59 protein-coding genes and 1 pseudogene (1 of these 60 only partly in view) are annotated in these 54,509 nt (G+C 71.9%); 36 read left to right on the top strand and 24 right to left on the bottom strand.

Annotated features, from left to right (window positions below; all coding sequences use genetic code 11):
* The 4 genes from B0I32_RS16080 to B0I32_RS16065 all read left to right on the top strand — a co-directional run.
* A protein-coding gene (locus B0I32_RS16080; RefSeq protein ID WP_106239627.1) for a hypothetical protein crosses the window boundary here: on the top strand, window positions 1–224 show its 3' portion. 184 nt of this gene lie to the left of the window's left edge; 224 of the gene's 408 nt are visible here — the last part of the coding sequence; the start codon falls outside the window, past its left edge; its stop codon occupies window positions 222–224.
* A 385-nt stretch (window positions 225–609) separates the two neighbouring features.
* Window positions 610–951: a hypothetical protein gene (locus tag B0I32_RS16075; RefSeq protein WP_146178171.1), complete on the top strand. Its 342-nt coding sequence runs from the start codon at window positions 610–612 to the stop codon at window positions 949–951.
* A gap of 24 nt (window positions 952–975) precedes the next feature.
* Entirely contained in the window at window positions 976–2,082 is a 1,107-nt protein-coding gene (locus B0I32_RS16070; RefSeq protein WP_106239622.1) for a radical SAM protein, read from the top strand.
* Window positions 2,083–2,280: 198 nt separating this feature from the next.
* The gene (locus tag B0I32_RS16065) at window positions 2,281–3,102 is read left to right on the top strand and encodes an aminoglycoside phosphotransferase (protein WP_106239619.1); all 822 of its coding nucleotides are present in this window, start codon (window positions 2,281–2,283) and stop codon (window positions 3,100–3,102) included.
* A 1-nt stretch (window position 3,103) separates the two neighbouring features.
* Here B0I32_RS16065 and B0I32_RS16060 read toward each other — a convergent pair whose 3' ends face one another.
* On the bottom strand, window positions 3,104–3,859 hold the full coding sequence (locus B0I32_RS16060; protein WP_181307443.1) for a GntR family transcriptional regulator: 756 nt from the start codon (window positions 3,857–3,859) through the stop codon (window positions 3,104–3,106).
* A gap of 226 nt (window positions 3,860–4,085) precedes the next feature.
* Between B0I32_RS16060 and B0I32_RS16055 the strand changes: the two genes are divergently transcribed.
* From B0I32_RS16055 to B0I32_RS15980, 15 genes are all read left to right on the top strand, one after another.
* Complete coding sequence (locus B0I32_RS16055) at window positions 4,086–4,451, top strand: hypothetical protein (RefSeq protein WP_106239615.1); 366 nt, start codon at window positions 4,086–4,088, stop codon at window positions 4,449–4,451.
* A complete protein-coding gene (locus B0I32_RS57660; RefSeq protein WP_181307441.1) occupies window positions 4,448–5,938 on the top strand; it encodes a hypothetical protein in 1,491 nt (496 codons plus the stop codon). Before B0I32_RS16055 ends, B0I32_RS57660 begins: the two co-directional genes overlap by 4 nt.
* Before the next feature lie 185 nt (window positions 5,939–6,123).
* Window positions 6,124–6,561, top strand: a complete 438-nt coding sequence (locus B0I32_RS16045; protein WP_106239612.1) for an SsgA family sporulation/cell division regulator — start codon at window positions 6,124–6,126, stop codon at window positions 6,559–6,561.
* Between the two features lie 159 nt (window positions 6,562–6,720).
* A complete protein-coding gene (locus B0I32_RS16040; RefSeq protein ID WP_106239610.1) occupies window positions 6,721–6,984 on the top strand; it encodes a hypothetical protein in 264 nt (87 codons plus the stop codon).
* Window positions 6,977–7,435, top strand: a complete 459-nt coding sequence (locus tag B0I32_RS16035) for a hypothetical protein (protein WP_106239607.1) — start codon at window positions 6,977–6,979, stop codon at window positions 7,433–7,435. The genes B0I32_RS16040 and B0I32_RS16035 overlap by 8 nt, the downstream gene beginning before the upstream one ends.
* A gap of 11 nt (window positions 7,436–7,446) precedes the next feature.
* Window positions 7,447–7,872: a hypothetical protein gene (locus B0I32_RS16030; protein ID WP_106239605.1), complete on the top strand. Its 426-nt coding sequence runs from the start codon at window positions 7,447–7,449 to the stop codon at window positions 7,870–7,872.
* The gene (locus tag B0I32_RS16025) at window positions 7,869–8,771 is read left to right on the top strand and encodes a hypothetical protein (protein WP_106239603.1); all 903 of its coding nucleotides are present in this window, start codon (window positions 7,869–7,871) and stop codon (window positions 8,769–8,771) included. The genes B0I32_RS16030 and B0I32_RS16025 overlap by 4 nt, the downstream gene beginning before the upstream one ends.
* Window positions 8,772–8,867: 96 nt before the next feature.
* Window positions 8,868–10,796 (top strand): hypothetical protein, encoded by a 1,929-nt coding sequence (locus B0I32_RS16020; RefSeq protein WP_106239601.1) that lies wholly within the window; start codon window positions 8,868–8,870, stop codon window positions 10,794–10,796.
* Window positions 10,793–11,119, top strand: a complete 327-nt coding sequence (locus tag B0I32_RS57655; protein WP_181307482.1) for a hypothetical protein — start codon at window positions 10,793–10,795, stop codon at window positions 11,117–11,119. Before B0I32_RS16020 ends, B0I32_RS57655 begins: the two co-directional genes overlap by 4 nt.
* Window positions 11,116–11,322, top strand: a complete 207-nt coding sequence (locus B0I32_RS16010; RefSeq protein WP_106239597.1) for a hypothetical protein — start codon at window positions 11,116–11,118, stop codon at window positions 11,320–11,322. The genes B0I32_RS57655 and B0I32_RS16010 overlap by 4 nt, the downstream gene beginning before the upstream one ends.
* A gap of 189 nt (window positions 11,323–11,511) precedes the next feature.
* Window positions 11,512–11,778 carry a hypothetical protein gene (locus B0I32_RS16005; protein ID WP_106239595.1) on the top strand — a complete coding sequence of 89 codons (267 nt, stop codon included), beginning with the start codon at window positions 11,512–11,514 and terminating at the stop codon, window positions 11,776–11,778.
* Window positions 11,775–12,254, top strand: a complete 480-nt coding sequence (locus B0I32_RS16000) for a DUF3307 domain-containing protein (protein WP_106239593.1) — start codon at window positions 11,775–11,777, stop codon at window positions 12,252–12,254. Before B0I32_RS16005 ends, B0I32_RS16000 begins: the two co-directional genes overlap by 4 nt.
* Before the next feature lie 663 nt (window positions 12,255–12,917).
* Window positions 12,918–15,107: an SF1B family DNA helicase RecD2 gene (recD2, locus tag B0I32_RS15990; protein ID WP_245955856.1), complete on the top strand. Its 2,190-nt coding sequence runs from the start codon at window positions 12,918–12,920 to the stop codon at window positions 15,105–15,107.
* A 156-nt stretch (window positions 15,108–15,263) separates the two neighbouring features.
* Window positions 15,264–16,460, top strand: a complete 1,197-nt coding sequence (locus tag B0I32_RS15985) for a L,D-transpeptidase (protein ID WP_106239589.1) — start codon at window positions 15,264–15,266, stop codon at window positions 16,458–16,460.
* 56 nt (window positions 16,461–16,516) lie between these two features.
* Window positions 16,517–17,014, top strand: coding sequence for a GNAT family N-acetyltransferase (locus B0I32_RS15980; RefSeq protein ID WP_106239587.1), 498 nt, complete (start codon window positions 16,517–16,519; stop codon window positions 17,012–17,014).
* Between the two features lie 52 nt (window positions 17,015–17,066).
* Here B0I32_RS15980 and B0I32_RS15975 read toward each other — a convergent pair whose 3' ends face one another.
* The gene (locus B0I32_RS15975) at window positions 17,067–17,975 is read right to left on the bottom strand and encodes an SDR family oxidoreductase (RefSeq protein WP_106239585.1); all 909 of its coding nucleotides are present in this window, start codon (window positions 17,973–17,975) and stop codon (window positions 17,067–17,069) included.
* Between the two features lie 2 nt (window positions 17,976–17,977).
* Entirely contained in the window at window positions 17,978–19,231 is a 1,254-nt protein-coding gene (locus B0I32_RS15970; RefSeq protein WP_181307439.1) for an MFS transporter, read from the bottom strand.
* A gap of 79 nt (window positions 19,232–19,310) precedes the next feature.
* Here B0I32_RS15970 and B0I32_RS15965 point away from each other — a divergent pair, with 79 nt between their 5' ends.
* Window positions 19,311–20,204: a LysR family transcriptional regulator gene (locus B0I32_RS15965; RefSeq protein WP_106239583.1), complete on the top strand. Its 894-nt coding sequence runs from the start codon at window positions 19,311–19,313 to the stop codon at window positions 20,202–20,204.
* Here B0I32_RS15965 and B0I32_RS15960 read toward each other — a convergent pair.
* A complete protein-coding gene (locus B0I32_RS15960; RefSeq protein ID WP_106239580.1) occupies window positions 20,197–21,486 on the bottom strand; it encodes an ArsB/NhaD family transporter in 1,290 nt (429 codons plus the stop codon). The genes B0I32_RS15965 and B0I32_RS15960 overlap by 8 nt on opposite strands.
* A gap of 266 nt (window positions 21,487–21,752) precedes the next feature.
* A complete protein-coding gene (locus B0I32_RS15955; protein ID WP_106239578.1) occupies window positions 21,753–22,214 on the bottom strand; it encodes a cupin domain-containing protein in 462 nt (153 codons plus the stop codon).
* Between the two features lie 91 nt (window positions 22,215–22,305).
* Between B0I32_RS15955 and B0I32_RS15950 the strand changes: the two genes are divergently transcribed.
* A complete protein-coding gene (locus B0I32_RS15950) occupies window positions 22,306–22,893 on the top strand; it encodes a TetR/AcrR family transcriptional regulator (protein WP_106239576.1) in 588 nt (195 codons plus the stop codon).
* A 30-nt stretch (window positions 22,894–22,923) separates the two neighbouring features.
* On the opposite strand, the gene B0I32_RS15945 is transcribed toward B0I32_RS15950, so the two are convergent.
* From B0I32_RS15945 to B0I32_RS15920, 7 genes are all read right to left on the bottom strand, one after another.
* The gene (locus tag B0I32_RS15945) at window positions 22,924–24,108 is read right to left on the bottom strand and encodes a tyrosine-type recombinase/integrase (RefSeq protein WP_106240164.1); all 1,185 of its coding nucleotides are present in this window, start codon (window positions 24,106–24,108) and stop codon (window positions 22,924–22,926) included.
* Window positions 24,109–24,176: 68 nt separating this feature from the next.
* Window positions 24,177–25,706 carry a helix-turn-helix domain-containing protein gene (locus B0I32_RS15940; protein ID WP_106239574.1) on the bottom strand — a complete coding sequence of 510 codons (1,530 nt, stop codon included), beginning with the start codon at window positions 25,704–25,706 and terminating at the stop codon, window positions 24,177–24,179.
* A gap of 16 nt (window positions 25,707–25,722) precedes the next feature.
* Complete coding sequence (locus B0I32_RS15935) at window positions 25,723–27,426, bottom strand: enoyl-CoA hydratase-related protein (protein WP_106239571.1); 1,704 nt, start codon at window positions 27,424–27,426, stop codon at window positions 25,723–25,725.
* A gap of 794 nt (window positions 27,427–28,220) precedes the next feature.
* Window positions 28,221–28,364 (bottom strand): hypothetical protein, encoded by a 144-nt coding sequence (locus B0I32_RS59845; protein ID WP_245955855.1) that lies wholly within the window; start codon window positions 28,362–28,364, stop codon window positions 28,221–28,223.
* Window positions 28,361–28,939, bottom strand: a complete 579-nt coding sequence (locus B0I32_RS15930; protein ID WP_245955854.1) for a MerR family transcriptional regulator — start codon at window positions 28,937–28,939, stop codon at window positions 28,361–28,363. The genes B0I32_RS59845 and B0I32_RS15930 overlap by 4 nt, the downstream gene beginning before the upstream one ends.
* 124 nt (window positions 28,940–29,063) lie before the next feature.
* Window positions 29,064–29,669 (bottom strand): TetR/AcrR family transcriptional regulator, encoded by a 606-nt coding sequence (locus B0I32_RS15925; RefSeq protein WP_106239568.1) that lies wholly within the window; start codon window positions 29,667–29,669, stop codon window positions 29,064–29,066.
* Between the two features lie 33 nt (window positions 29,670–29,702).
* Window positions 29,703–30,611 carry an alpha/beta fold hydrolase gene (locus B0I32_RS15920; protein WP_106240160.1) on the bottom strand — a complete coding sequence of 303 codons (909 nt, stop codon included), beginning with the start codon at window positions 30,609–30,611 and terminating at the stop codon, window positions 29,703–29,705.
* A gap of 339 nt (window positions 30,612–30,950) precedes the next feature.
* Here B0I32_RS15920 and B0I32_RS15915 point away from each other — a divergent pair, with 339 nt between their 5' ends.
* Window positions 30,951–31,673, top strand: a complete 723-nt coding sequence (locus B0I32_RS15915; RefSeq protein WP_245955853.1) for a fasciclin domain-containing protein — start codon at window positions 30,951–30,953, stop codon at window positions 31,671–31,673.
* A gap of 86 nt (window positions 31,674–31,759) precedes the next feature.
* Here B0I32_RS15915 and B0I32_RS15910 read toward each other — a convergent pair whose 3' ends face one another.
* A complete protein-coding gene (locus tag B0I32_RS15910) occupies window positions 31,760–32,305 on the bottom strand; it encodes a YceI family protein (RefSeq protein WP_245955852.1) in 546 nt (181 codons plus the stop codon).
* 95 nt (window positions 32,306–32,400) lie between these two features.
* Between B0I32_RS15910 and B0I32_RS15905 the strand changes: the two genes are divergently transcribed.
* A complete protein-coding gene (locus B0I32_RS15905; RefSeq protein WP_219911835.1) occupies window positions 32,401–32,892 on the top strand; it encodes a MarR family winged helix-turn-helix transcriptional regulator in 492 nt (163 codons plus the stop codon).
* Between the two features lie 80 nt (window positions 32,893–32,972).
* Here the strand turns inward: B0I32_RS15905 and B0I32_RS15900 are convergent, their stop codons facing one another.
* Together B0I32_RS15900 and B0I32_RS15895 are read right to left on the bottom strand one after the other, a co-directional pair.
* The gene (locus B0I32_RS15900) at window positions 32,973–33,962 is read right to left on the bottom strand and encodes an aldo/keto reductase (protein WP_106240152.1); all 990 of its coding nucleotides are present in this window, start codon (window positions 33,960–33,962) and stop codon (window positions 32,973–32,975) included.
* A 56-nt stretch (window positions 33,963–34,018) separates the two neighbouring features.
* Window positions 34,019–35,245, bottom strand: a complete 1,227-nt coding sequence (locus B0I32_RS15895) for a GNAT family N-acetyltransferase (RefSeq protein WP_106239564.1) — start codon at window positions 35,243–35,245, stop codon at window positions 34,019–34,021.
* Window positions 35,246–35,313: 68 nt separating this feature from the next.
* Here B0I32_RS15895 and B0I32_RS15890 point away from each other — a divergent pair, with 68 nt between their 5' ends.
* On the top strand, window positions 35,314–38,181 hold the full coding sequence (locus B0I32_RS15890) for a helix-turn-helix transcriptional regulator (protein ID WP_181307437.1): 2,868 nt from the start codon (window positions 35,314–35,316) through the stop codon (window positions 38,179–38,181).
* A gap of 41 nt (window positions 38,182–38,222) precedes the next feature.
* Here the strand turns inward: B0I32_RS15890 and B0I32_RS15885 are convergent, their stop codons facing one another.
* The gene (locus B0I32_RS15885; protein WP_281262602.1) at window positions 38,223–39,197 is read right to left on the bottom strand and encodes an aldo/keto reductase; all 975 of its coding nucleotides are present in this window, start codon (window positions 39,195–39,197) and stop codon (window positions 38,223–38,225) included.
* 17 nt (window positions 39,198–39,214) lie between these two features.
* On the opposite strand from B0I32_RS15885, the gene B0I32_RS15880 reads away from it, so the two are divergent.
* Entirely contained in the window at window positions 39,215–39,952 is a 738-nt protein-coding gene (locus B0I32_RS15880; protein ID WP_106239557.1) for a TetR/AcrR family transcriptional regulator, read from the top strand.
* Window positions 39,953–40,064: 112 nt separating this feature from the next.
* Here B0I32_RS15880 and B0I32_RS15875 read toward each other — a convergent pair whose 3' ends face one another.
* Window positions 40,065–40,598, bottom strand: coding sequence for a GNAT family N-acetyltransferase (locus B0I32_RS15875; RefSeq protein ID WP_106239555.1), 534 nt, complete (start codon window positions 40,596–40,598; stop codon window positions 40,065–40,067).
* 161 nt (window positions 40,599–40,759) lie between these two features.
* On the opposite strand from B0I32_RS15875, the gene B0I32_RS15870 reads away from it, so the two are divergent.
* Together B0I32_RS15870 and B0I32_RS15865 are read left to right on the top strand one after the other, a co-directional pair.
* On the top strand, window positions 40,760–41,608 hold the full coding sequence (locus B0I32_RS15870; RefSeq protein ID WP_106239552.1) for an oxidoreductase: 849 nt from the start codon (window positions 40,760–40,762) through the stop codon (window positions 41,606–41,608).
* The gene (locus B0I32_RS15865) at window positions 41,608–42,219 is read left to right on the top strand and encodes a TetR/AcrR family transcriptional regulator (protein ID WP_106239550.1); all 612 of its coding nucleotides are present in this window, start codon (window positions 41,608–41,610) and stop codon (window positions 42,217–42,219) included. The genes B0I32_RS15870 and B0I32_RS15865 overlap by 1 nt, the downstream gene beginning before the upstream one ends.
* 13 nt (window positions 42,220–42,232) lie before the next feature.
* On the opposite strand, the gene B0I32_RS15860 is transcribed toward B0I32_RS15865, so the two are convergent.
* Window positions 42,233–42,988, bottom strand: coding sequence for a VOC family protein (locus tag B0I32_RS15860; protein ID WP_106239548.1), 756 nt, complete (start codon window positions 42,986–42,988; stop codon window positions 42,233–42,235).
* Between the two features lie 407 nt (window positions 42,989–43,395).
* On the opposite strand from B0I32_RS15860, the gene B0I32_RS15855 reads away from it, so the two are divergent.
* Window positions 43,396–44,202 (top strand): VOC family protein, encoded by an 807-nt coding sequence (locus B0I32_RS15855; RefSeq protein ID WP_146178170.1) that lies wholly within the window; start codon window positions 43,396–43,398, stop codon window positions 44,200–44,202.
* Between the two features lie 87 nt (window positions 44,203–44,289).
* On the opposite strand, the gene B0I32_RS15850 is transcribed toward B0I32_RS15855, so the two are convergent.
* Complete coding sequence (locus B0I32_RS15850; protein ID WP_245955851.1) at window positions 44,290–44,853, bottom strand: TetR/AcrR family transcriptional regulator; 564 nt, start codon at window positions 44,851–44,853, stop codon at window positions 44,290–44,292.
* A gap of 70 nt (window positions 44,854–44,923) precedes the next feature.
* Between B0I32_RS15850 and B0I32_RS15845 the strand changes: the two genes are divergently transcribed.
* The 3 genes from B0I32_RS15845 to B0I32_RS15835 are packed head-to-tail and all read left to right on the top strand — an operon-like array spanning window position 44,924 to window position 49,357.
* Complete coding sequence (locus B0I32_RS15845) at window positions 44,924–45,862, top strand: alpha/beta hydrolase (protein ID WP_106239544.1); 939 nt, start codon at window positions 44,924–44,926, stop codon at window positions 45,860–45,862.
* Between the two features lie 37 nt (window positions 45,863–45,899).
* Window positions 45,900–47,645 carry an ABC transporter ATP-binding protein gene (locus B0I32_RS15840; protein WP_245955850.1) on the top strand — a complete coding sequence of 582 codons (1,746 nt, stop codon included), beginning with the start codon at window positions 45,900–45,902 and terminating at the stop codon, window positions 47,643–47,645.
* Window positions 47,642–49,357: an ABC transporter ATP-binding protein gene (locus B0I32_RS15835; RefSeq protein WP_106239542.1), complete on the top strand. Its 1,716-nt coding sequence runs from the start codon at window positions 47,642–47,644 to the stop codon at window positions 49,355–49,357. The genes B0I32_RS15840 and B0I32_RS15835 overlap by 4 nt, the downstream gene beginning before the upstream one ends.
* Window positions 49,358–49,733: 376 nt before the next feature.
* Here B0I32_RS15835 and B0I32_RS15830 read toward each other — a convergent pair whose 3' ends face one another.
* On the bottom strand, window positions 49,734–49,988 hold the full coding sequence (locus tag B0I32_RS15830) for a hypothetical protein (protein ID WP_106239540.1): 255 nt from the start codon (window positions 49,986–49,988) through the stop codon (window positions 49,734–49,736).
* Window positions 49,989–50,131: 143 nt separating this feature from the next.
* Here B0I32_RS15830 and B0I32_RS61675 point away from each other — a divergent pair.
* From B0I32_RS61675 to B0I32_RS15825, 3 genes and pseudogenes are all read left to right on the top strand, one after another.
* Window positions 50,132–50,458: pseudogene (locus tag B0I32_RS61675) on the top strand (NUDIX domain-containing protein); the annotation flags it as partial.
* Window positions 50,459–50,582: 124 nt separating this feature from the next.
* Window positions 50,583–50,717, top strand: coding sequence for a hypothetical protein (locus tag B0I32_RS60935; RefSeq protein ID WP_281262601.1), 135 nt, complete (start codon window positions 50,583–50,585; stop codon window positions 50,715–50,717).
* Between the two features lie 370 nt (window positions 50,718–51,087).
* Entirely contained in the window at window positions 51,088–51,282 is a 195-nt protein-coding gene (locus B0I32_RS15825; RefSeq protein ID WP_146178168.1) for a hypothetical protein, read from the top strand.
* A gap of 109 nt (window positions 51,283–51,391) precedes the next feature.
* Here B0I32_RS15825 and B0I32_RS15820 read toward each other — a convergent pair whose 3' ends face one another.
* The 3 genes from B0I32_RS15820 to B0I32_RS15810 form a co-directional block, all read right to left on the bottom strand.
* Entirely contained in the window at window positions 51,392–51,766 is a 375-nt protein-coding gene (locus B0I32_RS15820) for a nuclear transport factor 2 family protein (RefSeq protein ID WP_106239536.1), read from the bottom strand.
* Between the two features lie 8 nt (window positions 51,767–51,774).
* Complete coding sequence (locus tag B0I32_RS15815) at window positions 51,775–52,077, bottom strand: DUF952 domain-containing protein (protein WP_106239534.1); 303 nt, start codon at window positions 52,075–52,077, stop codon at window positions 51,775–51,777.
* A 70-nt stretch (window positions 52,078–52,147) separates the two neighbouring features.
* Window positions 52,148–52,471: a DMT family transporter gene (locus tag B0I32_RS15810; protein WP_106239531.1), complete on the bottom strand. Its 324-nt coding sequence runs from the start codon at window positions 52,469–52,471 to the stop codon at window positions 52,148–52,150.
* Window positions 52,472–52,602: 131 nt separating this feature from the next.
* Here B0I32_RS15810 and B0I32_RS15805 point away from each other — a divergent pair, with 131 nt between their 5' ends.
* The gene (locus tag B0I32_RS15805; protein ID WP_245955849.1) at window positions 52,603–53,556 is read left to right on the top strand and encodes a radical SAM protein; all 954 of its coding nucleotides are present in this window, start codon (window positions 52,603–52,605) and stop codon (window positions 53,554–53,556) included.
* Window positions 53,557–53,678: 122 nt separating this feature from the next.
* Entirely contained in the window at window positions 53,679–54,086 is a 408-nt protein-coding gene (locus B0I32_RS15800; RefSeq protein ID WP_106239528.1) for a hypothetical protein, read from the top strand.
* A gap of 90 nt (window positions 54,087–54,176) precedes the next feature.
* On the opposite strand, the gene B0I32_RS15795 is transcribed toward B0I32_RS15800, so the two are convergent.
* Window positions 54,177–54,431: a helix-turn-helix domain-containing protein gene (locus tag B0I32_RS15795; RefSeq protein WP_106239526.1), complete on the bottom strand. Its 255-nt coding sequence runs from the start codon at window positions 54,429–54,431 to the stop codon at window positions 54,177–54,179.
* Window positions 54,432–54,509: the final 78 nt, after the last annotated feature.

Here is a 54,509-nt window from a genome sequence, read left to right as displayed (position 1 = left end):
TGGGCGCGATTCTCGGCAGAGGTGCCGGGGTCGTATGGGCCGACGACGACGCGGACCTTTACGCGTTCGACGTGCTGGAGGACCAGTACGAGACGGCCGACGGATTGGGGCTGGAGTACGCCAAGATCAACGACCACGACGCCTACTCCGTCCGAGACCAGGAGCACCCGGGCGACATCCGCAGGCCCGGCGACGACTGGCGCAAGCTCGGCACGATCATCTAGTAACCGACCGTAAGACACCCCGGGTGGGGACCTCTCCCGCCCGGGGGCTTTCCCGAAGCAGGCGCGGCGGCTCGTCCCCTTCCCCACCCACAGGTTGGCCGCCGCGTCTCCGGAAGTGACTGATTCGCATGCGATACGTGTGGAGACCGTACGTCCCACGAAGAGACATCGTCTACGCGGTACTGGAATCCTCGTGGTGCAGCACGAGATCGTGCGCCGCTGAGTTCTCGCTCATCTGCGAGGGCAGTCAGTACGCCGTCACGATGTGGAGCCGATCGGGCCGCCTGCTGGAGACTGCGCGAGGCCCGTACCGGCAGGCGATGGCAGCGTGGGAGCACCTCTCCAATCTTCATCGGTCCAGATGCCTCAGGCGGAGGGCGATGTCATGAACGCATTGCTGACCGTCCTGCTTTCGGCGTTAATCGTTCACGCGCTGGGGTTCATCGCGGCTCTGGAGTCTCTCGAACGAGTTACTCAGCGCAATCCCGAGCAGATGTGCCAGGCGTGCCGTGCCCGGCTCGTTCTCCATCGGGAGCGTGAGGAGGCGTGGCGCGACGAGTGCGGACCCGCCGGGCCGGCCCTGATGCTCCAGCACGACGCTTCGCTCTGGTGCGTCACGCCCTTGATCGCCGTGCTGCGGCGGGCCCGGCAGATACCGAACCCTCCTCGGTGCGCTGGCCCGACCTGCGCCGCCAACAGGCGGCACACATCCACCACCGTTCTTTGACCCACCCACGATCGGAGCGTGCCCATGCACAACATCATCGTGAGTCCCTACCTCGAAGGCCAGCACCTGGTGCTCTGCCCCGGCCGGGAGGGTGGGCTGCGGATCTCGCGCGGCAAGTACGCCGAGCTGTGCCAGGTCGCCGCCGCGCCGGCGTGGTTCGTTGACGCCGTCACCCAGCTGTGGGGGGCGGTCGACCTGGATCCGTTCACCGAGGCTGTGCTGGTCCGGCCGGTCACCGGTTACGAGTACGTGCGCGCCACGTACGAGCTCAACCTGGGCTGCAACTACGACTGCGAGCACTGCTACCTCGGGATCAAGGAATTCAAGGGCATGGCGTGGCCCGAGCGGGAGCGGATGTTGTGCATCCTGCGGGACGTCGGCGTGCTGTGGCTGCAGCTCACTGGCGGCGAGCCAACGATCGACAAGCTGTTCGGCGAGACGTACAGCCTGGCCTACGACCTCGGCATGATGATCAGCATCCTGTCCAACGGGTCGAAGTTGCACGAGCCGAAGGTGTTGGACCTGCTCACCGCGTACCGGCCGCACGACATCACGATCAGCGTGTACGGCGCGACAGAAGCCAGCTACGACGGTCTGACGCGCCGGCCCGGCAGCTTCCGGAAGTTCCACAAGGGCGTCACCGCTGCCGTCGAAGCCGGCCTGCCGCTCAAGTTCTCCCTGATCGTCACCAACCACAACGCTGCCGAAGTGGCGCAAATGGAGGCCCTGGCAGACGGGTGGGGCATCCCGTACGTCACGTTCGTCAACATGTCCCCGACGATCTACGGTGGCGCGGAGACGCTGCCGTCGCAGTCGGTGGAGCACCTCCGAAAGCGCAAGCCGTTCACCGGCTGCAACGCCGGGCACACGTTCTTCCACGTCGACCCGCACGGCAAGGCGTCCATCTGCAAGATCGGGCGCGAGCCGAACGTGGACCTGGTCGCGGAGGGCGCCGAAGGGCTCGCCCGGCTCGGGCAGATCGCGGACTCCCTGCTCTTGCGGCAGGGCGGCTGCACGGGATGCACGCTGCAGGGCACGTGCGGCACCTGCATGCCGCTCGTGCAGCTCTACCGCAAGGCCCGGTCGCCGCTGGCGAACTACTGCCAGCACACCGAGAACGAAGGGAGGTGAACACCCCATGACCGTGCTCGTTGAGATCATTGCGAAGCCTGCGGATGTCGAGATCATCGAGGACATGGAGCAGCTTCTGGCTCCGCAGAAGTGCTCGTGCTCGGCGTCGGACGACCAGCCGTACTAGGAGAGATACGCAGGTAGGGGCTGCCCCAGGCGTTATCGTGGGGCAGCCCCGGCGTGTGAGGAGAAGCATCTATGGCGTTGACGCGAGTCAACTGGGAGGACCTGCCGGCTGGTACCCGGCAGGCGGTGGAGAAGCACACGGGCCGGGTGAGGTCGGCGCGGACGGTGTCGGAGGGGTGGAACTCCGCGGTTGCGATGCTGGTGACCTCGTACTCGGGGACCGTGTTCGTTAAGGGCCTGCGGCAGACGTACGCGCGGCGGTGGACGCAGGATGCGGAATGGATGATCAGTCCGTATGTGGCTGGGGTTGGTGGCCGGGTTGCACCGCGTGCTCTGTGGCGCGTCGAAGAGGACGGCTGGGACCTGCTCGGGTTCGAGGCCGTCGAAGGCCGTCATGCGGTGTATGAGCCTGGCTCGGCGGATCTGCCTCGGCTTATGCACACGATGACGAGGCTCGGGAAGATTCGCTGCCCGGACTTGCCGTTGAAGTCCGCAGAGGATCGCTGGCGGCCGTATGTGACCGAGCCTGAGCATGCGGCTTGGTTCGCTGGGCCGGCTCTCCTGCACACCGACTACAACCCGCTGAACGTCCTCATCAGCGGAAGCCGGGCGCTGCTGATCGACTGGGCGTGGGCGACGCAGGGCGCGGGGTGGATCGACCCGGCGTGTCTCGTTATTCGGCTCATCGCTGGCGGGCACTCCGCCACGCAGGCGGAGAGTGCCGTGTCAGGTCTGCCCGCCTGGCAGCAGGCGCCGGCTGAAGGGCTGGCCCTGTTCGCTGCGGCGAGCGTGCGCGTGTGGGGGGAGGTGGCGGAGGCGTCGTCGGCGTCCTGGACTGCTCGAATGGCGGACGCCGCGTGCGCGTGGCAGGCCCATCGCGCACTGGCCGTGTAGGTCAGACGCTCCGCAGCGGTTGGTCGTCGCTCTGGAACCGGATCCGCCGCGCGTTGGCCACCCGATGCAGCAGCTCCACCGGCTGAGCTTCGTCGTCTCGGGTGACTCGCTCGGCGGTCAGGACGGACACGCCGGGCCGTAGCCGGAGGGCCTCGGCTTCGTCCTTGCTTGCGGCGCGGGCGCCTACGAGTTCTTGCACCCGGGCGGCGGCAGGGTCGAGCACGCCGGCGGCGATGAGCACGGCCAGGATGCCGCCGTCGACCTTGCCGCTGCCGGCCACGAGGGTGCCGTCGACGAGGGCGAGCGGGTAGTACGCGGCGTCGAGCATGACCACGTGGCCGTCGAGGAGGGCGTGCCGGACGCGCCGGACGACCGTCGTGCCGTTGCTGAGCTGCAGGGCTTGGGCGACGTCGGGTTCGGCCGGGATGCGTTCGACGGAGATGAGCTGCATGGTGCCGTCGCGGCCGGCTTGATGGCAGGCGGTTTCCCAGGGGCCGCGCCCGTTGCCGGGTGGGGCGGCTGCGCTGAGGGTGATGTAGAGCGGTCGGGTGTCCTGGACGATAAGGCCTCGGTTGGCGACGCGCCATACGAGCCCTTCGTCGCGGAGGGTCTTGGTGGCGGCGCTGATGGTGACGGTTGAGGCGTCGTAGGTGGCCATCAGCGCCGCTCGGCTGGGCAGCACGTCTCCGGGCGCGTAGGTGCCGTTGATGATGAGTTCGCGGAGGTGGTCCGCGATCTCGTCGCGCCTACTGGCCAAGGTGCGCCCTCCTGCGTGCTGGCTGAGCGTTTGACAAACGATCGAGTCGTAGTTAATCATGCTCGAAGCACGTCATGTTGTTTAAACAACAGAGCGTAACGGAAGCGTAGAAAAAGCGGCCCCCGGAAAGCCGCGGGTACCCATCCCGCACCGGAGGCCGCCCACTCCCTACCAACCCAAAACTGGCTAGGAGAACACGACCCGAAAGGTCTGTGGTGAGAAAAGTATGACACGGCTCAGCTCTCAGGCGTTCGGACTTCCCCGACTCCGCTCGTTCCACAACTGGATCATGGAAGCGGGGCTATGCACCCGCCCCGGCGCGGACCCAGCCCAGTGGTCCCCTGAAAAGGAACCGGGCCGCAACGCCGAACGGCAGCGCCAGAGGTACGAGCGGGCCGCAGCCGACCTCTGCGGCGGCTGCAGGGCCATCAGCTCGTGCCGCTTGCTGGCCGAGGCCGAGGAGGGGCAGCTGCTCCTGGAGCACGGCTACCCACCGCACGGCATTCGCGGCGGCGAAGCTCCCTGGGCTCGTCTTGAACGCCTTAACGCAAGCATTACTGCTGGCGACATGGAAGAGGAGGAGGCAGCGTGATCTCCACGCCGCTCGACGTCGCCGCCGGCCTGGTCGACTACGTCATCGACAACCCTGGCAGCTCGGCCGTTCTCGCCGTTCTGGGGCTGGTCGGGCTGGCGCTGGCGTTCCTGCTGCTGCGCCTACTGTGGCGGGTGGTCTCTTGGCTGTGGACCCGGTACGTCGCGACGCGCCCCGTCGAGGACATCTTGACCATCGTGGCCGCGTCCATCGCGACCGGCGTGTCCGCGCAGGGCATGTGGCGCTTCTCCGGCGACGTACTCGGCTTTGACGGCCCGCTGCAGCTGCTGCTGTTCGCGTTCATCGAGGTCGCCATGGTGACCAGCGCGGTTCGGGCCCGCCGCAGCATGCGGGAGAACGGCCGCGCGGGCGTCGACGGCCTGGCCGTGTGGGCGATGACCGGCCTGTCGGCGGTGCTGTCCAGCATGGACGCGCGCAGCCTGCCCGAGGCGGTGTTCCGGCTGGCCGCGCCGATCGTTGCCGCGTGGCTGTGGGAGCGCAGCATGGCGATCGAGCGGCAGCGGCTCACCGGCCGGACCCGGATCAACTGGCGGCTGACCCCTGAGCGGCTGTTCGTCGCGCTCAGCCTGGCCGAGACCAATGATCGGACCGCCACGGAGGTGGACACGCACCGCCGCCTGACCCGTGTCGCGCTGGCCGCGAAGAAGGCGCGGGCGCTGCGCGAGGCCGGCGCCTCCCCGCGCAAGCAGCGGAACGCGCTGGCCCGGCTGGACAGGGCGATGGACCGCGCGGTCGAACACACCGGCCTGGTGCAGGACCCGGCGCGGCAGGAGCAGATGCTGGCGCAGATCGCGGCGCTCTACAACACGGCGAAGCTGACCGAGATTCAGCCTGTCCCGTTCTGGCACCACCTCGCCGAGGAGAGGGCGGAGCGGGAGGAGCGGGAACGTAAGGGGGCGGAGGCGATGGCAGTGCTGCGCGACTTCAGCGGACGCCGGGTCCTGCTGCCTGCTCACGCAAGCGCTTCTGCTGGCGTGAATGGCGTAGGCGGTGACACACCTCGTGACACGGTGAACGGCACGCCTCGTGGCACAGGCGGTGGCACGCCGAACGGCGCGGCCGGCACGCCTCGTGACACGGCCGGTGGCACGCCGAACGGCGCGTCCGGTGGCACGGTTCCGACTCCCGCCCCGCGTCCCCGGCAGCCCGTGACACGACCTCCGAGGAACGTGTCACGCAAGCCGAACGGCTCGCGTCATGGCACGGCGGCGCAGCCCAGCAAAGAGGAGCTCACGCGCCGGATCGCGTGGCTGCACGACCTCGTTAAGACGCAGCCGGACCTGAGCGTCACGGACCTCCGCGACAAGGCGGTCAAGGAGTACAGCGTCAGCCCGCGCACCGCCTACCGGTACATCGAGCAGGCCGGCCTCGCGCCGCGTGACACGACCGGCGGTGACACGGCCGGTGACACACCTCGTGACACGGACCGTGACACGACCGGTGACACGCCGCCCGACACGGCGTGACACGACACCACCAACCCCAAGGAGACCGTCATGCGAGGCCCGTCACGGCGCCCCACCGCCTTCAACATCGTCATGTTCATCGTGCTCTACCTGCTGGTGCAGGCGGCGGCCATCGCCGCCGTCGCGGCACTCGTGAAGTAGCCCCATCCCCCGCCAACCCGACACTCAAGGAAACGCGACGCGATATGGAACCCGACCCGACCCCCGTCAAGCTCTCCACCGTCCTGCCGCTGTGGCAGGCCGACGACAACTCCAAGTACCTCAGCGCGTGGCTCCACTACTGCCCGGACGACCCGTGGTTCGTGCGGGTGCACGTCGGCGGCGTCGTCGTCAGCTTCGAGGTGCCGCGCGACGTCCTCGCCAAGGGCCTCGACGAGCCCGCCACTTGCGACGACCTGCAGATACGCCCGTCCGGGGAGCCGATGTGGACGCTGTGGACGCTGCGCTGGAACCCGGACGAGCCGCTGATGTTCCGACTCCCGGCCGCGAACCTGCGCGGCTTCCTGGCCGAGACCTACAAGCTCGTGCCGCCCGGCACCGAGGAGTCCCGCATCGACTGGGACGCCGAGATCGAGTTGCTGTTCGAGGAGGCCGCGAACCCCTCGGAAGGTGACGGTCCGTGACCGCGCCTTCGGGGCGGTCAGACACCCGCGCGGCCCTGACCGGCGGCGTCGCAGACCACCCAACGCGCACCCGCGCTGCGCAGCGCGCACGCCCGCGCGTGCACGCGCACGAGGCGCAGCCTACCAAAGATCACCGTCTGTAAGCAGGGGAGTAGCACGTTGGCCAGGAATCGCACCGGCCCGGAGGAGCGGAAGGCGTTCCACAGCGGCCGGATCGACGGCGAGCGGAACGGCGCCCGCCGGTTCTGGCTGGCCGCATGCTGGGTGGCCGCCGAGCTGGCCCAGCTCGTCAAGCGCGACCAGGCCAAGGCCCACGCGATCGGGCTGGACCTGGCCAAGCAGATGCGCGGCATCGCCGCCGACCTGAACGACAAGCACCAGAAGTACCTCGAAGCCCAGAAGGGAGGGGCCAGCCGTGTATGAGCTGCGTCTGCCCGACGACGGCGACGAGGAGCAGACGGACAACGTCGTGGTCGGGCCGTTCCCGGCGCCGGCCGACGCCGACGAAGGCGACGCCGCCGTCCCGGCCGAGCAGGACGAGCCCGACGACGCGGTGGCGCTGTTGGAGGTGGCCAAGGCCGAGCTGCTGCTCCACGTCGAGGAGCTGCTCGACCGCCTGGTGGTGGGCGATGGCCTGTTCGGTCTTCGGCCCGCCAGCATCGCGACGCTGGCCCGGCAGTACTGGATCGACCCGCCACCGTTCGTGCGCGACGCGCTCGCGCTGCGGATCGCGTACGGCCTGTACGGGGTGCCGGTGATCACGGCGAACCTCGTCCTGCAGCCGCTGTTCCTGATCATCCGCTACCCGTCGCTGCTGGCCGCCGTGCTGGTCGTCGGCGCGGTGGTCTACCTCTTCACAGTCGTTCTCGCCTGAAAGGCACCGTCATGGAAATCTCGTTCGGCCTGATCATCGGCGGCGTGGTGGTCGCTGCGGTGGCCCTCACCCCCGCGATCATGATCATGAACTCGAAGCTGTTCAAGAAGGTCCACATGGTCCTCCCCATCGCCATGGTCGGCGGCGGGATCGGCCTGGTCACCCTCGTCGCGTGGCTGGTCAACATCGGCAAGGAATGGGGGCTGACCGTCTGGATCGGCGTCCCCGGCTTCATCGCCCTCGTGGTCGTCGGCATCATGATCCTGATCGGCATCTCCGACTTGGACATCGGTAGGCCGTCGCAGTGGGGCTTCTTCGCCCTCCCGGCGCTGATCACGATCGTCGTCATGACCTCGGGCCCGACGTGGGACTACATCTCCACGCAGTTCAACTCGAACGCGAACACGCTCAAAGCGCAGGTGGAGGAGTCGAAATGACCATGCTGTTCCTGGCGCTCGTGGTTGCCGCGCTCGTCACCGGCGTCATCCTGCACCAGCGGCCCGACGCCCGCGCCGTCGCCGCCGGAGCGTGGAAGGCGGGCAGAACGCAAGCCGTCGCCGAGTACCGGAAGGGCTACAAGGCGGCCCACGACGCCTACGACCGGGCGCAGAAGACGCTGCGCGGCCGCGGCACCAAGCGGGCCCGCTTCCTGGCCGGGGTGCTGGAGCTGCTGGGCGTCACCGTGGTGGCGGCCGGCGGCGCGGTGTACGGCACGGCCAAGACGCTCGGCGCGACCCGCCGCGTCCTGGTCGAGGCCGCGCGGGGCGCGCGCGCGGCGTACGCGACGTGGGAGGTGGAGTCGATCGAGATCGAAAAGGTCCCCGACGCCGACGCCTCTCCGGACGCCGACGTGGTGCACGACGACCCCACGTACGTGGTGCCGTCTGCTGGCACCGGCCCGACCAAGCTGATCACCGACACGATCGTCATCGCGAACACCACGTGCGAGAAGTGCGGGGCCTCCCACGCGGTGATGCTCAAGCCCGGCCAGGACAAGGCTGTCCGCCCCTGCCAGTGCGGCCAGGAGATCCGCATCGCCCGCACGCCGTCCAACCCGCAAGCAGAACAGCTTGCAGAACCCTCGGAAGGAACGAACATGTCCGTCGCTCAGGAAGCCACCGGCCTCACCACGTACGCCCAGGCGCACCAGCAGATCGCTTCGGAGCTGAACAGCCTCAGCGCCGCGAGCAACAACCTGGTCGCGAGCATGGGTGACCTGCTCGCCCAGCACTCCCACCTGGTCGGCAACGCCGCCGTGCTGCAGGACCTCATCAACCAGGCCGCGGCTGTCGCAGCCCAGATCGCGTCGGACGCCGCGGCCGCCGCCACCTCCTGACCGCTGAGGTTGCGGGTCCCGCCACGGCCTGATCGTGGCGGGTGCCCGGAGCAGAGCGATCACACCCCTCGGACCGCTCAGAAGGGAGCGCCGCTCATGGCCACCAGCGCCAGGAGAAGACCGAAAGCCGCCGAACCTGAAGAGGAGGAGCAGCCGAAGCCGCGCAGGGCGCGGCGGGCCCTGCGCCGCCTCAAGCACCGCAGGCCCGCCCGCAGCCGGTACGCCCAGCCTGTGGTGTGGCTGGCCAGTATCCAGGCCACCGCCGTGTTCGCCGACGTGACCGGCCTCGGCCTGGAAGTCACCGGCACCGCCGTGGTGGTCGCGACTGGCGTCAAGCTGGTCAAGGCCCGGCGGCGCGGCCGGCAGCCGAAGCTGAAGCGCGCCGTGGCCGGCAGCGTGTGGCTGCTGGTGGCCACCGTGGTAGGCCCGTACGGGCTGGTCGCGCTCGTGCTGTGGGTCGTCGGCCTGGTCGCGGCGGTGCCGTACTGGTGGGAGCTGTACCGGCACGACTCCCGCGCACGCTGGGATGCGCGGCCGAAGGCGCTGCCGAAGAGCACCGTGTCCGGCGTGGAAGCCTGGTGGGACACGACGGTCGTCCCGAACAATGGCGCGTTCGCCGGGACCCGTCTGGCCAAGCCCGAGCCGGTGCCGGGCGGATTCACCGCCGTCGTCGTCGGCGAGCCCGGCCGGACCGAGCTGGACAAGATGCAGAAGGCGATCGGCACCGTGGCGTCGGGCCGCCGCGTGCCCAGGGATCAGGTCGAGATGGGGCCGGCACCAGGCGGCGACTACTCGGGCGCCCGGCTGACGGTCATCGAGCGGGGCGACAACCTGCGCAAGGTCCGGTACCTGGAGGACGACGAGGCAGCGATCGACCCGGAGACCGGGATCGCCCGCGTCGGCTACTTCTTTGATCTCAAGCCAGCCCACTGGGGTTTTTGGACCACGAGCGCGGGCGCGCAGATGGGCATCAACGCGGGCAGCACCGGTGCCGGGAAGTCCGGGTTTGGCGCGTCCAAGCTGGCGTTGGTGCACGGCTGCGAGCTGGCTGTGAGCGTGCTGCTCGACGCGCAGGACGGATCCAGCCAGCCGGAGTGGAACGGCCGAACCGCCATCAGTCGCGAGGGGGTCGAAGCGTGCTGGGAGGAGTTGCAGGCGCTCGACTACGTGATGGGCCGCCGGGGGAACCACGTCGCGCACGTGCCGTGGGTCGACCATCTGGGCCGGGAGCGGCACGGCAAGCCGTTCCTGCTGCCGGGTGACCCGGACGTCGGCCTGACGCTGATGTACATCGCCATCGAGGAGCTGCCGATGCTGCTGGGCGACGCCGAGATCGGCGCGCCGGCGACCGAGCTGCTGGCCCACGCCGCGAAGACGTGGCGTAAGCCCGGCGGCGCGATCGACGTCTACGCGCAGAACCTCGGTCTGGAGAACTTCGGCGGCAAGTCGGTCTCTAACACGCTCCGCTCGAACCTCGTGGGCGGCGGCTCGGTGGCGGCGTTCCGCACCGGCTCCAGCCAGGACTGGCACATGGTCGGCCTGGCCGCCGACCCGTCGACGCTGTCGGAGTTCTGGGAGGGCACCCGCGAGAAAACGCACGGCCTGGGCTTCATGAAGGGCATCGATAACCGGCCCGGCGGCAAGTGGCGGGCGTCGATCTCGAAGGACCTGTACGCCGTGGCGACCAGCCCGGCCGCCGGGCGGATCGACGACATCACCGCCGGGTTCTTCGAGGAGTACTGGGTGATGCGCCGCCGCGGCGTTGACCCGCGCGAGGAGGGCGCGGTGACGCTGGCCGCGCCGGTGGCCACGCCGAAGTGGTCGTCGGCCGACGTCGAGGCCGTGGTGGAGCATGCGCTGATCAGCGGGCCGAAGGAGATGGGCGCGATCTGCGTGGCGGCGCGGAGGCGGCTCGGGGACATGCCGCTCGGGGAAGTCCCGGCCGCGCTGCGGGCCCTGGAGAAGTCTGGCCGGGTGAGAAGGTCCGGCGAGTCGTATCAGCTGGTGAAGGAGGTTGAGCAGTGAGCGTGGTGTCTACGCCCGCGACGGGCCAGATCGGCGCCGTGGCGCGGGCGGTGATGGCGATGGCGGCGTGGCTGGCGACCGTACTGGTTACCGCGCTGGTGTCCTGGCCGTGGCCGGGCACGGAGGTGCTGGCGCCGGTGGTGGTCCTGGTGACGGTGCTGGTGGTGACGGTGTTCGGCGGCGCGACCGGGGGTGCGTTGGCGCTGGCCAGCGTGACGATCCTGGCCATGACCGTGTGGGGGCCGATGGGCGGCGTGGTCCTGGTCTCGGCGACGATCCTGGCCGTGACGGCGCTTCCGGTGCGGCGTTGGGAGATGGCATGAGCGAGATCAAGCTCAGGGCGCGGGAGTTCGTCAGGCTGCTCGCCATCCTCGTGGGCGGCAGCGCCCTGGCGGGGGGCGCGGCCGTCATGCCGGGCGGGGTGCTGCCCGCGATGGCGATCGCGTTCATGACGATCGCGGCCGTCTACGCCGGGCAGCAGCTCGCGGTCTGGCGCATCCAGCAGCAGCTTCAGAGGTCCCGCTGATGGCGATCACGCGTACTGAGGACCTGGCGGAGCTGCCGCCGGAGTGGGTGACGAGTCTGTCGGACCCGTGCAGTCGCGGCCGGTGTGCGGGCTGCCGGCACGTCCGGTGCGGGCACACCTGCCACGACGAGGACCGTTCTCGCCAGCAATAGCGCTGGCGCGTAGGGTCACAGCAACTCAGGAGGAGACATGGCGAAGAACCTGACCGGCCAAGAGCACGCGCAAGAGGCGCTCGACTTCCTGGCCGAGTCGAAGGCTCTGGTGGAGCGGGCGGACAAGGCCAGCGACCCGACGTGGCGGGCGGCGTACTCGGCGCAGGCGGCAGCGTGCGCGCAGATCGCGGAGGCGGAGCTGCAGGCCGCCCGTCTGGCGCTGGAAGTGCTGGTGGTCATGCCGAAGGTGGAGCTCGGCGAGAGCGACATCAAGCAGTGGCGCAAAGCGGCGGGGGTGCGATGATGCGGGGCCGTAGCGCGCGTTTCGCGGTCGTTCTGGCCACGCTGTTCGCGGCGCACGAAGTGGGCGATCAGTGGGTGCAGACTCACCGGCAGGCGACCTCGAAGGGCGGCCGCGGGGATCAGCAGCGGGCCGGGCAGGCGGCGTGCGCCCGGCACGTGGCGACGATGACGGCGACGAAGGCGCTCATGCTGGGCGTGGCCAGCGCCGTCACCGGGGTCAAGCTACCGGTCGGACGTACGGCGGCAGCGCTGGCGGTGGACGCGGCCTCGCACTACTGGGCGGATCGCCGCTACACGCTGGCGGGCCTGGCGGATCGGCTGGGCAAGGGCGAGTACTACCGGCTGGGCGCGCCGCGTGAGGGCCGCGACGACAATCCCACGATCGGGACGGGCGCGTACGCGCTCGATCAGGCGTGGCATGCGGCGTGGCTGTGGGTGGCGGCGCTGGTCGTGGCGGCCGGTGATGAGGCGGCGTGAAGCCGTGCGCGTACTGGATCGGCTTCGAGTTGCGCCGTTGCGGCGTCACTCCTGCGCGGTATTACGTGCAGGGGTGGCGTTGCGCCGCCCATTCGCCGGCGGCGATGGCGGGCCTGCCGGAGCCGGGTGGCGGGTACTGTGCTCCGGCGCGCTGCTACTGCCGGAAGTGCCCGTGATGGACGCCAGTGATGAGGTGTCCGGTCGGCGGAATGCGGCATGTGGACGGCCGGTAACCCGCGTAGCAAGGCCAAGGCCCGAACCCAGAAGAGAGGTTTCGGGCCCTGGCGCAGTCGCAAGCGCAAGTGCTTGCTTAAGCTGCGGAGGCGGTCCTGCTGCTACGTGCTCGCTGACGCTGGGCGTGGATCAACGCCTCCCTGTCTGTGAGGGAGATGCGTCCTGGCCGGTGTGCGTTCCTGGCCGCTTCGGCGGGGGAGAGGGTGTCGCGTTCGGCGCGGGCGCGGGCCAGCAGCTGGCCAGCAAATGCAAGCGCTTTTGCTCGCGTGATGTGGGGCGAGTTGGCTTGGGATGGGAGAGAAGTGGTCACGTGTCGATGATAGATCGCTGGCCTGGAAGCTCGGGTTGGGTGTTGCGGTGCTGAAGATCTGCCCTAATCTCATCGGCGTGGGGAGGACAGACGCGGGCGCAGATCGCATCGTTACCGAATTGTGCGCAGTACTTGAACGCATCACGTACGCGAACGAGGAGACCGGCTACACCATCGCCCGCGTGGCCACCGAGCGCACCGGTGCCGATCTGCTGACCGTCGTCGGGCCGTTGCTCGGCGCGCAGGTCGGCGAGTCGTTGCGGCTGCACGGCCGGTGGACCTCCCACCCCCGCTACGGCCGCCAGTTCGAGGTGATGTCCTACACCACCGTGCTGCCGGCCACCGTCCAGGGCATCCGCCGCTACCTCGGCTCCGGGCTGATCAAGGGGATCGGGCCCAAGATGGCCGAGCGGATCGTCGACCACTTCGGCACCGGCACCCTCGAGGTGATCGAGCAGCAGCCCGAGCGCCTGGTCGAGGTGCCCGGTCTCGGTCCCAAGCGGACCAAGATGATCGCCGCCGCCTGGGAGGAGCAGAAGATCATCAAAGAGGTGATGATCTTCCTGCAGGGGGTCGGGGTGTCCACCTCGATCGCGGTGCGCATCTTCAAGCAGTACGGCGACACCTCGGTCTCCGTCGTCAAGAGCCGCCCGTACCAGCTGGCCGACGACGTGTGGGGGATCGGGTTCAAGACCGCCGACACCATCGCCCAGGCGGTCGGCATCCCGCACGACAGCCCCGAGCGGGTCAAGGCCGGGCTGCGGTACACGCTGTCGCAGGCGGCCGACGACGGCCACTGCTATCTGCCGGCCCCCAATCTCGTCGGCGACGCGGTCAAGATCCTGGAGGTGCCCGCCGACCTGGTCGCCTCCTGCCTGGAGGAGCTCGTCGCCGACGAGGGCGTCGTACGCGAGCAGATCCCCGCCGGCGACAACCTGGTGCCGGCCGTCTACCTGCCGCCCTTCCACCGCGCGGAGATGTCGCTGGCCTCCGGCCTGCTGGCGCTGCTGAACGGCGGTCACGACCGGCTCAAGGCGTTCGCCGACGTCGACTGGGAGCGCGCCGAGACGTGGCTGCACGGCAAGACCGGCGCCGAGCTGGCCGCCGAGCAGCGCCAGGCGGTCCGGCTGGCCCTGACGGAGAAGGTCGCGGTGCTGACCGGCGGGCCGGGCTGCGGCAAGAGCTTCACCGTGCGCTCCATCGTGCTGCTGGCCCGCGCCAAGCGCGCGAAGGTGATCCTGGCCGCCCCCACGGGCCGGGCCGCCAAGCGGCTGGCCGAGCTGACCGGCCACGAGGCCACCACCGTGCACCGCCTGCTGCAGCTGCGGCCGGGCGGCGATGCCACGTTCGACCGCGACAACCCGCTGGACGCCGACCTGGTGGTGGTGGACGAGGCGTCCATGCTGGACCTGCTGCTGGCCAACAAGCTCGTCAAGGCGGTCGCGCCCGGCGCCCACCTGCTGTTCGTCGGCGACGTCGATCAGCTGCCCTCCGTCGGCGCGGGCGAGGTGCTGAAGGATCTGCTCGCCGCCGAGGAGGTGCCGCGGGTACGGCTGACCCAGATCTTCCGCCAGGCCCAGGAGTCGGGGGTGGTGGTCAACGCCCACCGCGTCAACACCGGCCGCCACCCCGTCCTGGAGGGCATGAAGGACTTCTTCCTGTTCCCGTGCGAGGAGCCGGAGGAGATCGCCGCCCTCACCGTGGACGTCGTGGCCCGCCGCATCCCCAAGCGGTTCCGCCTCGACCCGCGCCGCGACGTGCAGGTGCTGGCCCCGATGCACCGCGGCGCGGCCGGCGCCGGCGCGCTCAACACGGCGCTGCAGGAGTCGCTCACCCCGGCCAGGGACGGCATGCCGGAGCGCCGGTACGGCGGCCGCGTCTTCCGCGTCGGAGACAAGGTCACCCAGCTGCGCAACAACTACGACAAGGGGGCGGCCGGCGTGTTCAACGGCACGGTCGGCATCGTCACCGACATCCGGCCCGACGAGCACAAGCTGACCGTCCTGACCGACGAGGAGGAGTCGGTCGAGTACGCCTTCGACGAACTCGACGAGCTCGCCCACGCCTACGCCGTCTCCATCCACCGCTCCCAGGGCAGCGAATACCCCGCCGTCGTCATCCCGCTGGCCACCAGCGCGTGGATGATGCTGCAGCGCAACCTCCTCTACACCGCCATCACGCGGGCCAAGAAGCTCGTCGTGATCGTCGGCTCGCGGCGGGCGCTGGCCCAGGCCGTACGGACGAAGGGGGCGGGGCGCCGTCACACCGGCCTCACCCACCGGCTCAACCGGGCGCGGGCCACGGCCTGACCTGCACCGACGGCCGGTCGGCGGGGGGTGTCGCCCGCCTGCCGGTCAAGAAGTAATTGAAATGTGATCGAACTTCCTCGAATGATTTCGCGTCCTACATGTAGGAGCATTAAGGTTTTTGGGGTGCCTTTTGGTACTCATGGGGAGAGGACGATCTTGAACGTTGCGACTGCCTGGAGGGGACCCGCCACCGCAGCCGCGCTGCTCACGGCCGCAGCGCTGACCGCGTCATGCTCTGGCGCCGGCCCCGCGACCCCGGCCCCCGACTCCCCTGAGAGCACCACCGTGGCCACCCCGCAGGCCCCCACCGTCAAGATCACCCCCGCCGAGGGCTCCGCCAAGGTCCACCCGGACAAGAAGGTCGTGGTCACCGCCGCCGGCGGCGCCCTGGAGGACGTGGTCGTCGAGGCCGACGGCGAGCAGCTGGACGGCAAGTACAACACCGACAAGACGCGCTGGGTCTCCAAGACCGCGCTGAAGCCGTCCACCAGCTACAGCGTCTCTGCCACGGCCGGCGCCACCACCGCCAGCAGCACGTTCACCACGGCCAAGCCCGAGCGTTCGCTGCAGGTCGCCGACGTCACCCCCAACGCCAAGGGCGAGAAGCTCGGCGTCGGCGCGCCCATCATCGTGACCTTCAACCAGCCGGTGACGAACAAGGCCACCATCGAGCGCGCCCTGGAGGTCGAGGCGGAAAAGCCCGTCCAGGGCGCCTGGCGGTGGATCAACGACACCGTCGTCATCTACCGCACCGCCAAGTACTGGCCGGCCCACCAGAACGTCACCTTCAACGCCAACATCACCGGCATCAAGGCCGGCAAGGGCCTGTACGGGACCAAGGACTACACCGCCGACCTGAAGATCGGCGCCAAGCAGATCAGCAAGGTCGACGTCGCCAAGCACATGATGTACGTCTACCGCGACGGCAAGCGGGTGCAGACGATGCGCATCAGCGCCGGCATGGCCACCACCCGCGAATACACCACGACCTCGGGCGTCCACCTGACCATGGAACGCGGCAGCCCCGTGCGCATGATCTCGCCCGGCCGCAAGAAGGGCGATCCCGGCTACTACGACGTCATGATCGACCACGCGGTGCGGATCTCCAACTCCGGCGAGTACGTCCACGCCAAGAACAACGTCTGGGCCCAGGGAGTGCGCAACGTCAGCCACGGCTGCGTCAACGCCCGGCCCGACCAGGCCAAGTGGTACTACGACCACTTCCAGCGCGGCGACGTCGTCGACATCAAGGGCACCGATCGCGAGCTGGAGTGGAACAACGGCTGGGGCTACTGGCAGATGTCGTTCTCGCAGTGGAAGAAGGGCAGCGCCCTGACCAGCAGCAAGGCCTGACGCCCCGCATACGGCGGCGAGACGGCGGGCACCACGGGTAAGGACATCCTCTGATCATGCACATCCGCCCCGGCCGGGACGGCGACGTCGCCACCGTCCTGGCCATGTTCGACAGCGCCGTCACCTGGTTGTCCGCCCACGGCCGCACCGGCCAGTGGGGCGAGCGGCCCTTCACCGGCGACGAGCGCCGCACCGAGCAGGTCGCCTCCTGGCTGGCCGGCGGCGGCATGCGCATCGCCGAACGCGACGGCCGCCCCGCCGGCTGCATCAGCGTCGGGCCCGCCCACGGCTACGTCACGCCCGCCGCCGAACCCGAGCTCTACGTGCAGGCCCTGGTGACCGACCGCGGCCACGCCGGCCACGGCGTCGGGCGGGCGCTGCTGCAGTGGGCCTTCGGCGAGGCGCGCGAGCGGGGTGTCGGGCTGGTGCGGGTCGACTGCTACGCCGGCGGTGACGGCCGCCTGGTCGCCTACTACGAGAGCTGCGGCTTCACCCGCTCGGCGCCGTTCACCGTGGGCGAGTGGCCCGGCATGCTCCTGCACCGCCACGTGTGAGGACCGGCGGGCGCTGGAACCGTGCGTTCCGGCCGTGTGTTCCGGCGTCTGCTCAGCGGGACGCGTCAGCAGGGCTCGGGCGGGGCTCGGGCGGGGTGAACGCGGCCGCGTGGTCGCGGGCGAAGCCGGCGATGTCGCGCGGCGCCCGGCCGAGCAGGTCGGCCACCGTGCCGGTGGCCAGGTCCCCCCAGCCGCCGGCGTACGCCCGCGCGTACTCCTCCAGCATGCCGGCGATCCACTCCGGCACGCCGTGGCCGAGCAGCGTCTTGCGCCTGGTGTCGTCGCCGACCGGCAGGTAGGCGACCGGCCGGCCGAGGACGCCGCTCAGCGCGCCGGCCGCCTCGTCGAAGGTCAGCGAGCGCGGGCCGGTGAGGGTGTAGGCCCGGCCGTCGTGCCGGCCGGAGCCGTCGAGGAGCACGCGGGCGGCGCACTCGGCGACGTCGCGCACGTCGATCATGCCGATCCTGGCCGCGCCCATGTTCAGCGCGAAGGTACCGGTGGCGGCGATGTCACCGGCCTCGTTCAGCAGGTTCTGCATGAACCAGTGCGGGCGCAGGATCGTCCAGCGCAGGCCGGAGCGTTCGAGCTCCTGGTCCGACAGCGCGTGCAGGCGGCCGCTGCGGTTCGGCGCGCCCGGCGCCGCGCCGATCGCGGACAGGCGCACGACGCGCTCCACCCCGGCCTGGCGGGCGGCCCAGACGGCGTTGCTGCTGTGCTCGGGGGCGCGCGGCCCGTTCGGGGTGAGCAGCCACAGGTCGTCCACCCCCTTGAAGGCGGGCGGCAGCGACCGGGCGTCGCCCAGGTCGCCGGCGAACACCTCGGCCCCGCGTTCGCGCAGGCCCTGCGCCCTGGAGGTGTCGCGGACGAGCACCCGCGGCCGGACGTCGGCGCCGCGCAGCGCGTTCATGAGCGCGCCGGAGACGGTTCCGGTCGCTCCGGTGATCAGCACGGTGCGTGCCATGGTCATTCTCCCTTGGGCGAGGCGGCCGGCACCGGGTGTGCCACGGGCCGCGGGGGTGTGCCGGCGGGCTGCCGGCCGGTGGTGAGGCGCTCCAGGATCCAGAGCACGAGCGTCCCCGCCGACAGCGCCCCGCCCAGGACGCACACGCCGCTCCAGCCGGCGTGCACCCAGACCAGCGAGGTCAGCGCGGAGCCGATCGCGCCGCCGACGAAGAACGAGGTCATGAACGCGGAGTTGATCCGGTTGCGGGCCTGTGGCCGCAGCGCGTAGACGACGTTCTGGCTGCTGTTGAGCACCGCCTGGTGGGCCAGGTCGAGCAGGATCACGCCGGCCAGCAGCCACACCAGCGAGCGCGCCCCCGCGGCGATCGCGAGCCAGGACGCCACGAGCAGGACCGTTCCTGCGCCGGTCACGACCTGGACGAGGCCGCGGTCGGCCAGCCTGCCGGCCACCGTGGCGGTCAGCGCGCCCGCCGCGCCGACCAGGCCGAACAGGCCGATGGCCGACTCCGTCCATTCGTAGGGGGAGCCCGCCAGCAGGAACGTCAGCGCGGTCCAGAGCACGCTGAAGGAGGCCAGGCTCAGCGCGCCGATGCCCGCCCGCCAGCGCAGCAGCGGCTCCAGGCGGAACATCGACAGCGTCGAGCGCAGCAGCGCCGGGTAGGACAGGCGCCCGCCGTCGCCGCCGAGGCGGGGCAGGAACAGGCGCAGCAGCACGGCCGTCAGCGCCATCAGGGCGGCGTTGACCCAGTAGACGGTCCGCCAGCCGCCCAGCTCCGACAGCGTTCCGGACGCGGTGCGGGCCAGCAGCAGGCCGAGGATCAGCCCGGTCATCACGGTGCCGACGACGCGGCCGCGTTCGGCGGGGTCCGCCAGTGTGGCCGCGAACGGCACCACGACCTGCGCCCCGACCGAGGCCAGCCCGGTCAGGGCCGTGCTGATCAGCAGCACCGTGCCGTCGGCCGCGGTGGCCGAGATCAGCAGGAACACCGCGGTCGCCGCGTACAGCGCGACGGCGAGCCGGCGCCGCTCCATGAGGTCGCCGAGCGGCACCAGCAGGATCAGGCCCAGCGCGTACCCGGCCTGGGCGGCCGTCACGGTCAGCGCGGCCGTGGTCGGCCCGAGGCCGAGTTCGCGGCCGATGAGGTCGAGCAGCGGCTGCGCGAAGTAGTTGCCCGCGACCGCCAGCCCGGTCGCCGCCGACATGAGCAGCAGCAACCAGCGCGACAGGCCGCCGGGGTGGGGTGTCGTCGTCATGCGTCCAGCCTCGGGGATCGGCGATCGATGAGTCCAACGCATGTTTGTCATCGGATCGATCGTGGTTCACGATTGATTCATGGAGCTGCAGCAGATGCGCTACGTCGTCGCCGTCGCCGAGACGAGCAACTTCACCCGTGCCGCCGAGCGGTGCCTGGTCGTGCAGTCGGCGCTGAGCCACCAGATCGCGCGGCTGGAGCGTGAGCTGGGCGCCAAGCTGTTCGAGCGCACCAGCCGCCGCGTCCTGCTGACCCCGGCGGGTGAGGCGTTTCTGCCCGCCGCCCGCCAGGCGCTCGACGCCGCCGAGCGGGCCCGCGCCGAGGTGGCCGCCGCCGCGGGCGAGATCCGCGGCCGGCTCGCCATCGGCGCCATCCCCACGGTCACGGCGGTCGATCTGCCGCTCGTGCTGCGGCGCTTCCACCAGCGCCACCGCGAGGTGCGGATCAGCCTGCGCTCCGGCGCGAGCGAGGAGTTCGTCGAACGGGTCCGTCAGGGCACGCTGGACGTCGCCTTCCTGGGCCTGCCCCCGGGCGCCCGGCCCAAGGGGGTGCGCGGGCGTGAGCTGGCCCGCGGCGACCTGGTGGCCGTGGTCACGCCCGGCCATCCGCTGGCCGGGGAGGAGCGGGTGACGCTGAGCAGGCTGGCCGGCGAGCCGTTCGTCGACTTCCCCGCCGGCACCGCGGGGCGCAGCCAGTCCGACGAGGCGTTCGCCGCGGCCGGGATCGCGCGCGAGGTCGCCTTCGAGGTGTCGACCCCCGACTTCATGGCCCGCCTGATCCGGCTGGGGCTGGGCATCGGGATGCTGCCGGAGGCGTTCGTGCCGCAGCTTCCCGACCTGCCCGTGGTCCGGCTCAGCGACGCCCCGGCCCGCATGGAGCACCTCATCTGGAGCCGCCACCAGCCGTCCCCGGCCGCCCTGGCCTTCCTCTCGGCGCTGGGCGTGCCGGTGCCGCCGGAGGACGGGCTCACATGAGGTAACGCAGCCACAGGTACGGGGCGACCAGCGTGACGGTGACCACGGTGACGATGAGGCCGTACCTGGTGAACTGCCAGAAGCTGATCGGGGTGCCGTTGCGGGCGGCGATGCCCAGGATGACCACGTTGGCGGCGGCGCCGACGGCGGTGGCGTTGCCGCCCAGGTCGGCGCCGAAGGCCAGCGCCCACCACAGCACCTGCCCGCCGCCGTCGCCGGTGGCCTGCACGAGCTGCTCGACGATGGGGCTCATCGTGGCCACGTAGGGGATGTTGTCCACGATGGCCGACAGCACGGCCGAGACGCCGAGCAGCCCCATCGTGGTCAGCTCCAGCCGGCCGTCGGTGGCGGCGACGGCGGCCTCGGACAGCCCGGCGATGACACCGGTCTCGACCAGGGCGCCGACCATGACGAACAGCCCGGCGAAGAACACCAGCGTGGGCCACTCCACCTCGGCGATGGCCTCGGAGGTGGTCACCCTGGTCGCGGCCACCAGCACGCCGGCGCCGAGCAGCGCGACCACGCTCGGCTCGTAGTGCAGCACCGGGTGCAGCACGAACGCCGCCATCACCAGCGCCAGCACCGCCAGGCTCTGCCACAGCAGCCGCCGGTCCGCGATGGCCTCCCGCTCGTCCAGCGCCATGACCTCCGCCGCCCGTTCCGGGTCGTAGCGGAACGAACGGCCGAACATCAGCCGGCACAGGCCGACGAACACCACCATGAGCACGATCACCATCGGCGCCATGTGGATCAGGAAGTCGTTGAAGCTCAGGCCGCCGCGGCTGGCGATGATGATGTTCGGCGGGTCGCCGACGAGGGTGGCGGCGCCGCCGATGTTGGACGACAGCGCCTCGGCGATGAGGAACGGGATCGGGTTGACCGCGAGCCGTTCGCACACCAGGAACGTCACCGGCGCGATCAGCAGCACCGTGGTCACGTTGTCGAGCAGCGCGGAGGCCCCGGCGGTGATCAGCACCAGCAGCACCATCAGCCGGAACGGCCGGCCGCGGGCGCGTTTGGCCGCCCAGATGGCCAGGTATTCGAACACGCCGGTCTGCTTCAGCACCCCGACGATGATCATCATGCCGAGCAGCAGGAAGATGACGTTCCAGTCGATGCCGGAGTGCTCGGAGAAGAACGCGGCCTCGGCGCCGGTGGCGTGGATCGCGAGCATGATGCCCGCGCCGCCGAGCGCGGCGGCCACGCGGTGGATCCTCTCGGTGGCGATCAGCGCGTAGGAGGCCAGGAAGACCGCCACGCTTACCCAGGACAGCACGCTCATGCGGCGAGCATCCGCGCCCGCGCGGTCGCCGCCGGTGTCAGGCGGCCACGGGGCACGGGAACGTCGGCGGGCAGGTCGCGGGCGCGCATGTCAGCACATCCTTCAAGGCAACGGGACAAGGACTTGCCGACCAGACTTCCCGGCACACCTTGAGTGACCGTATCAAGTCCCGCCGAATACTGCCGAACCCGTCCCCGCCGCCCGCCCGCCCCGGCGGACCGTGCCCGCCCCTCAGACGCCCCTTCGGCGGGGGCGCCGGCGGGAGGTCACGGCGCGAACTCGGTGGACGGCTCGGTGGCGTAGTTCTTCCAGATCGGCGCCATGGTCTCGCGGTTCATCGGCTGCCCGGACTCGACCATGGCCTTGAGGTCGCGGAAGTACTGCACGTACAGGTCCGGGGTGAAGGTGGTGAGCATGACCGCCGGCTCGTCGCCGGGGTTGGCGAAGGTGTGCGGCGCGCCCGGCGGGACGGTGACCCACGTGCCGGGGCCGACGTCGTGGCTGTCCTCGCCGATGGTGAACCGCACGTCGCCGGAGATGACGAAGAAGCCCTCGTCGTGCTGGGCGTGGCGGTGCTGCGGCGGGCCGGGGGTGTGCGGGGGGATGACGACCTCGCCGATGCCCAGGCGGTGGGCGGTGTTGCTGCCGTCTTCGAGGATCCGGATCTGCGACGGGCCGTTGGCGATGAGTTCGCCCTCGCCGGGGCCGACGATCGACACCTTGACCATGAGGAGGCCTCCATGAAGTGATTGCATCTTGTGTAATCATGACGCTAGCACCGATGAGTGCACATTGTGAAGTCGCGCTAGACTCGGGGGCATGCCGCGATGGAAACCGGGCGCCGTCGACCGCCTGCAGACCGCCGCGCTCGAGCTCTTCGACGAACAGGGCTTCGAGCGCACGACGGTCGCCGAGATCGTCCAGCGGGCGGGGCTCACCCAGCGAACGTTCTTCAACCACTTCGCCGACAAGCGCGAGGTGCTGTTCGGGCTGAGCTCGGAGCTGCAGCGGGAGATCATCGGCGAGATCGCGGCCGCCGACGCGGCCCTGCCGCCGCTGGAGGTGGTCATGCGCGCGCTGGGCGCCGTCGCCGACAAGCTGTTGGAGCATCGGCGCGCGGTGGTGGCGCACCGTTACGCGGTCATCGCCGCCAACCCGGAGCTGATGGAACGCGAACTCGGCAAGAACGCCGCGCTCACCGACGCCATCGCCGCCGCGCTGCGGGAGCGGGGCGGGGACGCCGATGCCGCCTACCTCGCCGCGAGCGTCGCCATGCTCGCCGAGCAGGTCGCCTTCCGGGCATGGACCCGGCCGGACGAGACCCGGGCCCTGCGCGACCTGCTGCAGGACGCCCTGCACGCGGTACGCACGACCGTCGACGCGGCCGACCGGCCCCTGCCCGCCTGACGCGCGGGCGGTGGCGGGTCAGGCGGGAGGTCAGGCGGGCGGGCGGTCGCGCAGGAGGGGGTGGGTGCGCATGGCGACCTCCAGTTCGCCCGGCAGGTCGTCGCGGTAGCGGCCGAGGGTGGACAGGTCGCTGTGCCCGAGCACCCGGCGTACCGCGTCCATGTCGACCGCGTCGGCCAGCAGGTGGGTGGCGGTGGTGTGGCGCAGCCCGTGGGGGGTGACCGTGCGCCGCTGGTCGGGGTCCACCCGCCGCTGTACCCGGTCGATCACGGCCTGGACGTCGCCGCGGGCCAGGCGCCGGCCGCGCCAGGACAGCAGCAGCGCCTTGTCCTGCCCGTCGGGCCGCCCGCGGGCCAGGTATTCCTGCAGCACTAGGGCCACGTCGCCGGGCAGCGGCACGTCGCGGGTGCGGCCGCCCTTGCCGAAGATGCGCCAGTAGCGGACGCCGTCGTTGGTGAAGAAGTCCTCGACGTTGGCGCGGACCAGCTCCGACACGCGCGGCCCGACGGTGGTCAGCAGCAGCACGATCACCGCGTCGCGCAGCTCGGTGCGCTGGTCGCGGCGTTTGCTCTGGTCGGCCTGCTCCCTCGGGAGCTCGCGTGCTGCTCCGATCAGCCCTTGGGCCTGCTCGCGGGTCAGGGCCCGCCGCTCCGGCCGCAGCCCGCCCCGCTCCTTGGCCGTCACCGCCGAGCGGGTCATCGGGTTGAGCTGCACCCATCCGGCCAGGGCGGCGTGCTTGAACAGCGCGGAGATCGAGCGCCGGAAGCGCGCCTGCGACGACGGCGACTGTCCTGACCCCGCCCCGGCTCCGTTCGCCGCAGGCGTCCGCCCGCCCGCCGGACGGCCGCCCACCGCTGATCCGCCCGCCGGACGGCCGCCCACCGCTGATCCGCCCGCCGTGCGGCCGCCGGGCGCTCTGTCGCCCGCTCTGTCGCCCGCTCTGTCGCCCGCCGTCTCGCCTGCCGCGCGCCCGGCCGTGGTGCGGCCGTCGGGTTTGCGGGCGAAGGCCAGCAGGATCGCGTCCACGTCGGCGCCGGTCAGGTCGTCCAGCACGACGTCGGCCCCGGCCAGCTCCACCAGGGTGCCGACGTCGCGCGCGTAGACCTCGGCCGTGGCGGGGGACAGCGCCCCCGTCAACGTCCTGGCCCTTACCAGCTCCACATAGCGGTCCGCCGCCTCCGCCACCGTCAACCGGTCGAGCTCCGCAGGCCGCACCGGCAACCCCCTTCTCCTCGCGTCACGAAGATCCAAAGACGACGGTAGCGGCCTTCACCGACGAAAAGTCAGATGTCGCGGAAGGTCTCGATCCTGGCGCCCAGCGCGTTCAGCCGCTCGGCCAGGTCCTCGTAGCCGCGGTTGATGACGTACACGTTGCGCAGCACCGAGGTGCCCTCGGCCGCCATCATGGCCAGCAGCACCACCACGGCCGGCCGCAGCGCCGGCGGGCACATCATCTCCGCGCTGCGCCAGCGCGTCGGCCCCTCGACCAGCACCCGGTGCGGGTCGAGCAGTTTGACCGAGGCGCCCAGCCGGGTCAGCTCGGTCAGGTAGATGGCGCGGTTGTCGTAGACCCAGTCGTGGATCAGCGTCGAGCCCTGCGCCGAGGCGGCGATGGCGGCGAAGAAGGGCACGTTGTCGATGTTCAGGCCGGGGAACGGCATCGGGTGGATCTTGTCGATGGGGGAGATGAGCTTGGAGGGCCGCACCGTCAGGTCGACCAGCCGGGTACGGCCGTTGGCCGCCGGGTACTCGCGCCCCCGGTCATGGTCGAGCCCCATCTCCTCCAGCACCGCGAGCTCGATCTCCAGGAACTCCACCGGCACCCGGCAGATCGTCAGCTCCGAGGAGGTCACCACGGCGGCGGCCAGCAGGCTCATCGCCTCGACCGGGTCTTCTGACGGCGAGTAGTCGACGTCCCGCTCGATGGTGGCCAGCCCGTGCACGGTCAGCGTCGTGGTGCCGATGCCCTCGACCCGCACGCCGAGCTGCTCCAGGAAGAAGCACAGGTCCTGGACCATGTAGTTGGAGGAGGCGTTGCGGATGACCGTGACCCCGTCGTGCCGGGCCGCGGCCAGCAGCGCGTTCTCGGTCACGGTGTCGCCGCGCTCGGTCAGCACGATCGGCCGGGCCGGCGCCGCGCCGCGGTCGACCCGCGCGTGGTAGAAGCCGCCGGTCGCGGTGATGTCGAGCCCGAAGTGGCGCAGCGCCGACATGTGCGGCTGCACCGTACGGGTGCCGAGGTCGCAGCCGCCCGCGTACGGGATCTGGAACTGCTCGGTGCGGTGCATCAGCGGCCCCAGGAACATGATCACGCTCCTGGTGCGCCGGGCCGCCTCGGTGTCCATCGCCTCCAGCTCCAGCCGGGCCGGCGGCACGATCTCCAGGTCGCTGCCCTCGTTGATCCACCGCGCCCGCACCCCGATCGAGGCGAGCACCTCCAGGATGCGGTAGACCTCCTCGATCCGCGCGACCTTGCGCAGGATCGTCCGGCCGGAGTTGAGCAGCGACGCGCACAGCAGCGCCACGCACGCGTTCTTGGACGTCTTGACGTCGATGCTGCCCGACAGCCGGCGCCCGCCCACCACCCGCAGATGCATCGGCCCGGCGTAGCCGAGCGAGACGATCTCGCTGTCGAGCGCCTCGCCGATCCGGGCGATCATCTCAAGACTGATGTTCTGGTTGCCGCGCTCGATCCGGTTGACGGCGCTCTGGCTCGTCGCCAGCGCATCTGCGAGCTGCAGCTGCGTCCATCCACGATGCTGGCGCGCGTCCCGGATCAGCCGCCCGATCCGCACAAGGTAATCATCTGCCACAACAGCAGACCATATCTCACATATGAGATGCCCCGGTGCCACTGGGGGCCGACGCGCCGGACAACTCCCGATGACGCGCGAGATGTTCCGGAGTCGCCTGAGCCTTCACCTTGTGCACGAACGCCCGCCGGGCCTCACGGAACCCGCTGCGGTCGTCGAACATGTCGCGGCTCATCTCGGCCAGCTCCTCGGCGCGGTAGGCGTCAAGCGGCTTGCGGCGCTCGTCCACCTCGCGCACCGACTTCCGGCCGGCCAGCAACCGATCATAACCCGGATCGACGGCCAGCCGCTCGGCGTACTCCAGCACCCGCCGCTCGAAGTCCAGCCGCGACCCGCCGAGCGCCCGGTCGGCCAGCCCGCACTCCACCGCCTCGGCCGCGCCGATCGGCAGCGCGTCCTGGGTCAGCCGGCGCGCCCGCTCCGCGCCCACCCGGCGCGGCAGCGTGTACGTCCACAGCTCCGAACCGAACAATCCCATCGTGCGGTAGTGCGGGTTCAGCACCACCGAGTCACGGATGATCACCCGGTCGGCGCCCAGGCCCATCATCACCCCGCCGGCGCCCGCGTTGCCGCCGATCGAGGTCACCACGAGCTGCGTCGTGCAGGCCACGATCTCCCGGCACACCGCGTTAATGGCGTTGATGTTCATCCACGCCTCCAGCTCGGGGTGGCGGGCCGCGTCGATCACGTTCAGGTGGATGCCGTTGGAGAACGTCTCCCCGCCCCGCACCACCAGCACCCGGGTGTCCTGCGCCACCGCGTAGCGCAGCGCCGAGGCCAGCCGCCGGCACTGATCGGTCGACATGGCGCCGTTGTAGAAGTCGAAGCTGACCACACCGACGCCCTCGCTGCGGTCGTAGGTGATCTCGCTGTAGCCCGACCGCTCCGGCACCTGCGCCACCAGCTCGCCCAGCGCCATCGCGGCCGGCAGCTTGATCGCGCCCTCCTTCTCCAGCCTCAGGTGGCCGACCCACACCGTCCCGTCGCCGGTGTGCACCAGCACGGCGCCCTCACGCCGCGCCGCCACCTGCCCGGGCACGCCCTCCAGCTCGGGCCCGCGGTAGACGTCGAACACCCGCACCGGCAGGTCGCACAGCACCGAGCGCCCGCCCGGCGCGCCGTCGGCCGCGCGTACCCGGCGCACGATGTCCTGTGTCGGCTCCTCCCAGGAGAACTCCCGGTCGGCGTGCCGCATCGCCCGCCGCAGCCGCCCGCGCACCTCGGGGGAGCGGTAGTCCAGCGGCTCGGGCACGAACGAGGACTCGCCCGCCTTGGCCGCCACCTCGGCCACCAGCTCCACCGCGGCGTCGGCCACCGGCCCGTTGTACAGCGCCGACTTGCGCGGCGGCTCGGCCGGCATCGGGAACGTGCGAAAGCCCCAGATCGGGCCCGCGTCCATCTCCTCCACGGCCTGCAGGGCCGTGACCCCCCACTCCGGCTCCGCGTCCGTGATCGCCCAGTCCAGCGACGACGGCCCCCGGTCCCCGGGAGGCCCCGGGTGGATGATCACCGTACGGAACGCCCGCCACAAGCCGTCCGGCACCCGCTCCTTCAGGAACGGGCAGATGATCAGGTCCGGCTTGGCCAGCTCGGCCGCCTCCACCATCGCCTCCTGCGAGACGGCCAGCTCGACGCTCACGTCGTGACCGGCCCGGCGCAACTCCAGCCAGGCACGCTGGGTCAGGCCGTTGAAGGAGGAGCAGAGCAGCAAGATACGCAACGCGGGACTTCTTTCCAGGCAGGGGGAGCAGGGGTACCGGGGCGGGGACTACCGGGCCGACAGCCGGTGGTCCCACCGGTCACACGTATTTACGGCAATCCCATATGACCCATACATGTCATCGATGCTGACACGGATCCTCCACTGCTCGTGACGATTCACCGCAAAAAACCACCCCAACCAGACCCAAATGACCCACTTTGCCGGAAAAATCCCGCCGGGTGTCCGCGGCCTCCGCACGCACTCAGCCCGTCACACATCCGAAATCCCGGCCCGCGAACGGGACCCGCCGGCCGCCCGAGGCACCCGCCCGCCGAAGGGTCTCGCGAGGGGCTTCCAGCGCGGGGACCCCACCGAAGCGAACCGTGCGCGGAGAGGACCCGGCTGAAGGACCCCGACTGATGAGCCCCCGCTGAAGGAGCCCGGGCGGGGGAGCTGCCCGGGCCCCCAGCGATGACACGCCCCGGCGAGGAGCGCACCACCCGCACCGGAGAAACCGCCTCCCGTCACCCCGGCGACGCGGCGTGCTCCGGCACACCCCCAGGATCACCCCGCCGGGCGTCCGCGCAGGTCACGGCCAGGGCAGGAGTCACCGACAGGACCTTTGAACAACCCCGCCCAACCGCGATCCAAACCCCCGCCCCCACAACGACACCCCGCCCGCGCCACGATCCGCCCGCGAGCCGTCGCCCAGCGTGACGGCCATGTGCCGCTGATCATGGGTGCGGTGGCGACGGGAGGGGCCGGAAGAGCACGGTGGACGGTGCGGCGGTGGACGGGCGGCGGGGACGGGTTCAGCGGCGGGCGCGCAGCGCGGCCGGCAGCCAGGCGAAGGCCGGGACCGCCGGCGGGCCCGGTTGCCGGCCGTTCAGCAGGCTCAGGAGCTGCCAGTACCGCTCGACGCGGGGCTCGGTGACCAGCTCCAGCCACGTGATCACAGCGGCGCTCTCCTGCTCAGCCAGGCCGCCGGGGAAGATCGCGCCAGGATCGCGCTCGCCCCGGCCGACTCCGGCGCGACGGCGCGCGCCAGAGCGGCGCCGGCGTGCTCGATGACCAGGGGCCGGAGCTGAGCCCGTACTCCAGGCGGTTGTCCTGTCCGCCGCTCAAAACCATGCGGCGGACCGTCTGCCGGAAGCTCGCGTCGCCCGCCAGACCCGCCAGTTCCACCCAGGCGTCGATCTGCTCGGGGGCCGGGTCCCGCGGCGGACCGGCGGATCTCCAGGGTGCGGATCTCGGCGTCGAGCGCCCTGGCGTGCAGGTCCGCCACTTCGCTGAGCGTGGCCCGCCGCTCCAGCACCCGCCGGATGGCGTCCAGGCCGAGCCCGAGGTCGCGAAGCGTGCGCACCAGGCCCAGCCGCACGACCGCCTCGGCGTCATAGAGCCGGTACCCGCCCGGCGATCTGCCGGCCGGAGGCAGGACACCGCTGTCGGACCGGAAGCGGATCGTGCGCGCCCGCAGTCCTGTGCGGCGGGCCGGCTGCCCGATCGTGTAGAGGCCCGTCACGTCGTTCACGGCCTTCAATCTGCACCTTCCACCCGGTGGAATCTCAAGCGATCCGTCGGGGATTCTCGCGCACCGCCGACGACGGTGGCGCGGGGCGGAGGACGGCGGGCTTCGATCCGGCCGGCCGGTGCGGTCAGGGCGTCGCCGGGCCGAACAGGCGGTCGAGCTGGTAGCCGACGATGTACATGGCCGCCCGGTGGTCGCGCTGCCCGCTGAGGACGCTGGAGGTCAGGCCGTTGGCCAGGGCCAGCAGGGCGGCGATCTCGGTACGCGGGTCACGGTCGGCCGCGATCTCCCCTGCCCGCTGCGCGTCGGTCAGCCGGGTGGTGAGGAAGTTCTCGAGTGCGTCGGGCAGGGTGAGCCCGGCCGCGGCGAGGGCAGGGTCGGTGAGTGCGGCGGTGTAGTAGGCGGTCCAGGCCATGGAGTCCAGGCGGCTCTCCTCGTCGCAGGGCACGATCGTGGCCAGCACGGCTTCCAGGACGCCCCGGGCCGTCAGCTCGCCCGCGGCGGCGGTGCGCCGCCTGACCCGGCGGTCCATGCGGGCGCCCAGCTCGGTGAGCCCGGATTCGAGCAGGGCCTGCTTGCCGGCGAAGTAGTACTGGACGACGCGCAGCGACACCCCGGCCTCGGCGGCGATCTCGCGCATCGACACCGCCCGCAGGCCGCGGGTGCCGGCGATGCGCAGCAGCGCCGCGGTCAGCTCGCGCCGCCGCGCCTCGTGGTCCACCTGCCGGGGCATTCCCGTTCCCCCTTCCGCCGTCCGTACCGTGTCCTACCGTGCCGCGGCGCCGGCGTCCAGGACGGGGAAGGCGAGGATCCGGCCGGCGATGAGGCCCGGAGCCTCGACGGGCAGCGAGTGGCCGGTGCCGGGCACGATCTCCACCCGCCACGACGGCACGGCGCGGGCCAGCCGCGCGGCCACCGCCCGCGCGTCGTGCAGCGTGCTGCGCTCGCCCAGCAGCACCTGTACGGGCACGTCCGGCTCGCGGAGCTGCTCGTCGGTGTACGGCGGCGGGATGAGCACGTGCCGGCGGAAGGACCACCCGGCCCGCATCAGCCGTACCAGGCCGTCCTCGCGCAGCACCCCGTTGTTCACCACGCCGGCCAGGCGGTGCCGCAAGGGGCGGGGAAGCAGGCAGGCGAGGGCGCCGAGGGCGGCCCAGCGGACGAACCGGCCGGTGATCGGCGCGAAGCCGCCCGGGTCTACCAGCGTCAGCGCCGCGATCCGGCCGCCCCGGCCCGGCGGCCGGTTCGTCGCGGCCCACATCGCGGTCCAGGCGCCGGCCGAGAAGCCCGCCACGTGGGCGCGCTCGGCTCCGGTCGCGTCCAGGACGTCGGACAGCCAGCCGCCGACCTCGGCGGCCGTCGTGAGCGCCCGCCGCTGCACCGAGCGGCCCGGCTCGCCGAGCGGGTCCAGCGCGAGGACCGGCCGGGTACGCGCCAGTGGCCCGATGTAGCGGTGCCAGCTCAGCGCGTTCCCGCCGGCGCCGGCCACGAGGACCACCGGATCCCCCTCGGCGGGCCCGGCCCGGTACGCCCGCACGGTGCCGGCGCGGGTCTCGACGTCGAAGGCGTCCACCGGCACCGGCCACAGCTCGGCCAGGGTCCGGTCGTAGACGGCGTGGTAGCGGTCGCGGGCGGAGTCGGCGGTGAAGGCGGACGGCCGGTCGGGAACGCGCATGAGGGGCTCCATCTCCCGTATGGATACACTTGTATCCTAACCCGGCGCGGGCGATCTGGCGAGCCCCGCCCACCGGCCGGTCAGGCCGCCGCGCCCGGCCATCCGGCGGGGCGGTCCGGTCGTCCCGAGCCGGGTGAGAAGGACGCCGGAAGGGGGTTTGAACGGCCATCCCCGTCTCCGCATTAAGCGACCATTACCTACTTTGTCACCTCATAGCGGACACCGTACTTCTGCTTCTCCTGCCAGCACGGACACTGGAAGCACTCGCACGATGAGTTCTTGCGTCGATCGGAGCCGCAGCGGGCCCGCCCGCCGGCTCGAAAGATTCGGGGGACACCAGTGAAACGAGTGCTTCTCGCAGCGGCACTGGCGCTGACCACCGCCACCGCCGGGACCACGGCCGCCTCCGCCCTCACCCCAGAGCCGGAAGGCTCGCCGGTGCCGGGGGAGACCGCCACCATGCCGGGGGAGACCGAGACCCCGCCCGAAGAGACCTCACCTGAGGAGGGCGCGCCCGAGGAGACGGCGCCCGAGGAGACGGCGACGGACGAGCCCGCTCCGGACGAGACGACGACGGGGGAGAGCACGCCAGGCGCCACCGCGAGCCCGTCAGGGCCGGGCTGCGCCCCGCTGGAGGAGGGCCTCACCGGCAGCGCCGACCAGCCCGTCGCCACGGCTCTGACGAAGGTCACCGACCTGTCCATGCTGTCGGAGGCGATCAAGCAGGCCGGGCTGGAGGAGAAGCTCAACTCCGCCCAGGACATCACCGTCTTCGCGCCCGACAACGCGGCCTTCGAGGCCATCCCGAAGGACGCCCGCGACAAGATCATGGCCGACAAGAGCATCCTGACCAAGGCCCTGTCCTACCACGTGGTCGAAGGCAAGCTCGGACCCGCCGACCTGAAGGACGGCGCCAAGCTCAAGACACTCGAAGGCGGCGAGCTGACCGTCAAGGGCACCGGCGACGACCTGACCGTCAACGACGCCAAGATCGTCTGCGGCAACGTGCCGACGAGCAACGCCACCGTCTACATCGTCGACAAGGTCCTCATGCCGCAGTAAGGCGCCCGCGGACCTGATCACCGGCACGAGGCACGGCCACCACCAGGCGGCCGTGCCTCTCCCCGCCCCCTCCGGCCGGCCCGCGTTCAGGGGTTCTTGACGGCGGACAGGTCGAACTCGAGCGTGATCCTCTCGGAGATCATCACGCCGCCGCCCTCCAGGACGGCGTTGAAGCTGACGCCCCAGTCCTTGCGGTTGATCACGGTGCCGCCCTCGAAGCCCACCCGGGTCAGGCCCTGGGCGTCGACGGCGGTGCCGGCGAACTCGATCGGGACGGTGATCTCGCGGGTGACCCCGCGGATGGTCAGCGGGCCGGTCACCTCGAAGCGGGCGTCGCCGACGTGTTTGACGGCGGTGCTGGTGAAGGTGATGTGCGGGTGGGCGGCGGCATCGAGGAAGTCGCCGGTACGCAGATGGCCGTCACGCTGCGGGTTTCCCGTGTCCACCCCGGCGGCGTCCAGCCGCACGCGCACGGTGGACGCTGACGGGTCGGTGGTGTCCAGGCGGGCGGCGGCCTCCACTACGGGGAAACTGCCGCGCACCTTGGTCACCATCGCGTGCCGCGCCACGAAGCCGAACCGGCTGTGCGCCGGGTCGATGGTGTAGGAGCCGCTGAGCTCACTGGGGTACATGCCGTGCTCCATCGCATTTAGTTCAGCGCTGAATGATTCAGTACGACAGTACGCTGGAGTATTTCAGCGCGCAACCATTGCGTATGATGACGTGCATGACACGGTGGCTCACCGACGACGAGCAGCGCACCTGGCGGGCGTTCGGCCTGGCCAGCCGCCTGCTCACCGACCGGCTGGAACGCGACCTGCTGGCGGGGACCGGCATGCCGGTCACCTACTACGAGCTCCTCGTCCTGCTGTCGGAGGCTCCGGAGCGCACCCTGCGCATGAGCGAGCTCGCCCACTGGACCCACTCCAAGCCCAGCCGCATCTCCCACGCGGTCAACAAACTGGAACAGGCCGGATGGGTACGCCGCGAGCACTACGCCGGCGACCGGCGCGGCTGGCTCGCCGTCCTCACCGACGAAGGGCTGGCCGCGCTCGAGACCGCCGCCCCCCTCCACGTCGAGAGCGTCCGCGCCCACCTCATCGACCTCCTGCCGCCCGAGCAGCTCCGCCGGCTCGGCGACATCAGCCGGACCCTCCTGCAGCACCTGACCGAAACCGGACAGGACACCCAGCAGAGCACCGGGCAGGCAGAGGAGTAGGCGGCGCGGGCGGACGTCACCGGCCGCCTCACCGTCCCCTCTTACCGGGCGCTCTGACCAGGCCGCCGAAGGGGCGCACGTCACGGCGCCGCGCCCACCGGGGCGCGCACGTCCAGCAGGCCCTCGGCGCGCAGGTCGGACCACAACCCCGCCGGCACCCCGGCCGAGAACGCCGCCACGTTGGCCTCCACCTCCCGCGCCGAGCGCATGCCGACCACGATCCCCGCCACCACGGGATGCAGCAGCGGAAAGGCCATCGCGGCCTGCGGGACGCTCACCCCGTGCGCCTCGCACACGTCCGCGATCCGGTGGACCCGCCGCACCTGCTCGGCCCCGGCGGGCTCGTAGTCGAACCGGGCCCCCTCGACCGGCCGCCCGGTCGCCAGCAGGCCGGAGTTGAACACCGACGCCGCCAGGACCGACACGCCGCGCTCGGCGCAGGCGGGCAGCAGCTCCTCCAGCGCGCTCTGGTCCAGCAGCGTGTAGCGGCCCGACAGCATGATCACGTCCGCGTCGGTCTCCCGGACCAGGCGGGTCAGCTTGCCGGGGTCGTACATGCCCGCCCCGACGGCCCCGACCATCCCCTGCGCCCGCAGCTCGGCCAGCGCCGGGTAGCCGTCACGCAGCGCGGCCTCGAAGTGCTCCTCGGCGTCGTGCAGATACAGCACGTCGATCCGGTCGGCGCCCATGCGGGTCAGGGAGTCCTCCACGCTGCGCCGGATGCCGTCGCGGGAGAAGTCCCACACCCGGCGGTGGGTGGCGGGCACGGCGAAGCTCTCGTCCATCCGCCCCCGCGCCTCCTGCGGGACCAGCAGCCGGCCGACCTTCGTCGACAGCGTGAACTCCGCCCGCGGCCTGCCGCGCAGCAGCTCGCCGACGCGGCGCTCGGAGTGCCCGATGCCGTAGTGCGGCGAGGTGTCGAAGTAGCGGATCCCCGCCTGCCAGGCGGCCGTCAGCGCCCGGGCCGCGGTGTCGTCGTCCAGCGGTTCGAACAGGCCGCCCAGGGGCCCGCCGCCGAAGCCGAGCTCGGTGACGCGCACCGCGGTGCGCCCGAGCCGATGAGTACGCATGCGATGAATCTCCATGGGTGTGCGGTTCCGGCCCTTCCGGCCGGACGTCATGATGGTCAGAAGGCCGGGAAGGCCGCGCCCGAGGGGTGGAACGGCTCCCGCTCGCCCCGGAAGGCCAGCGACGCGGCCGCGACCGCCCCAGGGCGCAGTTCCTCGACCCGGCCGGCCGCCGCCAGCGACGCCAGGGTGGTGCCGCCCAGGTAGGCCGCGCCCAGCTCGGTGGAGGTCAGCCGCAGATCGGCCCCGGCCCGCGTACGTTCACACGTGACCGCATCCCCGCCGGCCCGCAGCCGGTAGCGGCCCGCGTTCCACGGGCAGAACGGGTCCTGCACCTCCAGCACCACGTCCAGCGCGGCCGAGTAGCGGCGGGCGCAAAGCGCCCGCGGCACGTCCGCCAGCCGGACCCACAGGTTGTCGACCACGGTGGTGTGAGCGGCGCGCGGGTCGGCCAGCAGCTGCTTCAGCGGCTCGTCCACGGCGCCGTCGTAGCTCAGGCCGGTGTGGGCGTCGAGGTCGATGAGGAAACGCCACAGCGCGGCGTACGCCTGCCGGGTGGCGGCCACGACCTCGACGACCCGCACCACCGTGCCCTGGGAGCGGTAGAGGACGTAGCCGGTGACCTCGCCGCCCGGCTCGGTGTGCACGGCGAAACGCAGCGCCGTCCCGCCGCCCTCACGCGCCCGCTCGCCGTCGGCCAGCCGGGCCCGCCAGAACCTCTCGCTGCGGTCGACCCACCCGACCCCGTCCCGGCGGGCGACGTCGTACACCTTCTCCAGCAGCGGCAGCGCCTCCGCCCGGTCGAGCAGCCTGATCGCCCCGTCCCCGACGTCGGTGCCGGGCCGCAGCGCCATGAACCTCTTGTCGCCCTGGATCTCGGCCACGTGACTGGCCACCCCGTACCCGAAGCGGCCGTAGATCGTCGCCTCGGCGGCGTTGAGCGCCGCGACCGGCTCGCCGCCCGACTCGTACAGGCCGGTGAGCTGCTCGCGCATCATCGCGGTGAGGATGCCGCGGCGCCGGTGCGTGGGCAGCACCGCCACCAGGGTGATGCCGGCGACGGGCACCGACGCGCCGGGGACCGTCATGACGCGGCCGTAGACGGACGCGCCGCCGACGATCCGGCCGTCGTCGAAGGCGGCGAGGGTCCGCCCGGGTTCGATGGAGGCGGCGGCGTTCCTGAGGCCGCCTTCGATCCAGTCCTGGCCGTAGGTCGTGGTGACCATGCGGGCCCACGCGTCGAGCTCGGCCGCGGTGATGACCCGCAGCGGGCAGGTGCTTGTCATGCCGTCGAGCCTGGCCGGATGAACAGGCGCCGCACATCAGGCGATCGGGGTATTTATATGCTGGCGCGGTGGTGGCGGAACGCGTGGTCAGCCCGGTGTTCGTCGGCCGGGGCGAGGAGTCGGCCGCCCTGGCGGCGGCCCTGGACACCGCCGTCGGGCAGGGGCCGGCGGTGGCGCTGGTGGCGGGGGAGGCCGGGATCGGCAAGTCGCGGCTGCTCGCCGAGTTCGCCCGCTCCCTCGGGCCGGGCGTGCGCGTGGCCGAGGGGGCCTGCGCCGAGCTGGGCAGCGACGGGCTGCCGTACGCGCCGTTCGTGACCGTGCTGCGCCGCCTGATCCGCCTCGACGGCGTCCTGCCGGGCCCCTACCGGCAGCTGGCCCGCTGGTTCCCCGGCCTCGGCGAGCCCGGGGACGCCGAAGGCGGCAAGCACCGCCTGTACGAGGAGATCCTGACGCTCATCGAACGGGTGGCCGCCGACCGGCCGCTCGTCGTCCTGATCGAGGACCTGCACTGGGCCGACGCCGCCACCCGCGAGCTGCTCGGCTTCCTGGCCAGGAACCTCACCCAGCCCGGCGTGCTGCTGGCGATCACCCACCGGCCGCCCGGCCCCGGCGACGGGCAGCTCGGCCCGCTGCTGGCCGAGCTCTCCCGCCGTCCCCGCACCACGAGCCTGCGCCTGGAGCGCCTGGACCGGCGGGGCGTGGCCCGCCAGCTGGCCGCCATCCTCGGCGCCGAACCGGGACCGGACACCGTACGCCGCGTGCACGCACGCAGTGAGGGCAACCCGCTGTTCGTCGAGGCGCTCGCCCGCGCCGGTGAACGCACCCCCGACAGCCTGCGCGACCTGCTGCTGTACGGCCCGCGCTCCCTGCCGGGCCCGGCCCGCGACCTGCTCGGCGTCGCCTCGGTGGCGGGCGGCCGGGCCGGCCACCGCCTGCTGGCGCGGGTGAGCGGCAAGGACGGCGCCGAGCTCGACGCCCTGCTGCGCGAGCTCGTCGACCGCAGCCTCCTGCTCACCGCGCAGGACGGCTACGACTTCCGCCACGCCCTGATCCGGCACGTGGTGTACGAGGACCTGCTGCCGGGCGAACGGGCCCGCCTGCACGCCCGCTACGCCGAGGCCCTGCACGGCACCGGCGCCCACGCCGAACTGGCCGCGCACGCCCACGCCGCCGGCGACCACCGCACCGCCCTGACCGCCGCCTTCCACGCCGCCGCCCAGGCCCGCGCCTCCTACGCCTACGAGGAGCAGGTCCGCATGCTGGAGCAGGTCCTGCAGCTGTGGGACCCCGGCGTGCCGCTGGGCTGCGACCGGGCAGGCGTCCTGACCGAGGCGGCGCGGGCGTGCATGCTCAGCGGCGACTACGCGCGCGGCATCGGCTACGCCAGTGCCGGGCTGGCCGCCGTGGACGAGCGCCGCGAGCCCGCACGGGCCGCGCAGCTGCTGGAGCATCGCGGCCGGCTGCGTCACCGGCTGGACGGGACCGGCGTCACCGACTGGGAGCGGGCCCTGCGCCTGCTGCCCGCCACAGCCATCCCCGCCGCGCCCGGAACGCGCGTTACGCCCGAGACCGCCTCCGCTGCCGCCATGCCCGCCGACGTGCAGCGCGGCCAGTTGCTCGGTGTGCTGGCCATGGGCCTGCTGCCGGAGGAGGACCGGGCGCGCTCCTCGTTCGAGGAGGCGCTGTCCATCGGCCGGCGCACCGGCGACGCGACCGTCACGATCCGCGGCCTGCTCGGCGTCGCCTCCATGACCGGCGACCTCACCCTGCTGGCCGAGGCCCGCACCCTGGCCGGCCGCCTGGACGGTCACGACCTGCTCATGACCGTCCCCATGTACGAGGCCACCCTGCACACCAAGGCCGGCGAGCACCACCGCGCCGCCGAGGCGGCCCGCGACGGCATCCGCCACGCCCGCCGGTACGGGCTGGGCCGCAGCCGCGGCGCCGAGCTCGCCCGCTACGCCGGCCGCAGCCTGATCCTGGCCGGCCGCTGGCAGGAGGCGGAGACCCTGCTGCGCGAAAGCCTGCAGGAGGATCCGCCGCCGCTGTCCCGCCACGCCCTGCTCGTCCTTTCCGGGTACCTGTCGCTGCTGCGCGGCGACGTGCCCGCCGCCGCCCGCGCCGCGGCCGACGCCGAGGCGGCCGCCTCCGCCGAGCACTCCGGCAGCGCGAGCCTGTTCCCCCGCCACCAGCTGCTCTGTCTGCTGGCCGTCGCCCAGGGCGACCCGGAGCGGGCCGACCTGCTGCTGGAACGGGCTCTGGCCGATCCGGCCCTGGCCCGCGTCTACAGCAGCGACGCCCGCCCGGTCCTCATCGCCGGCGCGCTCGTCCAGCGGGCCCGTCTGGCCGCCGGTCCCGGCCGGGAGCCGCGGCGGCGGGTGGCGCGGCGCCAGGCCGAGCTCGCCGCGGCCGACGCCGCGCTCGGGGTGGACGGGCGGCTCGACCGCGCCTGGCAGGTCATGCTGCACGCCCTGATCGGCGACGACGGCTGGGACGAGGCCGCCGAGGCCTGGCAGGAGCTGGGGCAGCCGTACGAGCTGGCTCTGAGCCTTTTCCACGGTGCGCGAGCCGCCCTGGAGGCCGGCGACCGGCCCGCCGCGACGGCCCGCCTCGGCCAGGCCGCGACGCTGGCCGCCGACCTCGGCGCCGGGCCGCTCGCCCGTGACATCGCCCTGCTCGGACGGCCCCGCCCGGCTACCGGCGGGCTCACCGAGCGCGAGCACGACGTCCTCAGGCTGATCGCCGAGGGGCTGAGCAACCGGCGGATCGCCGCCCGCCTGCACATCTCGCCGAGCACGGCGGGCGTGCACGTCTCCCACATCCTGGCCAAACTGGGCGCGTCCACCCGCACCGAGGCGGCGGCCATCGCCTTCCGCGACGGCCTGACCGGCGACGGACAGACCGGCGAAGGGTTGACCGGCCCCTTCACCGCCTGACCCGGCGGCACATCTGCGCCGGGACCCCGCCGGGAGGCTGGTCAGCGGTGGCTTTCCGCGGCGGACCTGAGCGCGTCGAGCGTGGACTGGTGCGGCTGCTCGATGACGGCCGTGGACTCGTCGACGAGGCCGGTCAGGCGGGCCACCTCGGCGTCGGTCAGGTTCGCGGCGACCTCGGCCGCGGCGATGTTGGCGCGCAGGTGTGCGGGGTTCGTGGTGCCGGGGATGACGACCATGGCGGGGGAACGGCGGAGCAGCCAGGCCAGCGCGACCTGGGCCGGCGTCGCGCCGAGGCGCTCGGCGGGGCCCGCCAGCTCGTCGTAGGAGGCGAGCCGGCCGGAGGCCAGCGGGAAGTAGGGGACGAACATGATGCCGTGCGCCTCGCAGTCGGCGAGGACCTGGACGCCGCTGCGGTCGAGCAGGTTGAAGCGGTTCTGCACGGCCGCGATCGGCGTCATCCTCCGCGCGCGGGCCAGCATCCCGGGCGAGGCGCCGGACAGGCCGATGCGGCGGATGAGGCCCTGGTCGCGCAGCTCGACGAGCACGCCGAGCGCGTCCTCCAGCGGCACGTCGCTGTGCGTTCCCGGGGTGTCGCCGGCGAGCCGCAGGTAGGTCAGCTCGCTCGTCTCCGTGCCCAGGTCGGCCAGCGCCTGGTGGACCTGCTCGCGGACGGTGTCCGGGTGGTCGGTGATGATCCACGACCCGTCCGGGCCGCGCCCGGCGCCGACCTTGTTGCCGACGATCACTTCGTCGGGCAAGGGCCGCAGCGCCTCTCCGATCAGCCGGTTCACCGTACGCGGCCCGTAGGCGTTCGCGGTGTCGAAGAACGTGACTCCCTGCTCGACCGCCAGGCGCAGCACCCGGCGCGCGGCCTCGGGGTCGTCCGGCGGCCCCCAGACGTTCGGCCCGGCGAGCTGCATGGCGCCGTATCCGACCCGGTTCATCGGCCTTCTCCCTTGCTGTATCACTGCCACGCCAAAAAGCGTATCACTGCCTGTTTCAGTGATACGCCACATGCCGTAGCATCGCCACCGTGGATGACGCGAAGACCCGTACCCGGCGGCAGATCCTCGAGGCGGCGGCCGGAATCCTCGAACGGGAGGGCGCCCAGGCGGTCTCCACCCGCTCGGTCGCCGCGGCGGCCGGCATCCGCGCCGCCTCCCTCTACCAGCTCTTCGGCGACAAGGACGCCCTGCTCGCGGCCCTGGCCGTGCACGGCTTCGACCTCTACCTGGCCGAGAAGCACGAGCTGGCGCCCACCGGGGACCCGGTGGCGGACCTGCGCCGCGGCTGGGACCTGCATGTCGGCTTCGGCCTGCGCCATCCCGCCTTCTACGTGCTGATGTTCGGCACCGACCGCCCCGGCCGCCGCCCGCCCGCCGCCCAGGAGGCCCACGATCTGCTGCTGAGGTTCCTCAGCCGCGTCGCCGCCGCCGGCCGCCTCCGCGTCCCGGCCCTCACCGCGGCCGGCCTCCTGCACAGCGGCGTCACCGGCGTCACCCTGTCGCTGATCGGCGCCCCGGCCGCGGATCGCGATCCGGAGATCTCCGCGCGGATGCGCGACACCCTCATCGGCTCCCTCACCACCGGCCCGCCCCCTGTCACCGATTCGAGCCTCGCCGCCCGGGCCCTCGCCCTCGACGCCGCCCTCCACGCTGCGGAAGAGGCCGCCGAAGAGGCCGCGGAAGGGGCTTGTGAAGGGGCCGCCCTCCCGCTCCGCCCGGCCGAAACCGCCCTCCTGCGCGACTGGCTCAACCAGCTGGCCCGCTGACCCCGGGCACCCTCGCGGCCCGATCCCGGCGAAACGCAGGCGCCCGCGTGGAAGATCGGGCTCGTGCCGACACCCCGAAACCCACCAGCGCACCCTCAGCCGGGGCCGCGCCTCAGGGCGTCGCCGGCGGCCGCAGGCCGAGCCATTGCTCGGCGCCCCAGGCCTGGAACCGTTCCACCTCTTCGAAGCCCAGCCTGGCCGCCAGCCGCATCGAGCGGGCGTTGGCGCTCTGGGTGGTGAGCACCACCGGCTCACCGGGATGGACGCCGCCGAACCAGCCGAGCGCCGCCGCGCACGCCTCGGCGGCGTAACCGGACCCCCAGGCCCGCGGCAGGAACAGGTACCCGAGATCGGCCTTGCCCGCGGCGGCCGGGCTGTGGTGCCCGCTCACCCTCTTGAGCTGGACCAGCCCGATCATCGCCCCGCCGAGCTCGACGACGAAGCTCCCGGGCGAGCGTCCCGGCACATCGGGCAGCTCGCGTTCGAGCTCCGCACGCGGCCGGGCGCCGCCGAGGTAGGCGTGCACCCGCCGCGAGCCCAGCAGCTCCAGGAACACCGCACGATCGCGCGCCTCGGCCTGACGCAGGACGAGCCGCTCGGTCCTGATCGGCGCGGGGGGCCAGTCGGCGGATCCGATCTCCAGCATGCCGGGCAACCTACCGCACACCCCGCGACCGCGGCCTCGGGCAGCCGGCGCCTTCCCCGCACCACCAGAATCGACACCGTGATGACAAAAATCGACATAGTGTAGAATTTGTGGCAGGGGAGCAGTCCAGCCCCCTTCGAACACCCCGTACGGAGAAAGCGATGCAGCACCAGAACTGGCTCATCACCGGCGTCAGCACCGGACTCGGCCGCGCCTTCGCCGAGGCCGCCCTGGCCACCGGCCACACCGTGACCGGAACCGTCCGCAACCACGACGACCTGCGCGCCTTCGAAGCGCTCAAGCCCGGCCACGCCCACGGCCGCATCCTCGACGTCACCGACACCGCCGCCGTCCCGGCCGTCGTCGACGACACCGAGCACACCGTCGGCCCGCTGGACGTCGTCATCGCCAACGCCGGCTACGGCCTGGAAGGCATCTTCGAGGAGACCTCGCTGGCCGACGTACGACGCCAGTTCGACGTCAACGTCTTCGGCGCCATGGCCACCCTCCAGGCGGCCCTGCCCCACATGCGGCGCCGCCGCCGCGGCCACCTGATGGCCGTCACCTCCATGGCCGGCCTCATGGCCGTGCCCGGCATGTCCGCCTACTGCGGCAGCAAGTTCGCCCTCGAAGGCGTCCTCGAAGCGCTCGGCAAGGAGGTCGCCCCGTTCGGCATCCACGTCACCGCCGTCGAACCGGGCAGCTTCCGCACCGACTGGTCCGGACGCTCCATGACCCGCGCCGGCCGCGCCATCAGCGACTACGACGAGCTGTTCACCCCGATCCGCCAGGCCCGCCAGAAGGCCAGCGGCAACCAGCTCGGCAACCCGGCCAAGGCGGGGGAGGCCGTCGTGCGCATCGCCGCGCTCGAACGGCCGCCGGCCCACCTCGTCCTCGGCTCCGACGCGCTGCGCCTGATCGGCGCCGCCCGCCGCGCCGTCGACGACGACATCCGCACCTGGGAGACGCTCTCGCGCAGCACCGACTTCCCCGAAGGCGCCCAGCTCTGATGCCCGCCCACCCCCCGCGCGGCCGCCGCGCCACCGAACGCAAGGGCGACGTCCGAGAACGGGCCATCCTCGACACCTGCGAAGCCCTCCTGGCGGACAAGGGCTACGAGGCGATGACCGTCGGCGACATCGCCCAGGGCGCCGGCATCACCCGCGGCGCCCTGTACTTCTACTTCGGCTCCAAACAGGAGGTGGTCACCGCGCTCGTCGCCCGCACCGTCCAGCACCTGTGGGAACGCTCGCGCGCCACGGCCGCGAGCGACGACCCGCGCCGGGCCGTCGCCGCGGCGATGCGCCGCACGGTCGAGCTGTGGAACGAGCACGGCCTGGTCATGCGTACCGCCATCGACCTGTCGCTGACCGTGCCGGAGATCGGCGACCTGTGGCGCCACACCGCCGACCTGTTCATCGCCGCCATCACCGCCGTGCTGGAACGCGCGGGCGTGCGCCCCGGCACCGGGCCCGACCAGGCCGCCGCCATGGCCCGCGCCCTGTGCTGGATGATCGAACGCAGCTTCTACCACGCCTCACAGGAGTCCCGCGACAGCCTGCGCCGGGCATCGGCGACGTGCGAGCACATCTGGCTGATCAGCGCCGGCCTCACCCCCTGACCCCGCCGGCCCGCTACGCCGAGGGGGAGGAGCCCGGTCCCAGCACGCAGAACTCGTTGCCCTCGGGGTCGGCCAGCACCACCCACGACACCTCGCCCTGCCCCACATCCGCCGGCCGCGCACCCAGCTTCAGCAGCCGCGCCACCTCGGCCGCCTGCTCCTGCCCGCGAGACGGGATCAGATCGATGTGGATCCGGCTCCGCACCGGCCCCGCCCCCGACTCCTGCCGGGCGAACTCCAGGAACGGGCCCACACCCCGCGACGAACGCAGCACCGCCCGCTCGTCGCCCGCCTCGTGCACGGCCCAGCCGACCGCCTCACCCCAGAAGGCGGCCAAGGCCCGCGGATCCGCGCACCCGACCACCACCGCCGCGATCGGCCCGGTGTCCCGGTGAGCCTCCCGCGGCTCCAGCACGCGGAACACGTTGCCCTCGGGGTCGGCCAGCACCACCCACGGCCCGTCGCCCCGCTCCGCGTCCGCGGGGGTCGCGCCGAGCTTCCGCAGCCGCGCCACCAGCTCCGCCTGATGCTCCGGGGAGGTGGTGGCGAGATCGAGCCGCACCCGGTACCGCACCGTCTCGGGGTCCGGCACCTTCACCAGATCGACGTAGAAGCCGTCGGGATCCGGCCACGCGATGCCCTCGGGCTCGAGATTGGTCACCCCCGGGCCCTCACTCGACATGCCGTACCCGAGCGCCCCCGCCCAGAACCGGCCGAGCGCCGCGTCGTCCCGGGCCTTGAAGTTCACCTGCACAAGCCGCAATGCCATGGCGCCCCACCTTAGGCCCCGCCCCCGGGCCACACCGAACCACCCGCCCGCGCCACCGTCGTGTTGTGGGTGCTGGGGGCGGATGCGTCAGCTCACGGCCTTCCTGACGAGGGCGGTGATCGCCTCGGCGGCTTCGTCGCTCAGCCCGGTCACCGCGAAAGCCGTGGGCCACAGGCCGCTGCCGTCGGCGAGGTTCGCCTCGGCGGTGAAGCTGAAGGTCGAATACGGCTCCTTATCGATGCCGGCCCGTACGAGCGAGCCCGGGACTCATGACGGCTCAACCACGGGCGGCCGGGCGAGCAGACCGGTCAGGAACGGAGAAGCCCCCGCCCGGCGGCCATGCCTAGCGTGATCGCATGACTCTCACCCCCGATCAACCCGCCCATGAAGACGCGAAGGAATCACTGATGCCGCTCTCCGTCGACCTCATCACCCTCGGCGTACCGCAGGTGGAGGCCGCACGCGACTTCTACACGGCCGCGTTCTCCGCCACCGCCGCAGCCACCGGCGGCCACACCGCCGCCGTCGACCTGCACGGCACCGGACGGCTCGCCCTCCACCCCGTCGACGCGCTGGCCACCGGCTGCGGTACGACGCCGGCGGCCTCAGGCTTCCGCGGCTACGTCCTGTCCGCCATCGTCGGCCGGCCCGCGGAGGTCAGGGCCCTGCTCCAGAGCGCCACCGGCAACGGCGCCACGGTCGTCAAGCCGGCGCGCAAACAGCTGTTCGGCGAGTTCACCGCCGTCTATCAGGCGCCGGACGGAGCCGTGTGGAAGCTGGCCGCTGCCTCCAAGAAGGACACCCATCCCGTCCCCGGCCCGCCGAAGCCGGCCGAGACCGCCGTCTACCTCGGCGTCGCCAAGCCGACGGCCTCCAAGGCGTTCTACGAGAGGCTGGGCATGAGCGTCCGCCACGACTACGGAGACAGGTTCATCGACTTCACCGTCACCTCCGGCGGCCGGTGCCGGCTGGGCCTGCTGCCCCGCGGAGGCCTCGCCAAGGACGCCGGCGTCGGCGAGCACGGCGACGGCTTCTCCGCGCTTGTCCTCACCCACACCGCCGCCTCCCGTGACGAGGTCGACGCTCTGCTCGCCGCCGCGGCCTCCGCCGGAGGCCGGATCACCGCCGCGGCGGCCCGGACCGGCCAGGGCGACTACGCCGGGCGCTTCACCGACCCCGACGGCTTCCACTGGAGCATCACCGCACCCGCCTGACCGCGACCGGCCCGGTCTGTCACGCGGGGGAGGGGAGCACCCGGACGCCTCCGGCCGCTCACCGGGCTCCAGCCCGGCTCGGGGTCATCAGCGGAAGGACGGCAGGACCATCTCCACCAGCGCGTCGACGTCGTCGTCGGCCATCGGCTCGCCGGTCATGCCCATGCGGTGCAGCAGGGTCCCGACGACGACGTCGATGAAGAACAGGACCCGGTGCTCCGGCTCGCCGAGCGCCTCCTGCAGCGCGAGCCGGTACGGGTCCTGGAACCGCGAGGAGAGGATCTCGCGCAGCCCAGGATCGCTGACACCGTCGCTGAACACGCCCGCGAACGCGTCGCCCACCCCCGGCTCGCCGATCTTGGCCGCGGCCCAGCGGATGGCCGAGGCCATGATCTCCGCCCGGTCGCCCCCCTTCACCGGCACCGGCCCGAACGCGTCGAGCAGGCAGTCCACGATCAGCGCCCCCTTCGTCGGCCAGCGGCGGTAGATCGTCGTCTTGGCGATGCCGGCCGCGGCGGCGATGCGCTCCACCGTGGCACGCGCGTAGCCCAGCTCGCAGACCGTGCGCAGCGTCGCGGCGAAGACCACGTCGTTGACGCCGGAACGCGGGCGGCCGGGCGGCCGGGCGGGAGTGCTCGAGGTCAGGCTCACGCTCACACGATACCAAGTTGCGCTACCGTAGGTTTCGAAACCAGAGGTAGCGAAACTTGAGGAGAGGCCCATGAACGACCTCACCACGATACGACGGCCCCCGGAGCCCGACTGGACCACGGTGACCCCCGAACAACTGACCGCCTACCGCGACGCCGAGAACCACGCCCGCGCCTCCACGGCCGCACGCGTCATCACCGGACAACCCGACCCCGCCGCCACCATCACCTGGCAGCACGTACCGCTACCCGGCCGCGAACTCCCCGTCCGCGTGTACCGCCCCCCGGCCACGGGCCCCCTGCCCCTCGTGATCCACGTGCACGGAGGCGGCTTCGTCGGCACGGCCGCACAGAGCGACTGGGTCAACAGCCACCTCGCCGCCCACCTGCCCGCGGCCGTCGTCTCGGTCGAGCACCGCCTCCTCGACCCGCAGACCCCGCTGCCGGCCGCCGCCGACGACGCCTGGGACGTCCTGCGGCACCTGCTGCGCCACGCCGGGACTTGGGACATCGACCCCGCCCGCGCCGCCGTCTTCGGCGAAAGCTGCGGCGGCCTCATCACCGCCCTGACCGCCATCAGAGCCCACCAGGCCAGCCTGAACCTGCGAGCACAGGTCCTGGTCAACCCGGCCACCGACCTGACCCCCACCGCCTGGACCTACGACTCGACGACCCGCTACCCCGACACACCCACCCTGTCCCTACCGCAACTGCGCCTCTTCCAGCGCCTGGCCGTCCCCGAAGGCACCGACGCCCGCGCCCTGTCCCCGCTGCACGCCGACGACCTCCACGACCTGGCCCCCGCCCTCGTCGTGGTACCGGCCGCCGACCCCCTCGCCGACCACGGCCGCCACTACGCCCACCGCCTCCAGACGGCCGGAACACCCGCCCGGCTCAGCGAACACCCGCAGGCGGGACACGCGTTCCTCAGCATGCCGGGCCTGACCCCCCAGGCGACACCCGCCCGGGCGGAGATCCTCGCCTTCCTCCAGGAGCACCTCCGTGACTGACACCTCCGTGACTGACACCTCCGTGACTGACACCCGCGTGACTGACCCCCGGCCGGACACCGGCACCCTGACCGGCCTGCTGCGCCCCCACGCCGGCAGCTTCACCGCCCTCCTCACCCTGCAGGTCATCGGCGCCGTAGCCGGCCTGGCACCCCTCCTGGCGGTGGCCGAAGTCGGACGCACCCTCCTCGCGCCCGGCCCGCCCGACCACGCCCACGCCTGGACCGCGGTACTCGCCGGCGTCACCGGACTGCTCATCCGGCTGCTGTTCACCACCGCCTCCTCGGGGATCGGGCACCTGCTCGACGGCCAGGTCCAGCTCGCCTTCCGCCGCCGCCTGGCCGCCCACCTCGGCCGCGTCCCGATCGGATGGCTCTCCCAGCGCAGGACAGGCGAGCTCGCCAAGGTGGTGGGGGAGGACGTGAGCGCCGTGCACCCGTTCATCGCGCACACCCCCGGCGAACTCGTCTCAGCCTTCGTGGTGCCCCTGGCGTCACTCATCTACCTGTTCACCATCGACTGGCGCCTCACCCTCATCACCCTCATCCCGGTCCTGCTGGCCATAGCGCTCGTCCCGCTGATGATGACCCCGGCACGACAGCGCGAACAGCGCGACTTCGACACGGCCATGGGACGCATCGCCGACTCGGCCGTGGAATTCGTCCAAGGCATCGCGGTCGTCAAAGCCTTCGGCGGCGCCGACCGTACCCACCGCACCTTCCTGACCGCCACCGACACCTTCGCCGACACCTTCCTGCGCTGGGCACGCGGCCTCGCACCCATCGCCGCCGCCATGCAGACCGCGCTGGCACCACCGTTCGTGCTCCTGGCCGTGCTGACCGGCGGCACCCTCCTCATCGCGGACGGCGGCCTGCCACCCGCCGACCTGCTGCCCTTCCTCCTGCTCGGCCTCGGACTCACCGCACCGGTCGCCGCCCTCGGGCACGGCTTCGACGACCTGCAGACCGCCTGGCGCGCAACCGGCCGGATCAGAGACGTCCTCGCCGTCGACCCACTACCCGAACCCGCCCGCCCCGCCACCGCACAAGGGCACCGCCTGCACCTACGGAACGTGCACTTCGGCTACGACACCGGCCGCACCGTCCTGCGCGGCATCGACCTCACCCTCGAACCCGGCACCACCACCGCCATCGTCGGCCCCTCAGGCAGCGGCAAATCCACCCTCGTCCAGCTCCTGCCCCGCTTCTTCGACCCCACCCACGGCTCCATCACCCTCGGCGGCACCGACCTGCGCGACCTCGGCAGCAACCAGCTCTACCGCACCATCTCCTTCGTCTTCCAGGACATCCGCCTCCTGCGCGCCTCCGTCACCGACAACATCGCCCTCGCCCTCCCACACGCCGACCACCATCAGGTGACCACAGCCGCCAGACTCGCCAACATCCACGACCGCATCCTGCGACTGCCACGCGGCTACGACACCATCCTCGACGAGGAAACCGGCCTGTCACGCGGAGAAACCCAACGCATCGCCATCGCCCGCGCCCTGCTCGCCGACACCCCCGTCCTCGTCCTGGACGAGGCCACCGCCTTCGCCGACCCCCACACCGAACACGCCGTACGCCACGCACTGACCACCTCCCGGGGCGACCGCACCATCGTCGTCATCGCCCACCGCCTGGAGACGATCACCGACGCCGACACCGTCGTGCTGCTGGAGAACGGAACGATCACCGAACACGGCACACCCGCCGAACTCCTGAACCAGAACGGCAGGTTCGCCGCGTTCTGGCGAACCCACCGAGGAGACGACCCCCGATGATCCGCATGCTCCTGCGCGTCCTGGGACACCACTACGCCCGACCCGTGCGCCGCACCATAGCCCTCATGACCGCCACCGCGATCGCCGAAGGACTGTCCTACGCCCTGCTCGTCCCCATGCTGCACGCCCTGCTCACAGGCGACACCACCGCCGCCCGCCCCTGGCTCATCGCCTTCGCCACCGCCGTCGCCGCCTACGCCGCACTCCGCTACGCCGCCGACCTGTCCGGCTTCCGCGTCGGCACCACCCTCCTGCGCGGCACCTACCGGCGGCTCGGCGACCACCTGGCCCGCCTGCCCATCGGCTGGTACGCCCCCGGCCGCGTCGGCGAAGTCTCCCTCCTGGCCAGCAGGGGAGTACTCCAGGCGATGAGCGTCCTCGCACACGTCCTGTCGCCCTACATCGCCGCCGCCGTCACCCCCCTCACCATCGTCGCCGTGATGCTCGCCTACAACCCCCCGCTCGGACTGGCCGCACTCCTCGCCGTCCCCGTCGTCGCCGCCATCCAGCACTGGACCGGACGCGCCACCAACGCCGCCGACACCGAACGCCACCACCGCGACCAGCAAGCCACCGGCCGCGTCATCGAATACCTCCAAACCCAGCCCGTACTGCGGGCAGGCGGCCGCACCACCGAACGCTTCACCCTGCTCGACGACTCCCTGCGCGAACTCCAGCACGCCTCCCGCCGCTCCACGCTCTCGGCACTGCCCGGCGTCCTCGGCCTGACCCTCACCGTGCAGGCCATCCTCACCGCACTCCTGATCCTGGCCACCCATCTGGCCCTCGGCGCCACCATCGGCCCCGCCGAAGCACTCACCCTCCTCGTCCTGGCCACCCGCTGCGCCGACCCCCTGCTGTCCCTCGGCGACATCGGCGGCCAGCTCCGCGGCGCCCGCGCCGAACTCACCAAACTCGACACCCTCCTGCGCACCCCGCCGCTCCCCGAACCCCCCGACCCGATCGAACCCACCCGCCACGACCTCGAATTCGACTCCGTCACCTTCCGCCACGGCGACCACACCGTGATCGACCACCTCACCCTCACCCTCCCCGAAGGCCACCGGCTCGCCGTCGTCGGCCCCTCAGGCGCCGGCAAGACCACCCTGCTGCACCTCCTGGCCCGCTTCCACGACGTGAACACCGGCGCGATCCGCATCGGCGGCACCGACGTCCGCGCCATCGACACCCAGGCACTCATGGCCCGCATCGCCATCGTCTTCCAGGACGTCTACCTCTTCGACGCCACCATCGAGGACAACATCCGCCTCGGCCGCCCTGCCGCCACCACCGCCGAAGTCCGCGCCGCGGCGACCGCGGCCCGCCTGGACGAGGTGATCGAACGCCTGCCCGACGGCTGGGCCACCCCCGTCGGCGAAGGCGGCACCCTGCTGTCAGGCGGCGAACGCCAGCGCGTCTCCATCGCCCGCGCCCTGCTCAAAGACGCCCCCATCGTGCTGCTGGACGAGGTGACCTCCGCCCTCGACCCGGCCAACGAAGCAGCCGTCCACCAGGGCATCGAACGGCTCATGGCGGGCCGGACCGTGGTGATGGTGGCCCACCGGCTGCGCACCGTACGCAACGCCGACCACATCGCCTTCCTGGACGGCGGCCGGGTGGCAGAAGAAGGCACCCACGACGAACTCCTGCGCCGCGGCGGCCGCTACGCCGCCTACTGGAACCTCTCCATGACGCCGGCGGCGCCTGAATAGGGGAGAAGCCCACCGGTCGCCTGGAGCTCCAGGCGACCGGCTCGGCCGATGACGCTCATGACCGGCCGGCGGCACGCCGGCATGGGGGAGCGGAGCGTTGTGACGCCTGACCCATCGACATTTTTCGAACAGGGGACAGGGGAGCAGAACACCCGCGCACCCCGGCGATCATCGCAGGCCGGGACCGTCATGGCGGCGCGCTCACATCCCGGCACTCGTCCGCCCGGCGACGGCAGCCGTTCTCCTGCAACCGCTGCGAACGGCATCCCGCCAAGCCGCACGAAAACGCACATTCGATGCGAAAATTACCTATACCATACAGAAGCCCCATTCTGTTCGGTATGGCATCGAAGCGTGACCCGGCGCGGGCAGGGGGTCACAGACGGTTGACGAAGCGGGCGGCGGCGCGCTGGCTCATCCCGGTCTCACCGCGTACGAAGAACACGGCTTCCTGGATCTGGCCGAGCGCCTTCAGCTCGCGCACCTGATCGACAAGATCGACACTGATGCCGGGACGGTTGCGCGGGCTCTTGGTGAGGCGTACCGCGAGAATGATCAGCCAGATGGCACCGGCCGTGACGACGGCGGTGAGCGCGACGATGCTGGGGGCGGCGATGTCGAGCGGGAGCATGCGGTGCGCCTGCCCGCGCGGGCGCGGATTATTCGGCACTTCCACAGTTGCTTGATAATGAACATTATGTCAAGTAGACGTCGCCGGGACGCTCCCCACCGGCAGGCGAGCCGCCCGGTCCCATACGAGGAAAAGGAGCAGGGATGAGAGAACGCCACCCAGAGCTGGCCCGCCTCCTGGAGACGGTCATCCCGGTGGAAAGCCACGAGATCGCCTGGGCCGGCGGGCGGCTGCCGCTCCGCGTCGGCGCCCACACCTCCGACGTCGAGGTGCCGCTGGAGCTGGTGACGTCGGTGCGGTGCATCGTCCGGGTCGGCGACTCGATCGTCTTCTGTGAGAACCGCGACGGCGCTCATCCGTGGCCGGGCGGGCGGCGGCGGGCCGGTGAGTCGTTCACGGACACCATCGTGCGCGAGGTGCGTGAGGAGACCGGCTGGTGGGTCGATCGCGGCAGTGTCCGGCGCGTGGGGTGGCTGCATCTGACGCACCTGCTCCCCCAGCCGCCCGGCCCCGCGGCCCCGTTCCCCGATTTCCTGCAGATCGTCTGCCAGGCGAGGGGCGTCCGGGCGGGAGAGCACGCCGGACACCGAGTGGGTGGACACGGAGGGTTACGAGCTGCGGTCGCGTCTGGTCACCGTCGAGGAGGCGTTGCGGGAGACGTCGGTGGACCTGCTGGCGCCGGTGTTTCTCCGGCTGCTGTCTCAGGAGAACCGTCACGGTCCGGGTTGAGCCGGGGCGTCTCCCCCTCGGCAGGCGACGAGCCTCATGGTGCGGGACGGGTGCGGTTGGTGGGAAGATTTTTCCGCTCTCCCCGAGCGGCTCGTGAGGGTGGTGGTGCGAGCCGGGCGGGGGTGGTGAGCGGGGGTTTCGGGGGCGGGCGGTGCGGTGGGGCGGGCTCCCGGGTGCGTTGACGGCTGGTTTGACGTTGTGTTGATTCGCTGTCCTTGGCGCCAGGTGTGGTTTTAGGGTGGGAGTCCTGCCATTCGCGCCGCGAGAGGAGCAGCACGTGGGGAACGAGTCGGTTTTATGTCCGATGTGTCGGGGGGTTCTGCCCGCTTCCGGTAAGGAGTCGTACACGGCGTCGCGGGGGCGGCTGATCGTGACGAACGGGTACTGCTCGGGCGGGTGTGCCGAGGCGGCGGATCAGACGCAGCAGATGGCGGCCCGGCAGCAGGTGCAGCAGCAGGCTGCGGAGGTGACGCAGCAGGTGGCGCGGCCGAGGCCGGCCCCCTCCCCTGCTCCGGTGCCGGTGCCCGCGGGTGCGGGGCGTGCGCCGTTGCGGGTGGTGCGCTGATCGCTGGAGGTGGCCCGTCCGGGAGGGGGACGGGTGGCGGTCTTCCTTTGTCCGGTACGGCTCGTCGCGCGGGGCGCGGCGGGCCTTCGTCATGGGTGGGCGCCGGTGGTCAGTGGTGGCCGTCGGTGGTGTGCCAGTAGTCGCGCGTCTGTACGGCGAGGCCGTCGGCGTCGAAGCGGGCGAAGACGCAGCCGGCCAGGGTGATGGGGCGGCCGTCGTCGTGGGCGTGGACGCGGAATTCGATGGCGGCCTGGTCGCCGTCGACGATGGGGGTGGCGAAGGTGACGTGGGGGTCGCTCTCGCCGGTGAAGGACCAGGTGATGTAGTCGGCGATGGCCTGGCGGCCCTGGTGCGGGGGTCGGAAGGGCATGCTGGTGTGGACGGCGTCGTCGCGGTAGAGGGCGGTGATGGCGGTGACGTCGTGGTGGGTCCAGGCGTGCTGCCAGGTGTCGGCGAAGCGCTGGGCGGCGGCGCGGGTGTCCATGGGCGGCGTCAGGTGGTGGTGCGGGTGTAGGGGCGGGTGGCGGTGACGCTGGTCAGGGGCAGGGGGCCGTACAGGTGGGGGTAGCCGTTCTCGACGCGGACGTCGAGGCCGGCGGGGTCGATGTCGAGGATGATCAGTGGTTCGGTGAGGTGGCTGTAGAAGGCGGTGTGGACGCCGTGCAGCTGGGGCAGGTCGCGGCTGCAGTGGATGTAGCCGACCTGGTCGAGGGTGCGTCCGAGGGTGGAGACGCGGTACTCCCCTGTGGTGCGGGCGTGCTCCCAGTCGGTGTGCAGGGCGAGGTGGTGGATCATGGTGTCCGTTCGCTGAGGGACGGGGCCCCGCGCTCCCCCGGCCGAGCGGGGTGCGCGCGGGGCCGCTGGTTCAGTGGCCGCCGGCGAGGTTGAGGACGACGACGCCGGCGATGATCAGCAGGATACCGCCGACCTTGACGGGGGTGAGGGTCTCGCCCAGGAAGGCGGCGCCGATGAGGGCGATGGCGGCGGTGCCGGCGCCGGACCAGACGGCGTAGGCGGTGCCGACGTCGAGCTGGAGTTTGAGGACGCGGGCCAGCAGCAGGAACGAGATGATGTAGCCGGCGGCGACGGTGAGGCTCCAGCCGAGATGGGTGAAGCCGTTGCTGAGTTTGAGCGCGGTGGTGGCGACGACCTCGGAGGCGATGGCGAGGGCGAGCAGGATCCAGGCCATGAGGGGGCTCCAGACGAAGGCGGGGCGGGGCGGGTGTGCCGCCAGTATCGTGGGTCCGCTCCCCCGCGCGGGCGGGCGGGGTTGGGGGGAACGGCTTGAAAACGGAGTCGAATGCGTGTTCCACTGGTGATGTGGGTTGGGACGCGCTTGCGCTTGTCGACGCCGCCGATGAGCGTCCGCTGATCGAGCGGCGCGCCGTGGCGCGTGACGGCTTCTACGAGATGCAGGCCCGCACCGTGATCGAGCGGGTGCCGCAGGTCGCGGGCATCGCGCAGCGGTGGGCGGTCTCCCCCTACCGTGGCTGCGCCCATGCCTGCCGCGGCTGCGGCGCCCGCGCGGGTCATCGCCGGCTCGGGCTCGACGCGGGCGCCGACTTCGACACCCGGATCGTGGTCAGGCCCAACGTGGTGGAGCGGTTGCGGGCGGAGCTCGCGCGGTGGGACGGCACGGAGATCGCGGTCGGGGTGGGCGGCGACTGCTACCAGGCGGCGGAGGAACGCTACCGGCTGATGCCGGGGGTGATCGGGGCGCTGGCGAGCGCGGGGGCGGCGTTCACGGTCTACACCAAGAGCGCGCTGGTGGTGCGGGACGCGGAGCTGCTGGCGCGGGCGGGTGCGCGGGTGGCGGTGTCGATCGCGTTCGTGGACGAGCGGATCCGGCGGGCGGTGGAGCCGGGGGCGCCGTCGGCGCAGGCGCGCCTGGAGCTGGTGTCGGCGCTGGTGGAGGCGGGGGTGGAGTGCCGGGTGCTGATGTCGCCGGTGCTGCCGCTGCTGAGTGACGCGGCCGATCAGCTGGCGGCCACCGTACGGCGGATCGCGTCGGCGGGCGCGGCGGCGGTGGAGCCGGTGGTGCTGCGGCTGCCGCCGGGCACGCGGGAGTGGTACCTGCGGTGGCTGGAGGAGGCGCATCCGCAGCTGGTCGAGCGCTATGCGGAGCTGTACGACCGGGCGGGGCTGCCGTCGGCGGGCTATGAGGGCCGGATCACGGGCCAGATCGCGCAGTTGTGCCGCATGTACGGGATGGGATGCGGGGCGCCGGTGGCCGAGCCGCGAGAGCCGGCGGCGGCGCAGCTCGCGCTGGTGTGAATCCCCCGGCGGCGGCGCCGGGGTTGAGGGCCGGGTGTGTGGATTTCTGCGCAGACTGGCGGGTCTAGCGGCTCTAGCGTCGGCGTGGTCAGGATCCGGGGATCCCACGAGAGGAGAACCTCATGACCGCGAAGGCCATACGTCGTGGCCTCGCCGTCGCTGTCGCATCCCTGGCCGCCGCGGGCGTCGTCGGCACGCCTGCCGCGAGCGCGTCGGCCCATCCGGTGCCGGGATGCCGGAGCAGCACGTTTCCGGGGTATCAGGTCCAGCATGTGCACCTGTACCTGAGCGATCCGGCCGTGGCCGTGTGCAAGGCGTTCAAGCGGATCGGCGGCGGCAGATTCCAGGTGTTCTACAAGATCAAGGGACGCGGCGGCCCCCGCCAGGTGCAGATCCGCAACGACGGGACGCGCGTGCGCACCTACTTCGTGCGCGGCGGTACGGGCACGATCAGCGATCATCTGCGGGGGCGGCGCACGTTCTTCCGCGCCTGCCGCCCGGACGGCACGGTGTGCGGGCCGTGGCTGTGACGCCCCTCCGCCGGGTGACCGCGAGAGCGTGACCCCACCCTGATGGGGTGTGCCGCGCGTTCCTGGAGGGGGACGCGCGGCGCCGGCGCGTCAGGGGGCGGCGGCCGGGGTGGAGCGGGTGACGAGGTGATCGAGGGAGATGCCGAGCACGTCGGCCAGAGCCGCGATGGTGAAGAACGCGGGCGTGGCGATCCGGCCGGTCTCGATCTTGCGGAGCGTCTCGGCGGACATGCCGGCGGCCGCGGCGACCTCGACGATGCTCCGCTCCGCCCTGGCCCGTCGCAACACCAGGCCGAGCTGCTCGCCACGGAGGCGTTCTTCGGGGGTCAGCGGGGGTCGCACCATGGCACCCATGCTATACCCGGGATAGAAATACCGGATCCGCGTCGTTCAGCAGTCCCGGGCCACCGGTGACGCCGGCCA

The organism is Nonomuraea fuscirosea (assembly GCF_003001935.1).
Taxonomy (GTDB): Bacteria; Actinomycetota; Actinomycetes; order Streptosporangiales; family Streptosporangiaceae; genus Nonomuraea; species Nonomuraea fuscirosea.
This window is presented reverse-complemented; position numbering and strand designations above follow the sequence as displayed.

What these genes read in the sequence shown, in the direction of transcription:
- B0I32_RS16075 (WP_146178171.1), top strand. Translation starts at nt 610, where the DNA reads ATGAACGCATTGCTGACCGTCCTGCTTTCGGCGTTAATCGTTCACGCG.
- B0I32_RS16070 (WP_106239622.1), top strand. Translation starts at nt 976, where the DNA reads ATGCACAACATCATCGTGAGTCCCTACCTCGAAGGCCAGCACCTGGTG.
- B0I32_RS16065 (WP_106239619.1), top strand. Translation starts at nt 2,281, where the DNA reads ATGGCGTTGACGCGAGTCAACTGGGAGGACCTGCCGGCTGGTACCCGG.
- B0I32_RS16055 (WP_106239615.1), top strand. Translation starts at nt 4,086, where the DNA reads ATGACACGGCTCAGCTCTCAGGCGTTCGGACTTCCCCGACTCCGCTCG.
- B0I32_RS16045 (WP_106239612.1), top strand. Translation starts at nt 6,124, where the DNA reads ATGGAACCCGACCCGACCCCCGTCAAGCTCTCCACCGTCCTGCCGCTG.
- B0I32_RS16030 (WP_106239605.1), top strand. Translation starts at nt 7,447, where the DNA reads ATGGAAATCTCGTTCGGCCTGATCATCGGCGGCGTGGTGGTCGCTGCG.
- B0I32_RS16025 (WP_106239603.1), top strand. Translation starts at nt 7,869, where the DNA reads ATGACCATGCTGTTCCTGGCGCTCGTGGTTGCCGCGCTCGTCACCGGC.
- B0I32_RS16020 (WP_106239601.1), top strand. Translation starts at nt 8,868, where the DNA reads ATGGCCACCAGCGCCAGGAGAAGACCGAAAGCCGCCGAACCTGAAGAG.
- B0I32_RS16010 (WP_106239597.1), top strand. Translation starts at nt 11,116, where the DNA reads ATGAGCGAGATCAAGCTCAGGGCGCGGGAGTTCGTCAGGCTGCTCGCC.
- B0I32_RS16005 (WP_106239595.1), top strand. Translation starts at nt 11,512, where the DNA reads ATGGCGAAGAACCTGACCGGCCAAGAGCACGCGCAAGAGGCGCTCGAC.
- B0I32_RS16000 (WP_106239593.1), top strand. Translation starts at nt 11,775, where the DNA reads ATGATGCGGGGCCGTAGCGCGCGTTTCGCGGTCGTTCTGGCCACGCTG.
- B0I32_RS15980 (WP_106239587.1), top strand. Translation starts at nt 16,517, where the DNA reads ATGCACATCCGCCCCGGCCGGGACGGCGACGTCGCCACCGTCCTGGCC.
- B0I32_RS15975 (WP_106239585.1), bottom strand. Translation starts at nt 17,975, where the DNA reads ATGGCACGCACCGTGCTGATCACCGGAGCGACCGGAACCGTCTCCGGC.
- B0I32_RS15970 (WP_181307439.1), bottom strand. Translation starts at nt 19,231, where the DNA reads ATGACGACGACACCCCACCCCGGCGGCCTGTCGCGCTGGTTGCTGCTG.
- B0I32_RS15965 (WP_106239583.1), top strand. Translation starts at nt 19,311, where the DNA reads ATGGAGCTGCAGCAGATGCGCTACGTCGTCGCCGTCGCCGAGACGAGC.
- B0I32_RS15960 (WP_106239580.1), bottom strand. Translation starts at nt 21,486, where the DNA reads ATGAGCGTGCTGTCCTGGGTAAGCGTGGCGGTCTTCCTGGCCTCCTAC.
- B0I32_RS15955 (WP_106239578.1), bottom strand. Translation starts at nt 22,214, where the DNA reads ATGGTCAAGGTGTCGATCGTCGGCCCCGGCGAGGGCGAACTCATCGCC.
- B0I32_RS15950 (WP_106239576.1), top strand. Translation starts at nt 22,306, where the DNA reads ATGCCGCGATGGAAACCGGGCGCCGTCGACCGCCTGCAGACCGCCGCG.
- B0I32_RS15925 (WP_106239568.1), bottom strand. Translation starts at nt 29,669, where the DNA reads ATGCCCCGGCAGGTGGACCACGAGGCGCGGCGGCGCGAGCTGACCGCG.
- B0I32_RS15920 (WP_106240160.1), bottom strand. Translation starts at nt 30,611, where the DNA reads ATGCGCGTTCCCGACCGGCCGTCCGCCTTCACCGCCGACTCCGCCCGC.
- B0I32_RS15910 (WP_245955852.1), bottom strand. Translation starts at nt 32,305, where the DNA reads ATGTACCCCAGTGAGCTCAGCGGCTCCTACACCATCGACCCGGCGCAC.
- B0I32_RS15905 (WP_219911835.1), top strand. Translation starts at nt 32,401, where the DNA reads ATGACACGGTGGCTCACCGACGACGAGCAGCGCACCTGGCGGGCGTTC.
- B0I32_RS15900 (WP_106240152.1), bottom strand. Translation starts at nt 33,962, where the DNA reads ATGCGTACTCATCGGCTCGGGCGCACCGCGGTGCGCGTCACCGAGCTC.
- B0I32_RS15895 (WP_106239564.1), bottom strand. Translation starts at nt 35,245, where the DNA reads ATGACAAGCACCTGCCCGCTGCGGGTCATCACCGCGGCCGAGCTCGAC.
- B0I32_RS15885 (WP_281262602.1), bottom strand. Translation starts at nt 39,197, where the DNA reads ATGTGGCGTATCACTGAAACAGGCAGTGATACGCTTTTTGGCGTGGCA.
- B0I32_RS15875 (WP_106239555.1), bottom strand. Translation starts at nt 40,598, where the DNA reads ATGCTGGAGATCGGATCCGCCGACTGGCCCCCCGCGCCGATCAGGACC.
- B0I32_RS15870 (WP_106239552.1), top strand. Translation starts at nt 40,760, where the DNA reads ATGCAGCACCAGAACTGGCTCATCACCGGCGTCAGCACCGGACTCGGC.
- B0I32_RS15865 (WP_106239550.1), top strand. Translation starts at nt 41,608, where the DNA reads ATGCCCGCCCACCCCCCGCGCGGCCGCCGCGCCACCGAACGCAAGGGC.
- B0I32_RS15860 (WP_106239548.1), bottom strand. Translation starts at nt 42,988, where the DNA reads ATGGCATTGCGGCTTGTGCAGGTGAACTTCAAGGCCCGGGACGACGCG.
- B0I32_RS15855 (WP_146178170.1), top strand. Translation starts at nt 43,396, where the DNA reads ATGCCGCTCTCCGTCGACCTCATCACCCTCGGCGTACCGCAGGTGGAG.
- B0I32_RS15845 (WP_106239544.1), top strand. Translation starts at nt 44,924, where the DNA reads ATGAACGACCTCACCACGATACGACGGCCCCCGGAGCCCGACTGGACC.
- B0I32_RS15835 (WP_106239542.1), top strand. Translation starts at nt 47,642, where the DNA reads ATGATCCGCATGCTCCTGCGCGTCCTGGGACACCACTACGCCCGACCC.
- B0I32_RS15830 (WP_106239540.1), bottom strand. Translation starts at nt 49,988, where the DNA reads ATGCTCCCGCTCGACATCGCCGCCCCCAGCATCGTCGCGCTCACCGCC.
- B0I32_RS15820 (WP_106239536.1), bottom strand. Translation starts at nt 51,766, where the DNA reads ATGGACACCCGCGCCGCCGCCCAGCGCTTCGCCGACACCTGGCAGCAC.
- B0I32_RS15815 (WP_106239534.1), bottom strand. Translation starts at nt 52,077, where the DNA reads ATGATCCACCACCTCGCCCTGCACACCGACTGGGAGCACGCCCGCACC.
- B0I32_RS15810 (WP_106239531.1), bottom strand. Translation starts at nt 52,471, where the DNA reads ATGGCCTGGATCCTGCTCGCCCTCGCCATCGCCTCCGAGGTCGTCGCC.
- B0I32_RS15800 (WP_106239528.1), top strand. Translation starts at nt 53,679, where the DNA reads ATGACCGCGAAGGCCATACGTCGTGGCCTCGCCGTCGCTGTCGCATCC.
- B0I32_RS15795 (WP_106239526.1), bottom strand. Translation starts at nt 54,431, where the DNA reads ATGGTGCGACCCCCGCTGACCCCCGAAGAACGCCTCCGTGGCGAGCAG.